The organism is Burkholderia seminalis DSM 23518 (assembly GCF_902832885.1).
GTDB classification, from domain to species: domain Bacteria; phylum Pseudomonadota; class Gammaproteobacteria; order Burkholderiales; family Burkholderiaceae; genus Burkholderia; species Burkholderia seminalis.
The window spans coordinates 57291-113221 of record NZ_CADFDK010000012.1 but is presented as its reverse complement, the minus strand read 5'-3'; the positions used below and the strand labels follow the sequence as shown (position 1 = coordinate 113221).

The 55931-nt window shown below is 69.5% G+C and carries 49 protein-coding genes (2 of these 49 cut by a window edge); 18 read left to right on the top strand and 31 right to left on the bottom strand.

Annotated features, from left to right (window positions below):
- The 5 genes from glmS to HWX00_RS28635 form a co-directional block, all read right to left on the bottom strand.
- Nucleotides 1–743, bottom strand: the beginning of a protein-coding gene (glmS, locus tag HWX00_RS28655; RefSeq protein WP_059558882.1) for a glutamine--fructose-6-phosphate transaminase (isomerizing). 1075 nt of this gene lie to the left of the window's left edge; 743 of the gene's 1818 nt are visible here — the first part of the coding sequence; it begins with the start codon at nt 741–743; the stop codon falls past the left edge of the window.
- 54 nt (nt 744–797) lie between these two features.
- A complete protein-coding gene (gene glmU, locus HWX00_RS28650) occupies nt 798–2159 on the bottom strand; it encodes a bifunctional UDP-N-acetylglucosamine diphosphorylase/glucosamine-1-phosphate N-acetyltransferase GlmU (RefSeq protein ID WP_175028866.1) in 1362 nt (453 codons plus the stop codon).
- Between the two features lie 135 nt (nt 2160–2294).
- On the bottom strand, nt 2295–3287 hold the full coding sequence (gene ttcA, locus HWX00_RS28645; RefSeq protein ID WP_034189119.1) for a tRNA 2-thiocytidine(32) synthetase TtcA: 993 nt from the start codon (nt 3285–3287) through the stop codon (nt 2295–2297).
- Nucleotides 3284–3688, bottom strand: coding sequence for a dihydroneopterin aldolase (locus HWX00_RS28640; RefSeq protein ID WP_034189120.1), 405 nt, complete (start codon nt 3686–3688; stop codon nt 3284–3286). Before HWX00_RS28640 ends, ttcA begins: the two co-directional genes overlap by 4 nt.
- Before the next feature lie 75 nt (nt 3689–3763).
- Nucleotides 3764–4507 (bottom strand): SDR family oxidoreductase, encoded by a 744-nt coding sequence (locus HWX00_RS28635; RefSeq protein WP_175868161.1) that lies wholly within the window; start codon nt 4505–4507, stop codon nt 3764–3766.
- A gap of 13 nt (nt 4508–4520) precedes the next feature.
- Here HWX00_RS28635 and HWX00_RS28630 point away from each other — a divergent pair, with 13 nt between their 5' ends.
- On the top strand, nt 4521–5711 hold the full coding sequence (locus tag HWX00_RS28630; RefSeq protein WP_034189122.1) for a class I SAM-dependent methyltransferase: 1191 nt from the start codon (nt 4521–4523) through the stop codon (nt 5709–5711).
- A gap of 12 nt (nt 5712–5723) precedes the next feature.
- On the top strand, nt 5724–5918 hold the full coding sequence (locus HWX00_RS28625; protein WP_006477606.1) for a DUF2905 domain-containing protein: 195 nt from the start codon (nt 5724–5726) through the stop codon (nt 5916–5918).
- A gap of 26 nt (nt 5919–5944) precedes the next feature.
- Here the strand turns inward: HWX00_RS28625 and HWX00_RS28620 are convergent, their stop codons facing one another.
- The 6 genes from HWX00_RS28620 to HWX00_RS28595 form a co-directional block, all read right to left on the bottom strand.
- Nucleotides 5945–6166, bottom strand: a complete 222-nt coding sequence (locus HWX00_RS28620) for a hypothetical protein (RefSeq protein WP_021163760.1) — start codon at nt 6164–6166, stop codon at nt 5945–5947.
- Between the two features lie 113 nt (nt 6167–6279).
- Complete coding sequence (locus HWX00_RS28615) at nt 6280–7188, bottom strand: carbohydrate kinase family protein (RefSeq protein WP_049031811.1); 909 nt, start codon at nt 7186–7188, stop codon at nt 6280–6282.
- Entirely contained in the window at nt 7185–8465 is a 1281-nt protein-coding gene (locus tag HWX00_RS28610) for an AGE family epimerase/isomerase (RefSeq protein ID WP_175028313.1), read from the bottom strand. The genes HWX00_RS28615 and HWX00_RS28610 overlap by 4 nt, the downstream gene beginning before the upstream one ends.
- Nucleotides 8462–9481, bottom strand: coding sequence for a LacI family DNA-binding transcriptional regulator (locus tag HWX00_RS28605; RefSeq protein WP_034189125.1), 1020 nt, complete (start codon nt 9479–9481; stop codon nt 8462–8464). Before HWX00_RS28605 ends, HWX00_RS28610 begins: the two co-directional genes overlap by 4 nt.
- A gap of 364 nt (nt 9482–9845) precedes the next feature.
- Nucleotides 9846–11684 carry an EAL domain-containing protein gene (locus HWX00_RS28600; RefSeq protein ID WP_175028312.1) on the bottom strand — a complete coding sequence of 613 codons (1839 nt, stop codon included), beginning with the start codon at nt 11682–11684 and terminating at the stop codon, nt 9846–9848.
- Between the two features lie 185 nt (nt 11685–11869).
- On the bottom strand, nt 11870–12901 hold the full coding sequence (locus HWX00_RS28595) for a bile acid:sodium symporter family protein (RefSeq protein ID WP_034189127.1): 1032 nt from the start codon (nt 12899–12901) through the stop codon (nt 11870–11872).
- Nucleotides 12902–13247: 346 nt separating this feature from the next.
- On the opposite strand from HWX00_RS28595, the gene HWX00_RS28590 reads away from it, so the two are divergent.
- From HWX00_RS28590 to HWX00_RS28580, 3 genes are all read left to right on the top strand, one after another.
- The gene (locus tag HWX00_RS28590) at nt 13248–13742 is read left to right on the top strand and encodes a hypothetical protein (RefSeq protein ID WP_034189128.1); all 495 of its coding nucleotides are present in this window, start codon (nt 13248–13250) and stop codon (nt 13740–13742) included.
- 345 nt (nt 13743–14087) lie between these two features.
- Nucleotides 14088–15164, top strand: coding sequence for a porin (locus tag HWX00_RS28585; protein WP_034189129.1), 1077 nt, complete (start codon nt 14088–14090; stop codon nt 15162–15164).
- Between the two features lie 185 nt (nt 15165–15349).
- Nucleotides 15350–16312, top strand: coding sequence for a LysR family transcriptional regulator (locus HWX00_RS28580; protein ID WP_059558877.1), 963 nt, complete (start codon nt 15350–15352; stop codon nt 16310–16312).
- A 117-nt stretch (nt 16313–16429) separates the two neighbouring features.
- Here HWX00_RS28580 and HWX00_RS28575 read toward each other — a convergent pair whose 3' ends face one another.
- Nucleotides 16430–17389, bottom strand: coding sequence for an NAD(P)H-dependent flavin oxidoreductase (locus tag HWX00_RS28575; protein ID WP_059558873.1), 960 nt, complete (start codon nt 17387–17389; stop codon nt 16430–16432).
- A gap of 290 nt (nt 17390–17679) precedes the next feature.
- Between HWX00_RS28575 and HWX00_RS28570 the strand changes: the two genes are divergently transcribed.
- The gene (locus HWX00_RS28570; RefSeq protein WP_175028311.1) at nt 17680–18576 is read left to right on the top strand and encodes an alpha/beta fold hydrolase; all 897 of its coding nucleotides are present in this window, start codon (nt 17680–17682) and stop codon (nt 18574–18576) included.
- Between the two features lie 33 nt (nt 18577–18609).
- Here the strand turns inward: HWX00_RS28570 and HWX00_RS28565 are convergent, their stop codons facing one another.
- Nucleotides 18610–19101, bottom strand: a complete 492-nt coding sequence (locus tag HWX00_RS28565) for an Lrp/AsnC family transcriptional regulator (protein WP_034189293.1) — start codon at nt 19099–19101, stop codon at nt 18610–18612.
- A gap of 112 nt (nt 19102–19213) precedes the next feature.
- On the opposite strand from HWX00_RS28565, the gene HWX00_RS28560 reads away from it, so the two are divergent.
- The gene (locus HWX00_RS28560; protein ID WP_059558901.1) at nt 19214–20116 is read left to right on the top strand and encodes a DMT family transporter; all 903 of its coding nucleotides are present in this window, start codon (nt 19214–19216) and stop codon (nt 20114–20116) included.
- 243 nt (nt 20117–20359) lie between these two features.
- Here HWX00_RS28560 and HWX00_RS28555 read toward each other — a convergent pair whose 3' ends face one another.
- The 4 genes from HWX00_RS28555 to HWX00_RS28540 are packed head-to-tail and all read right to left on the bottom strand — an operon-like array spanning nt 20360 to nt 23001.
- The gene (locus HWX00_RS28555; RefSeq protein WP_034189134.1) at nt 20360–20566 is read right to left on the bottom strand and encodes a DUF1289 domain-containing protein; all 207 of its coding nucleotides are present in this window, start codon (nt 20564–20566) and stop codon (nt 20360–20362) included.
- The gene (locus HWX00_RS28550) at nt 20563–21069 is read right to left on the bottom strand and encodes a YbaK/EbsC family protein (RefSeq protein ID WP_034189135.1); all 507 of its coding nucleotides are present in this window, start codon (nt 21067–21069) and stop codon (nt 20563–20565) included. Before HWX00_RS28550 ends, HWX00_RS28555 begins: the two co-directional genes overlap by 4 nt.
- Before the next feature lie 26 nt (nt 21070–21095).
- Nucleotides 21096–22028, bottom strand: coding sequence for a hydroxymethylglutaryl-CoA lyase (locus HWX00_RS28545; protein WP_034189136.1), 933 nt, complete (start codon nt 22026–22028; stop codon nt 21096–21098).
- Between the two features lie 31 nt (nt 22029–22059).
- On the bottom strand, nt 22060–23001 hold the full coding sequence (locus HWX00_RS28540; RefSeq protein ID WP_059558870.1) for a 2-hydroxyacid dehydrogenase: 942 nt from the start codon (nt 22999–23001) through the stop codon (nt 22060–22062).
- A 349-nt stretch (nt 23002–23350) separates the two neighbouring features.
- On the opposite strand from HWX00_RS28540, the gene HWX00_RS28535 reads away from it, so the two are divergent.
- On the top strand, nt 23351–23974 hold the full coding sequence (locus HWX00_RS28535) for an RBBP9/YdeN family alpha/beta hydrolase (RefSeq protein WP_175028310.1): 624 nt from the start codon (nt 23351–23353) through the stop codon (nt 23972–23974).
- A gap of 18 nt (nt 23975–23992) precedes the next feature.
- Here HWX00_RS28535 and HWX00_RS28530 read toward each other — a convergent pair whose 3' ends face one another.
- The 3 genes from HWX00_RS28530 to HWX00_RS28520 all read right to left on the bottom strand — a co-directional run bounded on the left by HWX00_RS28530 (nt 23993) and on the right by HWX00_RS28520 (nt 27618).
- The gene (locus tag HWX00_RS28530; protein ID WP_175028309.1) at nt 23993–26113 is read right to left on the bottom strand and encodes a phosphocholine-specific phospholipase C; all 2121 of its coding nucleotides are present in this window, start codon (nt 26111–26113) and stop codon (nt 23993–23995) included.
- A 44-nt stretch (nt 26114–26157) separates the two neighbouring features.
- Nucleotides 26158–26442, bottom strand: coding sequence for a hypothetical protein (locus HWX00_RS28525; protein ID WP_034189140.1), 285 nt, complete (start codon nt 26440–26442; stop codon nt 26158–26160).
- 255 nt (nt 26443–26697) lie between these two features.
- Entirely contained in the window at nt 26698–27618 is a 921-nt protein-coding gene (locus HWX00_RS28520; protein ID WP_069706966.1) for a LysR substrate-binding domain-containing protein, read from the bottom strand.
- Nucleotides 27619–27729: 111 nt separating this feature from the next.
- Between HWX00_RS28520 and HWX00_RS28515 the strand changes: the two genes are divergently transcribed.
- Nucleotides 27730–28368 (top strand): glutathione S-transferase family protein, encoded by a 639-nt coding sequence (locus HWX00_RS28515; RefSeq protein ID WP_175028308.1) that lies wholly within the window; start codon nt 27730–27732, stop codon nt 28366–28368.
- Between the two features lie 136 nt (nt 28369–28504).
- On the top strand, nt 28505–30700 hold the full coding sequence (locus HWX00_RS28510; RefSeq protein WP_175028307.1) for a TonB-dependent receptor: 2196 nt from the start codon (nt 28505–28507) through the stop codon (nt 30698–30700).
- Nucleotides 30701–30726: 26 nt separating this feature from the next.
- Here HWX00_RS28510 and HWX00_RS28505 read toward each other — a convergent pair whose 3' ends face one another.
- Nucleotides 30727–31995 (bottom strand): MFS transporter, encoded by a 1269-nt coding sequence (locus tag HWX00_RS28505; RefSeq protein WP_175028306.1) that lies wholly within the window; start codon nt 31993–31995, stop codon nt 30727–30729.
- 106 nt (nt 31996–32101) lie between these two features.
- On the opposite strand from HWX00_RS28505, the gene HWX00_RS28500 reads away from it, so the two are divergent.
- A complete protein-coding gene (locus HWX00_RS28500) occupies nt 32102–33145 on the top strand; it encodes a LysR substrate-binding domain-containing protein (protein ID WP_059558898.1) in 1044 nt (347 codons plus the stop codon).
- A gap of 185 nt (nt 33146–33330) precedes the next feature.
- On the opposite strand, the gene dapA is transcribed toward HWX00_RS28500, so the two are convergent.
- Nucleotides 33331–34224 carry a 4-hydroxy-tetrahydrodipicolinate synthase gene (gene dapA / locus HWX00_RS28495; protein ID WP_034189146.1) on the bottom strand — a complete coding sequence of 298 codons (894 nt, stop codon included), beginning with the start codon at nt 34222–34224 and terminating at the stop codon, nt 33331–33333.
- Nucleotides 34225–34675: 451 nt separating this feature from the next.
- Here dapA and HWX00_RS28485 point away from each other — a divergent pair, with 451 nt between their 5' ends.
- A complete protein-coding gene (locus HWX00_RS28485; protein WP_034189147.1) occupies nt 34676–35695 on the top strand; it encodes a sulfate ABC transporter substrate-binding protein in 1020 nt (339 codons plus the stop codon).
- A 169-nt stretch (nt 35696–35864) separates the two neighbouring features.
- Nucleotides 35865–36833 (top strand): ion channel, encoded by a 969-nt coding sequence (locus tag HWX00_RS28480; RefSeq protein ID WP_175028305.1) that lies wholly within the window; start codon nt 35865–35867, stop codon nt 36831–36833.
- Between the two features lie 23 nt (nt 36834–36856).
- Here HWX00_RS28480 and HWX00_RS28475 read toward each other — a convergent pair whose 3' ends face one another.
- Entirely contained in the window at nt 36857–37471 is a 615-nt protein-coding gene (locus HWX00_RS28475; RefSeq protein WP_175028304.1) for a glutathione S-transferase family protein, read from the bottom strand.
- A 374-nt stretch (nt 37472–37845) separates the two neighbouring features.
- Between HWX00_RS28475 and HWX00_RS28470 the strand changes: the two genes are divergently transcribed.
- Both HWX00_RS28470 and HWX00_RS28465 read left to right on the top strand, forming a co-directional pair.
- Complete coding sequence (locus HWX00_RS28470; protein WP_175028303.1) at nt 37846–38403, top strand: DapH/DapD/GlmU-related protein; 558 nt, start codon at nt 37846–37848, stop codon at nt 38401–38403.
- 1714 nt (nt 38404–40117) lie between these two features.
- Complete coding sequence (locus tag HWX00_RS28465) at nt 40118–43690, top strand: indolepyruvate ferredoxin oxidoreductase family protein (RefSeq protein WP_175028302.1); 3573 nt, start codon at nt 40118–40120, stop codon at nt 43688–43690.
- A 96-nt stretch (nt 43691–43786) separates the two neighbouring features.
- Here HWX00_RS28465 and HWX00_RS28460 read toward each other — a convergent pair whose 3' ends face one another.
- A complete protein-coding gene (locus HWX00_RS28460) occupies nt 43787–45454 on the bottom strand; it encodes a Na+/H+ antiporter (RefSeq protein WP_034189152.1) in 1668 nt (555 codons plus the stop codon).
- 283 nt (nt 45455–45737) lie between these two features.
- Here HWX00_RS28460 and HWX00_RS28455 point away from each other — a divergent pair, with 283 nt between their 5' ends.
- From HWX00_RS28455 to HWX00_RS28445, 3 genes are all read left to right on the top strand, one after another.
- Entirely contained in the window at nt 45738–47024 is a 1287-nt protein-coding gene (locus HWX00_RS28455; protein ID WP_034189153.1) for a sensor domain-containing phosphodiesterase, read from the top strand.
- Between the two features lie 122 nt (nt 47025–47146).
- On the top strand, nt 47147–47872 hold the full coding sequence (locus tag HWX00_RS28450; RefSeq protein ID WP_059558851.1) for a copper homeostasis protein CutC: 726 nt from the start codon (nt 47147–47149) through the stop codon (nt 47870–47872).
- 50 nt (nt 47873–47922) lie between these two features.
- Entirely contained in the window at nt 47923–48999 is a 1077-nt protein-coding gene (locus HWX00_RS28445) for a suppressor of fused domain protein (protein WP_049029541.1), read from the top strand.
- A 62-nt stretch (nt 49000–49061) separates the two neighbouring features.
- On the opposite strand, the gene bioB is transcribed toward HWX00_RS28445, so the two are convergent.
- From bioB to HWX00_RS28410, 7 genes are all read right to left on the bottom strand, one after another.
- Nucleotides 49062–50081, bottom strand: a complete 1020-nt coding sequence (gene bioB / locus HWX00_RS28440) for a biotin synthase BioB (RefSeq protein WP_034189156.1) — start codon at nt 50079–50081, stop codon at nt 49062–49064.
- A gap of 41 nt (nt 50082–50122) precedes the next feature.
- Entirely contained in the window at nt 50123–50845 is a 723-nt protein-coding gene (gene bioD / locus HWX00_RS28435) for a dethiobiotin synthase (protein ID WP_175028301.1), read from the bottom strand.
- Nucleotides 50842–52026, bottom strand: coding sequence for an 8-amino-7-oxononanoate synthase (bioF, locus tag HWX00_RS28430; protein ID WP_175028300.1), 1185 nt, complete (start codon nt 52024–52026; stop codon nt 50842–50844). Before bioF ends, bioD begins: the two co-directional genes overlap by 4 nt.
- Nucleotides 52023–53369 (bottom strand): adenosylmethionine--8-amino-7-oxononanoate transaminase, encoded by a 1347-nt coding sequence (bioA, locus tag HWX00_RS28425; RefSeq protein ID WP_069706972.1) that lies wholly within the window; start codon nt 53367–53369, stop codon nt 52023–52025. Before bioA ends, bioF begins: the two co-directional genes overlap by 4 nt.
- A 458-nt stretch (nt 53370–53827) precedes the next feature.
- On the bottom strand, nt 53828–55093 hold the full coding sequence (locus tag HWX00_RS28420; protein WP_034189160.1) for a dienelactone hydrolase family protein: 1266 nt from the start codon (nt 55091–55093) through the stop codon (nt 53828–53830).
- A 106-nt stretch (nt 55094–55199) separates the two neighbouring features.
- A complete protein-coding gene (locus tag HWX00_RS28415) occupies nt 55200–55637 on the bottom strand; it encodes a YchJ family protein (RefSeq protein ID WP_175028299.1) in 438 nt (145 codons plus the stop codon).
- 39 nt (nt 55638–55676) lie between these two features.
- Nucleotides 55677–55931, bottom strand: the final stretch of a protein-coding gene (locus HWX00_RS28410) for an SDR family oxidoreductase (protein ID WP_034189162.1). It continues 423 nt past the right edge of the window; the window shows 255 of its 678 coding nt (coding positions 424–678); its start codon lies off the right edge, out of view; the stop codon is at nt 55677–55679.

The following is a 55931-nucleotide window of genomic DNA, read 5'->3' as shown; positions in this document are numbered from 1 at the left end:
CGATAGGGGCCGAGCTCGACCGCGCCGCCGTACGCGCTGACCACGCGGATCTCGCGCTGCACGGTGGCGCCGTGACGATCGACGATCGTCACGCCGTCGAGCGACAGCTCGCACACGTCGCCTTCCTCGAGGAACGTGAAGCGGTCGGTGCTGCCCGCGAGCGCGAGCGCATCGGACGCGAGGAAGTTCTCGCCGTCGCCGTGGCCGACGACGAGCGGCGAACCCTGGCGCGCGCCGACGACGGTATGCGGCTGGTCCTTGTGGATCACGGCGATCGCGTACGCGCCGTGCAGTTGCTGCACGGCTTCGCGCACGGCGTCGAACAGGTTGCCGCGATACAGGCTGTGCACGAGGTGCGCGATCACCTCGGTGTCGGTCTGCGACACGAATTCGTAGCCCTTCGCGCGCAGCGCCTCGCGCAGCGGCTCGAAGTTCTCGATGATGCCGTTGTGCACGAGCGCCAGCGCGTTCGACGAGAAGATCGGGTGCGCGTTGTGCGTGACGGGCGCGCCGTGCGTCGCCCAGCGCGTGTGCGCGACGCCCGTCGTGCCTTCGAGATGCGACTCGCGCACCTGCGTGTCGAGATCGGCGACGCGCGCGACGCTGCGCGCGCGCTTCGGCGCGCCCGGCTCGAGCACGGCGACGCCGCACGAGTCGTAGCCACGGTATTCGAGGCGCCGCAATCCTTCGATCAGCACCGGAACGATATTACGCTGCGCAACTGCGCCGACAATGCCGCACATGAATGGTCAATCCTGTAAGTCGACGCGGGCGCCGCCGGGGCACCCGCAAAAGGTTTAGCTCTTCTTCTTGACCGGGCGGACGTAGCCGCTCTTCGCGGTCTGGGTCTTCTCGTTCAACGCGAGCAGGCCGTCGGCCACGTCCTTCCAGATCGTCGTGCCGGCGGCGATCGTCACGCCGCGGCCGACGCGCACGGGCGCGACGAGCTGCGTGTCGGAGCCGACGAACACGTCGTCCTCGATCACGGTGCGGAACTTGTTCGCACCGTCGTAGTTGCAGGTGATCGTGCCCGCGCCGATGTTCACGCGCGCGCCGATGTCGGCGTCGCCGATGTAGGTGAGGTGGTTCGCCTTCGAGCCGTGGCCGATCACCGCGTTCTTCACCTCGACGAAGTTGCCGACGTGCGCTTCGTCCGCGAGCTGCGCGCCGGGGCGCAGCCGCGCGTACGGGCCGATCACGGTGTGCGCGCCGAGCTCGGCGCCGTCGATGTGCGTGAACGCATCGATGCGCGTGCCGGTGCCGACCGACGCGTTGCGGATCACGCAGTTCGCGCCGATCGTCACGTTGTCGGCGAGCGTCACGTTGCCTTCGAACACGCAGTTCACGTCGATCGACACGTCGCGGCCGCAGCGCAGCGTGCCGCGCACGTCGAGGCGCGCCGGATCGGCGAGCGTGACGCCGTCGGCGAGCAGCGCGTCCGCGATGTTGCGCTGGTGGATCCGCTCGAGTTCCGCGAGCTGTGCCTTGCTGTTGACGCCGAGCGTTTCCCAGTCCTCGTCGGGCTGCGACGTGACGACCTCGAAGCCGGCCTCGATCGCGAGTTCGACGACGTCGGTCAGGTAGTACTCGCCCTGCGCGTTCTCGTTCTTCAGCGCGCCGAGCCACATCGACAGCTGGGCCGTCGGCGTGACGATGATGCCCGTGTTGATCTCGGCGATCCTCAGCTCGTCCGGCGAGGCGTCCTTCTGCTCGACGATGCGCGTGACGAAGCCCGACGCATCGCGCACGATGCGGCCATAGCCGGTCGGATCGTCGAGCGTGACGGTCAGAATCCCGTAGCGGCCCTCGCGCGCGGCATCGACGAGGCGCTGCAGCGTCGACGCGCGCGTGAGCGGCACGTCGCCGTACAGCACGAGCGTCGGTTGCGCGGGATCGAGGAGCGGCAGGGCCTGGCGCACCGCGTGGCCGGTGCCGAGCTGCTCGGCCTGCACCGCGAACTGGACATCGGGCGCGGCGACGGCGGCTTCGACCTGCTCGGCCCCGTGACCGACGACGACGACCAGCCGGGACGGCTGCAGCGTGCGCGCGGTGTCGATGACGTGGGAGAGAAGCGGCCTGCCGGCCAGGGGGTGAAGCACTTTCGGCAGCGCGGAACGCATGCGCTTGCCGGTGCCTGCCGCCAAAATCACGATATTCATGGCGCCAACTTGTCTGAGGAGTTCGAAGCCGTCCATTTTAGCATGCGGCCCCCGCCGTTCCGGGCCTGTCGCGGCGGGGCGACAGCGCCGGAACAGGGGCCGCGGGCCCTTGTTCCGGCGGGGTTCGGGCCCTGCTTACAGGTCGTCGAACTGGACGATCGAGATCGGCCGGGCGGCGCCCGGCGCGGCGGTATCGTCGCCCGATGCGCACGGTTCCTCGTCGAACGCGATGTCGCCTTGCGGATCGGCCTCGCCGGTCGCGCGCAGCGACTGGAACGGGTACAGCGTCGTGTCCATCAGGTGCGACGGCACGACCTTCGCGAGCGCGTTGAACATGTTGTCGACGCGGCCCGGGAAGCGCTTGTCCCATTCGCGGATCAGCGCCTTCATTTCCGCGCGCTTCAGGTTCGGCTGGCTGCCGCACAGGTTGCACGGGATGATCGGAAATTCGCGCAACTCCGCGTATTTCTCGAGATCGGTTTCCTTCACGTACGCGAGCGGGCGGATCACGATGTTCTTGCCGTCGTCCGACTGCAGCTTCGGCGGCATCCCCTTCAGCTTGCCGCCGTAGAACATGTTGAGCAGCAGCGTCTGCACGATGTCGTCGCGATGGTGGCCGAGCGCGATCTTGGTCGCGCCGAGCTCGCCGGCCACGCGGTACAGGATCCCGCGGCGCAGCCGCGAGCACAGCGAGCAGGTCGTCTTGCCTTCGGGGACGAGCCGCTTGACGATGCTGTAGGTGTCCTGGTTCTCGATGTGGAACGGCACGCCGACCTGCTTCAGGTACTCGGGCAGCACGTGCTCGGGGAAGCCCGGCTGCTTCTGGTCGAGGTTCACCGCGACGATGTCGAAGTCGATCGGCGCGCGCTCGCGCAGGCGCAGCAGCACGTCGAGCATCGCGTAGCTGTCCTTGCCGCCCGACAGGCACACCATCACCTTGTCGCCGTGCTCGATCATGTTGTAGTCGCCGATCGCCTGGCCAACCTGGCGCACGATCCGCTTGTACAGCTTGTTGTTCTCGTACGCTTCCTTCTGCTCGCGGCGCGTCAGCGCCTGGCGGCCGGCCGGCGCGGCGTCGTCGAGGGTGGCGGCCGCGGCCGCCGTGTCATTCGTGTGGGGGGCGTTCATGCGCGCTCCTCGTCCTTGATGCGAAAGACTTCGACGCCGACGGCGTCGCAGTCCGGATAGGCGTCCGGTTTCTCGGTACAGACGCGTACCGCGCGCACGGTGTCGTGCGCCAGCAGGTGCGCGGCGATCGCGTCGCACAGCGTTTCCTGCAGGTGGATGTGGCCGCGCGCCACGCATTGCGCGACGCTCTGCTTCATCAGATCGTAGTCGACGACTTCATGCAGCCGGTCGTCGACGGGGGTGGACAGCGCGAGCGGCACGAACAGGTCGACGTTGATGACGACGCGCTGCTCGCCGCGCTTCTCGTGTTCGAAGGCCCCGATGTTGATGTGCACCTCGTAGTCGCGCAGGTAGAGCCTGCGGCAATCCGCGAGGCGGGGGTGCAGGAGAGCGGAAAACATGGTCGTCCCAGTCAAATTGGCGTGCGCGCACGCAAAGCGGCGCGGGCGGCGGCGGTCAGGCCGCGCCCGCGCGGTTCATTCATTCGGGCCGGCGGCGGGCGGCACGAGGTGCTCGCCGCCGTCGACGGTCAGCGTCGCGCCCGTGACGCCGGACGCGCTCGCGAGATAGCAGGCGGCCGCCGCGATGTCGTCCGCGTGCGGCGCGTGACCGCGCACGAGCGCCGCGACCCGCACCTTCGGCGCGAGTGCCAGCGCCAGCGCCGACGTCGCGCGGTTCAGCGCGGCCTGCATCAGCGCGTGCGACAGCTGCGCCGGTGCCGGGTGAAACAGGGCCTGATCCAGCACGTGAATCGCGCACGCGCGCAGCGCTTCATGCTCGCGCGCGGCGTCGGGCGTCGCATCGGCGAGCGCGCGGGCCAGCGCGAGCGGCGCCGTCACGTTGCGCGCGAGCGCGCCGGCGAGCGACGCGCCGTCGATCGTCCGCGCGTCGTCGGCGCCCGCGCTGGCGCTGACGAACACCGCGCACGCGGGCCGGCCGAGCGCTTCGCCGCACGCGGCGACGAGCGCGGCCGCATCGGTTTCCAGGGCCAGATCGGCGTCCAGCACGACCGCGCGGCGGCCGAGCGCGGCGACGTCGGCGACGAGCGCATCGGCGGCCGCGCGCGGCGCGCCCTGGCCGCGCTGCAGCGCGACGTCCCAGCCGCGGCGGGCGAACCCCGTCGCGAGCGCGCGGCCGATCGACGCGGCGTCGGCCGCGCTGCCCAGGGCGCCCGTGACGAGCACCACGCGCGGGGTCGACGTATCGGCTGAAACGGTCATTTACAATGCCGGGATGAACCCGAAAGCTCACGAACCCGCTAGTTTACCTGCTCCCGGCCCCGACGCGCTCGCGCAGTCCGAAACCCTTGCCGCGCAACTGCGCGACGAGATCGCGGCGGCCGGCGGCTGGCTGCCGTTCGACCGCTTCATGGAGCGCGCGCTGTATGCGCCCGGCCTCGGCTATTACAGCGGCGGCGCCCGCAAGTTCGGGCGCCGCGCCGACGACGGCAGCGATTTCGTCACCGCACCGGAGCTGTCGCCGCTGTTCGCGCAAACGCTCGCGCAACCGGTCGCGCAGGCGCTCGCGGCGAGTGACACGCGCCGCGTGATGGAATTCGGCGCGGGCACGGGTAAGCTCGCGGCCGGGCTGCTCGCCGCCCTCGACGCGCAGCGCGTCGAACTCGACGAATACCTGATCGTCGACCTGTCCGGCGAACTGCGCGAACGGCAGCGCGACACGATCGCGGCCGCCGCGCCGGCGCTGGCCGCGAAGGTGCGCTGGCTCGACGCGCTGCCCGAGCGGTTCGACGGCGTCGTGGTCGGCAACGAGGTGCTCGACGCGATGCCGGTGCGGCTGTTCGCGAAGGCGGGCGGCGCGTGGCACGAGCGCGGCGTCGCGCTTGACGCGCGCCAGGCGTTCGTGTTCGACGACCGGCCCGCCGACGCGGCCGGCCTGCCGCCGGCGCTCGCGGGGCTCGACGTCGGCGACGGCTACGTGACCGAGACGCACGAGGCCGCGCTGGCGTTCACGCGCACCGTCTGCACGATGCTCGCGCGCGGCGCGGTGCTGCTGGTCGACTACGGCTTTCCGGCGCACGAGTACTACCATCCGCAGCGCGACCGCGGCACGCTGATGTGCCACTACCGCCACCAGGCGCACGACGACCCGTTCCTGTACCCGGGGCTGCAGGACATCACCGCGCACGTCGAATTCACCGGCATCTACGACGCGGCCGTCGCGACCGGCGCCGACCTGCTCGGCTACACGTCGCAGGCGCGCTTCCTGCTGAACGCCGGCATCACCGACGCGCTGGCCGCGATCGATCCGTCCGACATCCGCGCGTTCCTGCCGGCCGCGAACGCGGTGCAGAAGCTGATCTCGGAAGCGGAGATGGGCGAGCTGTTCAAGGTGATCGCGTTTTCGCGCGGCATCGACGGCACGCTCGACGCGTTCGCGCGCGGCGACCGCTCGCACGCGCTTTGAGCGAGGGCGGACATGCTGCGCTGGCTGCTGACGACGTTCATCGCGGTGATGATCCTGACGCGCTGCTGGCCGTGGCTCGGCAAGCTCGGCATCGGGCGGATGCCGGGCGACGTCACGCTGACGCTCGGCGGGCGGCGCTACCCGTTCCCGTTCATGTCGACGCTGGTGCTGACGATGCTGCTGTCGATGGTGGCGCGGCTGCTCTGAGCCGCGCCTGAAAGAGGGGGCGCGCGCTACAGCTCGATCTCGCCGAGGATCCGGTGCGCGAGCGCCTTCGCCTCGTCGAACGCTTCTTCCTCGCTGGGGCTCGTCGAGTGGACGTCGTAACGTGTGTTCTCGGTGTCGTCCCCGTCGTCGCGCGAGAGGATCACGTAACCCTGAAACTGCCCGTTGCCCGCATGCTGGGTATGCGCCTTGGCCGTGTAGATGCCTTTCGTGAACGTGTTCGTGTCCATCGTGCTCTCCCGCAAAAGGACACTTCATCGTAGCACTGCGGCGCAGCATGTACAGCGTCGCTTATCGGTGACCGAACGGCGTCCGGTCGCGGCGGCCGGTCACCGTCCCGCTATCAGCGCTCGATCAGCGCGACGACCTCGTCGAGCGTCGGCGCGTGCGCGCCCGTATGCCGGCACGCGGCGGCGCCCGCCGCCAGCGCGAACACGAGATGCTCGCGCCACGACCGCTGCGGGGCGGCCATCAGGCTGAACAGCAGGCCGCCGATCGACGCATCGCCCGCGCCGACGGTATCGGCCACCTCGACGCGCGGCGGGCTGGCCTCGAGCACGTCGCCGCCCGCGTAGAGCGTCGCCGCCTGCGCGCCGCGCGTGACGAGCACGGCCGCGCGCGGGTTCAGCGCGCGCACCGCCGCGATCGCATCGGGGCCGTCGCCGCCGAACAGGTGCCGCAGGTCCTCGTCGGATACCTTGATCAGGTCGGCGAGCGCGGCCATCTTCTCGAGCGTCGGCCGGTACGCGTCCGTCATCAGGTTCCGGACGTTCGGATCGAAGCTGATCTTCACGCCGCGCGCGTGCAGCTCGGCTGCCAGCGCGGCCAGCGTGCCCGCGAGCGGTTCGCGCACGAGGCTGATGCAGCCGAAATGCGCCCATTTCACGTGGTCGGCCCAGCCGGCCGGCAGCCGTGCGGGATCGAACGCGAGATCGGCACTCGCTTCGCCGATGAAGAAATAGGCGGGCGGGCGGGTCTCGTGGACGATCGCGAGCAGCGGCGGCCGCGCGACCCGCTGCAGGAAGCGCAGGTCGAGCCCGGCCGCTTCGCTCGTGCGCCACAGTTCGTCGGAGAAGCAGTCTTCGCCGATCGAACCCGCGAGCGCGCTCGGCACGCCGAGCCGCGCGACCGCGCGTGCGACGTTCCAGCCGGCGCCGCCCGGCACCGAGGTCCATTGCGCATCGCCCGCGCGCACCATGTCGGTCAGGATGTCGCCCGCCGACACGAAAGCCGGAAACGTGCCGCCGCTCATTGCGTCGGTTCGCCGCGTTGCGCGCGCGCGAGCGTCGCGAGCACGTCGTAGCACGCGCCCATCGTGTGATAGTCGGTCTTGCCGGCCGGGCTCTTCTCGTCGCTGTACTTGCGGTTGTCGCAGGTGAGGATCCGGTACCACGCGCCGTAGCGGTGATCGACGAAATGGGCCCAGCTGTAGCGCCAGATCTCGTCGTACCAGTCCCAGAAGCGCTCGCTGCCGGTGCGCGCGCCGAGCATCGCGGCCGCCGCGAAGGTTTCGGCCTGCACCCAGAAGTACTTGTTGTGGTCGCAGATCGTGAAGTCGGGGCCGAAACCGTAGTACAGGCCGCCGTGGTCGGCGTCCCACGCATGCGTGAGCGCCGCGTCGAACAGCTCGGCCGCGCGCGGCACGAGCCAGTCGAGCGGGCGGTGCCGTTCGAGGATCAGCAGCAGTTTCGCCCATTCGGTCTGGTGTCCGGGCTGGAAGCCCCACGGGCGGAAGATGTTCGAGCTGTCTTCCTTGTTGTAATCCCAGTCGACCGACCAGTCCGCATGGTAGTGCTCCCACACGAGCCCGCCCGACAGCGCGGCCTGGCGCTGCGTGACGTGGCTCGCGAGCTTTTCCGCGCGATCGAGGTATGTGAGGTGGCCGGTCGCCTCGTACGCCGCGAGCAGCGCCTCGGTCATGTGCATGTTCGCGTTCTGGCCGCGGTACGACGACACGATCCAGTTCGGCGTCGCATCGTCCGCGTACAGGCCCGCGGCCGCATCCCAGAAGCGGTGCTCGGCCAGGTCGTAGGTCGCGGCGATCAGCGGGCGCGCCTCGTCGATGCCGGCCATCGTCGCATGCGCGGCCGCGAGCAGCACGAACGCGAGCCCGTAGCAGTGGCGCGTGCCGTCGAGCGTCGCGCGCTTGCCGCCGTCGCGCCAGTCGAGTTCCCAGTCGTAGCCCTGCAGTTCGTCGTCCCAGTGCGCGTCGCGCAGGAAGCGCAGCCCGTGGCGCGCGTATTCCAGGTGGCGCGGGTCGCCGAAATGCCGGTACGCCATCGCGTAGTTGAAGACGAACCGGCAACTGCTGACGAGGTGGCGCGACGTGCGGTTGTAGATGCTGCCGTCGTCGCGGAAGTAATGGTAGAAGCCGCCCGTCGGGTCGAATGCGTTCGTCGCGTAGAAGCGCAGCGTGTCCTCGATGTGCGACAGCAGGAACGACGGATCGCGGAAGCTCGCGACGAACGGTGCGTCTGGCGTGTGGGCGGCCGGTGCGGCCGTACAGGGTTGGACCGGGGGCATGTTCATGATTCGGTGACCGTTGCGGTATCGAGTGCCGGCGAGCCGGCGGGCTGGCTGCTGGCCCGCACGATCAGCTCGACGGGCAGGGAGATCTCGGTGCGCTCGGGCGACTCGGCGAGCAGCAGCTCGACGCCGCGGCGGCCGAGCGCCTCCTTGTCGACCGACAGCGTCGTGAGCGGCGGGCTCGCGTGCGCGGCGGCCGGGATGTTGTCGAAGCCGACGATCGCGATGTCGTCCGGAATCCGCAGGCCGCGCGCGGTGCACACGCGCTGCGCGGCGAGCGCGGCCGCGTCGTTGTACGCGAACACGGCTTCGGGGCGCGGGCCCGGCGCGTCGAGCAGTTGCTCCATCGCGCGCGCGGCGCCCGTGTCGGGATCGAGCCCCGCGTCGATCGTCACTTCGTACGCGGGGTCGAACAGCCGCCCGGCTTCGAAGAACGCGCGCCGGTAGCCGATCGCGCGCTGCGCGATGCTGTAGTGCGCGGGCGAGCCGCCGATGAACGCGATCCGCGTGCGGCCGGTGGCGAGCAGGTGGCGCATCGCGAGCGCGGCGCCCGTCGCGTTGTCGATGTTGACCGAGCGCAGCCCGGGCGCCCACAGGTCGATCAGCACGAGCGGCCGGCCGGTCGCGGCGAGCGCCTCGATCGTCTCGGGCTCGATGAAGCCGGCCACCGCGATCGCGTCGGGCGCGTGCGGGCGCATCTGGCGCAGCACGTCGTCGTTCGGACCGACCGTGAGCAGCGTCGGCACGATGCCGCGCTCGCGGCACGCGTCCTCGACGCCGTGCAGCACGTGCGAGAAGAACGGGCTGGCGGGAAAGCGGTTGTGCTGGCGATGCAGCAGGAAGGTGAGCCGGCGGATGCGCGGCCGCAACTGCGCGGGATCGTAGCCGAGCCGCTGCGCGATCTCGACGATCCGCGCCCGCGTGGCTTCGGACAGGCCCGGCTGGTTCTTCAGCGCGCGCGAGACGGTGCCGATCGAGACCTCTGCCGCTCGCGCCACATCGCGAATGGTCGTACCCATCGTTCGTTCGGGTCCGGTTTGTTTAGGGTGGGGGCGATTGTATAGTAAAACCCGATGCGGAATTCGGGCCGGATAACCGGGGAATACCCGCAAATAACGGGTTTTTAAGGGCTAATCTGCGAAAACGCCGTTACTAAAAATACTAAACAAAACGTGCAAAAGGCAAGGCGCGCGTGCGAGGCGCCGCGGCCGGGAGGCGGGCCGGAAGCGAACGGGCTTCGCACGTCCGGGCGGCATGCGCGACGGCTTGCACGGCCAGGCCGGCAGCCGGTGCGCCACGGTCGGTGCAGCGGCGGCGGGCGGACCTCCGTCGCCATCGCCCGGGACGCGGCCGTGCCGCCGCGAACCGCCGGCCGCGTGCCGCTCAGCCTGCCGCCGCGGCCGGCGGTTCGCCGCGATGGCGCAGCGCGGCGCGGCCCGCGTCGAGATCGACGACCGCCAGCCCGTCCGGCTGCTGTTTCGCGCGCCGCTTCGCGAGCGCCGCGACCGATGCGATCTCGTCGCTGCCGTACCGTTTGGCGCCATGCGCGCCGGCCGGTACGCCGACCGCGCCGATCGCCATCGTCACGAAGCCGAAGAACGCCGGGTTGCCGTGGCGGTCCTCGCCGTGCAGCCCGCCCGCCTGCCGGTCGGCCTGCGTGTAGAAGAGCCGCGCGCCGTCGTTGAAGCGCGCGATCGCGTCGGCCGCGCGTTCGCGCCAGTCGTCGCGCTGGAACAGCACGAGGAAATCGTCGCCGCCGACGTGGCCCAGAAAGTCGCGCTGCGGATCGCACACGCCGGCCAGCACCGTCGCGGCGAACTTCAGCACCTCGTCGCCCTGCCAGTAGCCGTACTGGTCGTTGAACGGCTTGAACTGGTTCAGGTCGACGTAGCACGCGTGAAAGCCGGCGTCGCGCTGCAGCAGGCGGTCGATGTGCGCGCTGATCGGGATGTTGCCGGGCAGGAATGTCAGCGGATTCGCGTAGCGCGCGGCCTCGATGCGCATCTCGGTCACCGCGCGCACCAGGCTCTCGCCGGTGCCGAGCCCGACGTAGCGGCCGTGTTCGGTGATCACGAAGCCGTCCGCGAGATAGCGCTGGTCGTGGCTCGCGAGCAGACTTGCGAGCTGCTCGAACGTCGTTGCGTTGTCGATCATCAGCGGCGCGTCGTTCGCGAACTGCAGGCACGGCTTCTTCCCGAACACCTCGCGGTGATACGGCAACGCGAAGCGGTCGATGAAGCCGCGGCGATTCACGAGCGCGACGGGCCGTCCGCGTTCGACGAGCGCGACCGCGTGCAGGTCGGGCATCCGGTTGAACAGCTCGAGCACGTCGTTGCTGGTCGCGTCGCGCGGCAGCGCCGGCGCGGGCACCAGCATCTTCCCGGCGATCGTGCCGGCCGGCCGCACCGAGCGCGTCGCGCCGGGAAACACCGCGATGTGCGGCGCGCGGATCGCGTCGCGCGCGGCCGGCGCGACGACGCGCGACGGCCGCGCGTTCGGCCGGCCGAGCAGGAAACCCTGCACGCAGCAGATCCCCATGTCGCGCACGACGATCAGGTCGCATTCGTTCTCGATGCCTTCCGCGATCAGTTGCGCGCCGCTCGCCTGCGCGAAGTGCTGCATCGCCTTCACGGCCTCGAACTTGAGCGGGTCGCGCGCGATGTCGTGGATGAAGAAGCGGTCGATCTTCACGACGTCCGGCTGCAGGCGCAGCCACAGGTTCATGCTCGCGTTCGCGGTGCCGTAGTCGTCGAGCGCGAACTGGACGCCGGCGTCGCGCAGCGACGCGACCGCCGGCCCGATGTGCGCGACATCGGGCATCGCATTCTGCTCGGTCAGCTCGATCACGATGCGCTCGGCGCCGACCCGCGCGCGGCCGAGGAACTGCCGTGCGCGCTCGCGTTTGCTGGCGAGCGCGAGGATCGTCCCGGCGCTGAAATTGAGGAACAGCTTGCCGTCGCAGCCGAGCGCCGCGAACGCGTCGAGGCAGGTGAGCGCGGCGGCCTGCTCGAGCGCGATGGTCTCGCCTTCGCGCGCGGCCTGTGCGAACAGCGCGGCGGGCGGTTCGAGGTCCGAGCCGCGCGGGCCGCGGATCAGCCCTTCGTAACCGACGACCGTCCCCGACCGGAGGTCGACGATCGGCTGGAAGACGGCCGCGAGCGCGCGATCCGCGATCAGGCGTGTGGTGCGGGCGGCAGCGGAGTCGGTGGGGAGCGCGGGCATGGGCGAGGGCAGCCGAATCGACGGGACGTCCGGCTTAACGGCAGCGCTCGCGCGGAATTGAATGAAGATTTCGTGACACGATGGGCGCCGATGGCGCATCGCGCCGCACGCGTGTCGGTGCACGCCCGGAAGGCCGGCAGGAGAAGGGGCGGCGGCCTTCCGGCGGCCGTCCTGCCTTCCCCGCGTCAGCGCTTGCCCGCGCTCAGCGCGCCGGACGCGGACGTCGCGTCGCCCTCGTCGTGCTCGCCGCTCATGTCGCGCGCGCCCCAGCGCTGCGCGAGCGCCGCGCACGCCATCAGCTGGATCTGGTGGAACAGCATCAGCGGCAGCACGACCGCGCCGACCGCGTTCGCCGAGAAGATCACCTTCGCCATCGGCACGCCGGCCGCGAGGCTCTTCTTCGATCCGCAGAAGATGATCGTGATCTGGTCGGCGCGGTTGAAGCCGAGCCGCTTGCTGACGAACGCGGTCAGCAGCAGCGCGATCGCGAGCAGCACGAGGTTGACGACGAGCAGGCCGCCGAGCGCGCGCGGCGGGATCTGGTGCCACAGGCCCTCGTTGACGGCCTCGCTGAACGCGACGTAGACGACCAGCAGGATCGAGCCCTGGTCGACGAAGCGCAGCACGCCGCGGTTGCGGTCGATCCAGCCGCCGATCACGGGGCGCAGCAACTGACCGGCGATGAACGGCACGAGCAGCTGCATCACGATGCTGCCGACGGTGCTCCACGGCGACGCGGCGCCGGCCGACTGCGACGTGATCATCAGCCCGACGAGCGCCGGCGTGACGAAGATCCCGAGCAGGCTCGACGCGGATGCCGCGCACACGGCGGCCGGCACGTTGCCCTTCGCGATCGACGTGAACGCGATCGACGACTGGACCGTCGACGGCAGCGTGCACAGGAACAGCACGCCCGCATACAGCGTCGGCGTGACGAGCGGCTGCAGCACGGGTTTCAGCGCGAGGCCGAGCAGCGGGAACAGCGCGAACGTGCTGAGCAGCACGACCGCGTGCAGCCGCCAGTGGGTCGCGCCCGCGACGACGGCTTCGCGCGACAGCTTCGCGCCGTGCAGGAAGAACAGCAGGCCGACGGCGATGTTGGTCGCCCAGTTGAACGCGTGGGCGGCCGGGCCGCGGCAGGGCAGCAGGCTCGCGAGCACGACGGTGCCGACGAGCGCGAGCGTGAAGTTGTCGGGAAGAAAACGGGGACGGGCCATCGGGAACTCGATTCGGAAACGACGGAGGCGCGCGTCGCGCGCGCGGATGGCGTCATTGTCCCGGTTGACGATTCACTACACAAATTCATTGTGGGAATCGATTGATGAACTGATTGCATGTAACGGCGGCTGTCGCAGCGGCCCGGCGACACGCGGGATGGCAGAAGAATGTTCTGTCGCGATCGCGCCCTGAAGTGAAAAAACCTAGCAGTAACATGGTGTTACACCGGTGCCCGCGACATAACACTTTTTGGCTCGACACAGTTTCGGGCCGCTCATAAATTACTGCTGAAAGCCTTGGGTCGGCCGAAAGGAGCCGGCGGCGGGCGTGGACGGGCACTGAACGATGACGGAACGGGTGAAACGGAAGATCGGACGATGGGTGGCAGGCGTGCTCGGCACGTTGCTGATGCCGCTCGCGCTCGCGCAACCGCCCCACGGCGGTCATGGGTTCGGCGGCCACGGCTTCGGTGGCGGCGACATGCGCGCGTACGGTCAGCCGAATGGCGGCGGGCCCGGCGGCGTGCCGGTCTGGCGCCGCGTTCCGCCGCCCGGCGGGATGCGCCCCGGCGGCGTGAGCGGCTCCGGCTCCCGCTGGGGGCTGCGGCCGACGCCGTCGTACGGCCACTACGCCGCGCAAAGCCCGTATCGCCCGATCAGCGCCGAGGCGCGCCAGATGCCGCGCCCGCCGGGCGGCGGCAACGTGCCGCTGCGTGCCGGGTCGATCCGCGCCGACGTTGCGCGCTACAACGAGGAGCGCGGCGGCCGTCCGATGCCGCCGCCCCGCTCGCAGGAAGAACCTTCGCACTCGCCGTTTTTCTCCCCGTTCTACCGAAACTGAGCGCCCCGGCATTCGCCCCCCCGCCGGCTGATGCGAATTCGCCACAGTCGCGCGCAGATTTCCGCTGATTTTCCCGTCGCATTGCGCTATCTTTCGCGCCCGGCACGCGTATGCCACGCCGCCGCTGCGCCGCGCGACCGCGTTCGCGCCGGGCCGCCGCCGTGCATCCGGCCATGTATCGATCCCGCGAAGTTAATGCCGCCGCTATACCCGCAATAAGTGTGCGCAATTTTGACCGGACGAATGATCCGTAAAGATGGCTGCGCCCCATACGACGCAAGCACTCGGCTCCAAAAAACAACGCTCGCGCCACTTATCGACTATTCGACAAAACCTGGAGATCCCATGAAAGGATTCGCTCGCCGTGCCTCGCGCACGTCCGTCAAGCTGATCGCCGCAGCCGCCTGCGTGGCGGCCGCCGCACCCGTCCACGCGCAATCGAGCGTCTCGCTCTACGGCCAGGTCGACGAATGGGTCGGCGCGACCAAGTTCCCGGGCAGCGATCGCGCATGGAACGTGTCGGGCGGCGGGATGTCGACGTCGTACTGGGGCCTGCACGGCGCCGAGGATCTGGGCAGCGGCTACAAGGCGATCTTCACGCTGGAAAGCTTCTTCCGTGCGCAGAACGGCCAGTACGGCCGCTTCCAGGGCGACACGTTCTTCGCGCGCAACGCGTACGTCGGCATCAGCTCGCCGTACGGCACGGTGACGGCCGGCCGCCTGACGACGCACCTGTTCCTGTCGACGATCCTGTTCAACCCGTTCTACGACTCGTACACCTTCTCGCCGATGGTGTATCACGTGTTCCTCGGCCTCGGTACGTTCCCGACCTATCCGAGCGACCAGGGCGCGGTCGGCGATTCGGGCTGGAACAACGCGCTGTCGTACACGTCGCCTTCGTTCGGCGGCCTGAACTTCGGCGCGATGTACGCGCTCGGCAACCAGGCCGGCGACAACCGTTCGAAGAAGTGGAGCGCGCAGTTCAACTACGCGAACGGCCCGTTCGCGGCGACCGCGATGTATCAGTACGTGAACTTCAACAACGGCCCGCAGGATCTGAGCGCGCTCGTCGCCGGCATGAAGAGTCAGGGGATCGCGCTGGTCGGCGCGACCTACGACCTGAAGCTCGTGAAGCTGTTCGGCCAATACATGTATACGAAGAACGACCAGGTCGCGGGAAGCTGGCACGTGAACACCGCGCAGGGCGGCGTGTCGGTGCCGCTCGGCGTGGGCAACGCGATGGCGTCGTACGCGTACTCGCGCGACGCGGGCGGCCTCGACCAGACGCGCCAGACCTGGGCCGTCGGCTACGACTATCCGCTGTCCAAGCGCACGGACGTCTACGCGGCCTACATGAACGACCACATCAGCGGCCTGTCGACCGGCAACACGTTCGGTGCCGGTATCCGCGCGAAGTTCTGACGCGCACGCGCGAACGGTGCGCGGGCCGCGCGTGTAAATCGCGCGTTCCGGCTGCATGTTTTCCCGCCAGAAACGGCGCCGCCACACGCGGCGCCGTTTTGCCTTTCTTGACCTTTCTGTTTCCTCGCCTTTGTTACCCTATCTCGTAATTGGACCATTCCCCCCCGTCATTACGAGCTAGTTCGATGGATACCCTCGTCAGCATGAATGTGTTTCGCTACGTCGTCGAAGTGGGCAGCTTCGTCGGCGCGGCCGAGCGCATGCAGATGTCGGCTGCGATGGCGAGCAAGCACGTGATGCATCTCGAGCAGCAGCTCGGCGCGCGCCTGCTGCATCGCACGACACGACGCGTCGCGCCTACCGAGGCGGGACGCGAATACTACGAGCGCCTCGTGCAGGCGCTGTCCGAACTCGACGAAGCCGGGCAGGCCGTCGGCGCCGCGAGCGTGGTGCCGCAGGGCAGGCTGCGCGTGACGTCGCTGTCCGCGTTCGGGCTGCGGCACGTGATGCAGGCCGTCACCGATTACGCGGGCCGCTTCCCGGACGTGACCGTCGACATGACGCTGTCCGATCGCGTGGTCGACCTGATCGAGGAAGGCTACGACGTCGCGGTGCGCGCGGCGCCGAACGGCCTGAAATCGTCGTCGCTGGTCGCGCGGCAGATCGCGACCGCGCACATCCTGCTGGTCGCGTCGCCCGAGTATCTCGAGAAGCACGGCACGCCGCAGACGATCGCCGATCTCGCGCACCACAACTACCTGCGGCGCGATTCGAATTCGACGATGCTCGATTCGCTGGTGATCGACGCGGCCGCCGCGTCGCGCGTGAACCTGAACGGCAACCTGATCGTGAATCATCTCGAAGGGCTGCGCGCAGCCGTGCTCGCCGGCGCGGGCATCGCGCTGCTCGGCACCGAGGTGGTCGGCGACGACATCGAGTCGGGCCGGCTCGTGCCGGTGCTGCTCGATTCGGTGCCGCCGCACGAAGCGCCGATCTATGCGGTGTACGCGAGCCGTCGTCACGTGTCCGCGAAGGTGCGCTCGTTCGTCGATTTCCTCGCGGCGCGTTTCGAAGGGCAGTCGCTGTGCCCGTCGATCGAATCGCGCCTGCGCGTGCTGCCGATCACGCGGATGAAGCGGGTGGTCTGAGCCGCGGATTCCGCCGCGGCGGGCAACAAAAAAAAGCGCGAACCGCAGCGGTTCGCGCTTTTTTGTTGGTACCGACGGTTGGCGTGTCGATCGCGGCGGCGGGGGCCGCCGCATGCGTCAGCGCGGGATGCCGAGCCGCGTCTTCGCGTCGTCGTACTCGCGTTTCAGCCGCTCGACGAGCGCCCCCACGCTCGGCAGGTCGTCCATCAGGCCGACGCCCTGGCCGGCGCCCCAGATGTCCTTCCACGCCTTCGTCTTGTCGCTGCCGAAATTCATCTTGGTCTTGTCGGATTCCGGCAGCGCCTCGGGATCGAGGCCGGCTTTCTCGATGCTCTCGCGGATGTAGTTGCCGTGCACGCCGGTGAAGAGGTTCGTGTAGATGATGTCCGACGATTTCGCGTTGACGATCGCGCGCTTGTAGTCCTCGACCGCGTGCGCTTCCTGCGTCGCGATGAAGCGCGTGCCCATGTACGCGAGGTCAGCGCCCATCGCCTGCGCGGCGAGGATCGAGCCGCCGTTCGCGATCGAGCCGGACAGCACGATCGGGCCGTCGAAGATCTTGCGGACTTCGCCGACCAGCGCGAACGGCGACGTCGTGCCCGCGTGGCCGCCGGCGCCAGCCGCGACGAGGATCAGCCCGTCGACGCCGGCTTCGAGCGCCTTCTGCGCGTGGCGCAGGTTGATCACGTCGTGCAGCACGATGCCGCCGTAGCTGTGCACCGCGTCGACGATCTCGCGCGCCGGCGCGCGCAGGCTCGTGATGAAGATCGGCACCTTGTGCTCGACGCACACGCGCACGTCGTGCTCGAGCCGCGCGTTCGACTGGTGGACGATCTGGTTGACCGCGATCGGGCCGATCACCGCGTCGGGATGTTTCGCCTTGTGGTCGGCCAGCTCCGACTGGATCTGCGTGAGCCACGCGTCGAGCTGCTCGGCCGGACGCGCGTTGAGCGCGGGGAACGAACCGACGATGCCCGCCTTGCATTGCGCGAGCACGAGTTCGGGGTAGCTGACGATGAACATCGGCGACGCGATGACGGGCAGCGTCAGGTTCTGCAGGACAGCGGGCAATGCCATGTGATGTCTCCAGTCTCCAGGGGCCGTCGGCGCCCGCGCGGTCGCGTGGCGCCGACATCCATGCTTGGCGTGCGAACGGTGATTCGAGTGTAGCCGCGAACCGCGGTGCGCTCGATGGCGTTCATATTAATACGAACGGTCGTGCGATTCTACGCGAGCTTAACAAAATGCGCGGTGGGGCGGCAATCGAGGGAGTGTTCTCTTTCTACGGTTTCGGGTGGTTATCCCGCTGTGTAGACGCACCGGCGCTCCTAAAATAGCCGCCATAACAAACCAACGAGAAACAAACCATGTCGTTTGAGGCGTTTGCACCGTTTCGCGTGACGGTGCAGGACACCGACATCTTCGGTGTCAAAGGAGGCGCGGGTCCGCCGCTTCTGTTGCTGCACGGGCATCCGCAAACCCACATGATCTGGCATCGCGTCGCCGCGACGCTTGCGAATCATTTCACGGTGATCGCCACCGACCTGCGCGGCTACGGCGCGTCGGGCCGGCCGACGAGCGACGCGCGGCACATGCCGTATTCGAAACGGGCGATGGCGGCCGACCAGGTCGCGGTGATGCGGCATTTCGGCTTCGAGCAGTTCCACGTGTGCGCGCACGATCGCGGCGCGCGGGTCGCGCACCGCCTCGCGCTCGATCACGCGGACGCCGTCGAGCGGATGATGCTGCTCGACATCGCGCCGACGCTCGCGATGTACGAGAAAACCGACCGCGCATTCGCGACCGCGTATTTCCACTGGTTCTTCCTGATCCAGCCGGCGCCGCTGCCCGAGACGCTGATCGGCGCCCATACCGATGCCTACATCGAGCGCGTGATGGGCAACCGCTCGGCCGGGCTCGCGCCGTTCGCGCCCGCGGCGCTCGACGCCTATCGCGCGGCGCTCGCGCAGCCGGGCGCCGTGCATGCGATGTGCGAGGACTATCGCGCGTCGGCGACGATCGACCTCGAGCACGACCGCGCCGATCTCGAGCGCGGCAACAAGGTCGCGTGCCCGCTGCGCGTACTGTGGGGCGAGCACGGGATCGTCGGCCGCTGCTTCGATCCGCTCGACGAATGGCGACGCGTCGCGCGCGACGTCAGCGGCCGTGCGCTCGACTGCGGCCACTACATTCCGGAAGAGGCGCCCGTCGCGCTGATCGACGAACTGCTCGCGTTCTTCGAAGCGCGCGACCCGGCTGCGTAGCGGTGCGTGCGGGCAGCGCGCGCGGCCCGCTGCTCAGCGCTGCGCGTGGTCGTCGTCGGCCAGCGGCGGCAGGCGTCGCGGCACCGGTGTCGATTTCACGATCGCGGTGCTCGTCTCCGCGCGCTCGGTCACCTTCGACAGGATGTCGTCGAGGTGCGCGATCGTGCGCAGGTAGAGCCGGCAGATGAAGCAGTCTTCGCCGGTGACCTTGTCGCATTCGACGAATTCGGGAATGCGCCGCAACAACTCCTCGACCAGGTGCAACTGGCCCGGCAGCGGCTTCACGCGGACGATCGCCTGCAACGTGTAGCCGAGCGCGCGCGGGTCGAGCTCGACGGTGAACGCGGCGATCACGCCCTGCGCCTCGAGCCGCCGCACGCGGTCGGCGGTGGCGGGCGCCGACAGCCCGATCTGCCGGGCGAGTTCGCTGGTCGCGATGCGCGCATCGTCGGCGAGCGCCGCGAGGATCGCACGGTCGGTCGCGTCGAGCGACGCGACGGCGGGAGGAGAAAGGCGTTTCGGCATGATTGCTTTGCTTTCGAAGGTCAATCGGCTGATTCGCTTCAGTTTAGCCGTGGTTTCGGCGAAAGCAAGTTTCTAGAATCGAAGTCATCCAGTCTCTTCAACGGAGTTCATGATGGCCTCGAATGAAATTCGCCGCGGCGGCGCCGAGATGGTCGTCGCGATGCTGATGTCCGGCACGATCGGCTGGCTCGTGATGTCGTCGCAGCAGCCGCTGACGAATGTCGTGTTCTTCCGCTGCCTGTTCGGCGCCGCGACGCTCGCGATCGTCTGCGCGGCGTTCGGCTTCCTGCGCCGCTCGCTGTTCTCGCCGCGCATGCTCGCGCTCGCGACGCTCGGCAGCGTCGCGATCGTCGCGAACTGGCTGCTGCTGTTCGCCGCGTATTCGCGGGCGTCGATCTCGATGGCCACCGCCGTCTACAACACCCAGCCGTTCATGCTCGTCGCGCTCGGCGCGATCGTGTTCCGCGAACGGATCACCGCGTCGACGGTCGCGTGGCTCGCGCTCGCCTTCGCCGGGCTCGTATTCGTGGTGCGCGTCGAGCCGTCCGTGCTCGCGGTGCCCGGCGAGTATCTCGAGGGCGTGGCGCTGTCGCTCGGCGCGGCGTTCCTGTACGCGATCTCGTCGATCGTCACGAAGCACCTGAAGGGGACGCCGCCGCACCTGCTCGCGTTGCTGCAGGCCGGCATCGGCATCGTGCTGCTCGCGCCGTTCGCGCACTTCGGCACGCTGCCCGCGACGGCCGGGCAGTGGCTCGACCTGATCGTGCTCGGCGTCGTCAACACGGGCCTGATGTACGTGCTGCTGTACGGCGCGATCCAGAAGCTGCCGACCGCGATGACCGGCGCGCTGTCGTTCGTCTACCCGGTCGTCGCGATCGTCGTCGATCACTTCGCGTTCGGGCAGACGCTCGCGTGGTCGCAGGTGCTTGGCGCGCTGCTGATCCTGCTCGCGGCGGCCGGCGTGAACCTCGGCTGGCGCATCGTGCCCGCGCGTCGCGCGGCGATCGGCAACTGAAACGATCGTACGATTCGGCATGGCCGAACGATGCCGCCGCCGCCCGCCGGGCGCCCGTTTCGGGAACGACGATTGCGCGCGAAAGCGGCCCGCGCGCACGCGTGGAAAACGCTGTAAGAAGTTGTAGGGAAACACCCGATGCAATGCGGCCGCGTCGCTCGTATGATGCGGGCTGTGACGTTGATCACGTTCACAGGATTCCGATCTCGACGCCGTTCGCCCGCGAGGCTGAACGGCTTTTTTTTATGTCTCGCTTCCGGCGAGCAGGCGCCGCCGCGCGTCGAGCCGCGCGAGCAGCGCACGCCTCGCGTCGTCGTCCGACGTGCGCCATCCCTTGATCTCGCCGCGCGTGCGCAGGCAGCCCGCGCACCAGTCGGTGCGCGGATCGATCCGGCAGACGTCGGTGCACGGCGACGCGACCGTGCCGACCGGCAGCGGCACGTCGCTCATGCCGGGTCCCGCAACGCGACGTCCGCGACCGGCGCGCCGGTCAGCGACACGAGTTCGTGCGGCGACAGGTTGAACACCGCGTGCGGATGGCCGGCGGCCGCCCACAGGCTGTCGAGCGCGAGCAGGTCGGCATCGATCAGCGTGACGGGTTCGACGAGATGGCCGATCGGGCAGACGCCGCCGATCGCGTAGCCGGTGTTGTCGCGCACGAATTTCGCGTCCGCGCGGCCGACCGCGCCGACTTGCGCGGCAACCTTCTTCTCGTCGACGCGATTGACGCCGCTCGCGACCACCAGCACGGGCGCGCCGTCCGACTGCCGGCGAAACAGGATCGACTTCGCGATCTGCGCGACCGAGCAGCCGAGCCCGGCCGCGGCCTCGGCCGACGTCTTGCCGGTTTCGGCGAGCATCACGATGCCTTTCGCGTGGCCGCGCTCGCGCAGCAACAGCGCGACGCGTCGCGCGGAATCGGGGAGGGAATCGAATGAAGCAGGTGTCGTCATGTTGAGGAATCCATGGAGTGCCGTGGTTACACGCAGGCCGCGTCGTCGGCCGCGCTTTGTGCCTTGGCGAGCAATGCGCGACCGGCGCGCGACACGTTCGCGCGGCCGATCGCGTTCGAGATGAAGTCGCCGGCGGCGACGACCTGCGCGAGATCGATGCCGGTGTCGATGCCGAGGCCCTGCAGCAGGTACAGCACGTCCTCGGTCGCGACGTTGCCGGTCGCGCCCTTCGCGTACGGGCAGCCGCCGAGACCCGCGACCGAGGCGTGGAAGATCTCGATCCCTTCGAACAGCGCCGCGTAGATGTTCGCGAGCGCCTGGCCGTAGGTGTCGTGGAAGTGGCCCGACAGGCGCTCGCGCGGAAACACGCGCGTGACGGCCGCGAGCACCTCGCGCGTGCGCTTCGGCGTGCCGACGCCGATCGTGTCGGCGATGTCGATCTCGTCGCAGCCGAGCGCCGCGAAGCGCTCGACGACGTCGACGACCGACGCGACCGGCACCTCGCCCTGGTACGGGCAGCCGAGCGTGCACGACACGCTGCCGCGCAGCCGCAGGCCCGCATCCTTCGCGGCCTTCGCGACGGGCTCGAAGCGCGCGATGCTCTCGGCGATGCTGCAGTTGATGTTCCGCTGCGAGAATGCCTCGCTCGCCGCGCCGAAGATCACGACCTCGTCCGCGCGTGCGGCGAGCGCATTCTCGAAACCCTTCAGGTTCGGCGTGAGCACCGAGTACACGGTGCCCGCGCGGCGTTCGATACCGGCCATCACGTCGGCACCGTCGGCCATTTGGGGCACCCATTTCGGCGACACGAACGACGCGGCCTCGATGTTGCGGAAGCCGGCGCGCGACAGCCGGTCGACGAGCGCGATCTTCACGTCGGTCGGCACGAAGGTCTTCTCGTTCTGCAGCCCGTCGCGCGGGCCGACTTCGACGATCTTGACGGCGGTGGGGAACGTCATGGTTGTCTCCTGGTTTCTCTCGAGGCGGAATTCAGTAGCCGCGCGCGTAGTCGACGACGCCGCTGACGCGTTCGCCGCGCTCGAACGCGCGGATCTTGCCGGCGATCTGCTCGACGGCCTCCGCGCGCAGCGTCTCGGCCGAGCTGTGCGGCGTGATCGTGATGCGCGGCGTATGCCAGAACGGATGGTCTTCCGGCAGCGGTTCGTGCTGGAACACGTCGAGCGTGGCCGCGGCGATCCGGCCGCTCGCGAGCGCGTCGAGCAGGTCGGCCTCGACGAGATGCGCGCCGCGCGCGACGTTGACGACGTACGCGCCGGGCGCGAGCCGCGCGAACGCGCGCGACGACAGGATGCCGTCGGTGTCGGGCGTGCTCGGCAGCAGGTTGACGAGCACCTTCGCGCCGTCGATGCAGGCGTCGAATGCGCCGTCGCCGGCGAAGGTCGTCATGCCGTCGAGCTGCTTCGCGCTGCGGCTGTAGCCGCGCACGGGCAGGCCGAGCGCGGCGAGGGCGCGCGCGACCTGCGTGCCGAGCACGCCGAGGCCGAGCACGGCGACGGTGAAGCTCGCGCGCGGATGCGGGTCGAGCGGCTGCCAGCGGCGCTCGCGCTGCAGCGCGTCGTATTCGTCGAAGCGGCGCAGGTAGCGCAGCACCGCGTGCGTCACGTACTCGACCATCTGCCGTGCCATGCCCGAATCTTCCAGCCGCACCAGCGGCACGTGCGCGGGCAGCGTGCCCGGATGCGCGCGCTCGAGCGCGAGCAGCGCGTCGACGCCCGCGCCGAGATTGAAGATCGCGCGCAGGCCGTCGCGCGGCGCGAAGAATTCGCGCGGCGCGCGCCACACGAGCGCGTAGTCGGCGGCGGCCGTGTCGCCCGGCTGCCACGCGCGCAGCTCGGCTTCCGGCAGCGCGTGGGCGATCTCGTCGCGCCATGCGCCGGCTTCCTGGTGCGGGGAATAGAACAGGATCTTCATTGCGTGACGGCGTGCGCGCCGGCGGGGCGCGTCACGGGCAAGGCGAGCGGAGCCGGGCGCGGCGCGCCGGCGGGCGTAGCGAACATCGGGCGTCTCCTGGCGAGCGGGCCCGGCGCATCGGCGTCCGGCCCGGCTCGGTGTGAAGCTGACGGGAAGCCCACATTCTACGGTTTCGCGGCACATTGCGCCGTCGCGCGGGCCCGCGCAGGCGGCCGGCACGCGGATGGCCGCGCGGGATGGCCGGCCCACGGATGGCCGCCCACGCAAAAGCAAAGCACAAAATATTGGTTCGGCCGCCGGGGACGCGGCGCCACAATCGAACCTCGTCTTCAAGCAAGCGAGGGCAATCATGAGCGCATGCAGCAAATCGGCGTGGCCGCCGCGGCTCGTCACCGTTCCGGGCCTGCACGGCAGCGAAGGCGCTCACTGGCAGACCTGGCTCGAGCGGCAATTCCCGCGTTCGCTGCGCGTCGAGCAGGACGACTGGGACGCCCCCGATCTCGCCGGCTGGGCGCACTCGGTGCGCACACTGCTCGAACGCGAGCGCGGGCCGTTCGTGCTCGCCGCCCACAGCTTCGGCTGCCTCGCGACCGCGCATGCGCTCGCGCAGGGGCCGCATACGGGCGATGTCGCGGGCGTGCTGTTCGTCGCGCCGGCCAGCCCGAAGAAATTCACGTTCGCCGGGCCGTTCGACGCACGCCGGCTCGCGGTGCCGTCGATCGTGGTCGGCAGCGAGACCGATCCGTGGATGCCGCTCGCCGACGCGCGCACGCTCGCGCAGCGCCTCGGCAGCGCGTTCGTGAACCTGGGCGACGCCGGGCACATCAACACGGCGGCCGGCTTCGGGCCGTGGCCGCGCGCGAAATACTTCATCGATACGCTGGTGCACTGCGCGGCGCCGCTGCGCTTTCGCGACGCGGACGACGGCTTCGAAGCCGCGCTCGTCGACCGCGCGCTCGCGCACGCGGTCTGACGGCGCGGGCCGTCGGGCTTACGACGCGGCGACGGGCTTGACGGCGGCCGGATCCGAATAACTCGGCCGGCCGTTTTCGACGTGGCCCGCGAAGCGGCGCGAGAACGTGCCGCTCGCGCCGTCGCTGACCGTCACGTCATACCACTGGTGGCTCGACGCGAGCGCCCACGGCTCGACCCGCTCGTCGCCGCCGTGCAGCGTCACCTGCCGCGACGGCGCGCCGTATGCGTTGTCGGTCAGCGTCAGCGTGACATGCGCGCCACCGTGGTTGCGCAGCTTCAGGTACAGGTTCCCGTTCGCGACGTCGTAGCCGGCCTTCACCTCCGGCTGGGCCGGATTGCGGTGCGGCGCGGCCGTGGCCGGCACGTTGCCGGAGAACATCCGCACGAACCCGTTCGGCCCGTACACCGCGAACGCATACACGCCGTGCGTCGCCGTCAGGTCGAAGTCCGCGTGCAGCACGCGGCGCGCGCCGACCGTATAGCGCCACGGGCCGTCGGTGCGGTTCGTCGCGTACACGTGGAAGTGCGCGCCCTGGTTGCCGCGGTTCGCGAATTCGATGCGCAGCTTCGTTCCGCCGTCGAGGGTCGCGTTCACATGCAGTTCGTACGGCAGGGCGCGCGCGGGCCGCACGCCGGGCTCCTGCGGATCGACCGGCGACGGCGTCGCGGGCACGGTGGGCGCGGGCTGCGACGTGCACTGCTGGTCCGCGATCGAACGGTACTGGCTGGTATCCGGCAGCGGCGGGAACGCGGTATCCGACGAGCGGAAGTCGAACGCGGCGGTGAGGTCGCCGCACACCGTGCGGCGCCACGGCGTGATGTTCGGTTCGTCGATGCCGAAGCGCGCGCCGATGAAGCGGATCACCGACGTATGGTCGAACACCTGCGAGCAGACGTAGCCGCCCTTGGTCCACGGCGACACGACCGTCATCGGCACGCGCGGCCCGAGGCCGTACGGCAGGCCGTCGGCCGTGTAGCTGCCGCCGCGGCCGGGATTCACGACCGTATGCAGCTCGCCGTCGGTCGTCACGGTGGACGCGCCCTGCGCGGCCGACGTCGGCGGCTGCGGCGGCACGATGTGGTCGAAGAAGCCGTCGTTCTCGTCGTACATGATGAACAGCACGGTCTTGCGCCACACGTCCGGGTTCGACGTGAGCGCATCGAGGATCTGCGACGTGTAGTTCGCGCCGTACGCCGGCGTGTATTTCGGATGCTCGGAGAACGCGGCCGGCGGGCACAGCCACGACACCTGCGGCAGCCGGTCGTTGATCACGTCGTCCTTCAGGTGGTCGAGCGTGCGTACCGTCTGCGCGCGCTGGTACAGCGAGGAACCGGGCTTCGCGTTGATGAAGTTCGCGAAGTTCTGCAGCACGTTCGTGCCGTAGTTTCCGTTGTACGGATCGTTGCCCGTCGTGCCCTGCTGGTAGATCTGCCACGACACGCCGTGCGCGTCGAGACGCTCGGGAAAGGTCGTCCACGACAGCAGCTGGTAGGCGGGCGGCCCGTCGCCGTCGACGTAGTCGCTGTTGTCGAGCAGCGGGCCGCCGAACTTGCCGGTCGGGTCGACCGTGCCCGTCATCAGGTAGGAACGGTTCGGATGCGTCGGGCCCGGCAGCGAGCAGAAGTAGTGGTCGCATACGGTGAACGCGTCGGCGAGCGCGTAGTGGAACGGAATGTCCTCGCGCACGTGATAGCCCATCGTCATGTCGGTCTTGTTCGCGGGCCACTGGTCGTAGCGGCCGCCGTCGATCGCCGCGTGCGTCTTGTACCACGAGTGGTCGAGATCGCCGACGCACTGCGCGCTCGTCGTCAGCGTGTTCAGCCGGAACGGCAGCACGGGCTTGCCCGGATCGGCCTTCGACGGCTGATACCACACCGGCTTGCCGTTCGGCAGCGGGATCGGGAAGCGGTCGTTGTAGCCGCGCACGCCGCGCAGGTGTCCGAAGTAATGATCGAACGAGCGGTTCTCCTGCATGAACACGACGATGTGCTCGACATCGCGGATCGTGCCGGTGCCGCGCGCGGCGGGAATCGCGAGCGCGCGGCGGATCGATTCGGGAAAGGCGTTGAGCGCGACGGCGGCGCCCGCGGATTGTGCGACGGTATGCAGGAAACGGCGGCGGCTCGATGACGTCATGTGGTTCACCTCGGTTCTGCGGTCGGGGGACGGAAGCGGCGGGATCAGCCCGGCGACGACGCCGCGGCGCTCGACGCGGCCGCGTTCGACGCCGGCTTCGCGTCGTCGTCGTCATCGGGCGGGTAGTGCACGACGGGCGGCGCGAGCGGCGCGGCATCGGATGCGGCACCGCCCGCGGCTGCCTCGCTGTTGAACGCGCTGGCGGAGCCGGCCGATGCGCTGCCTTGCTGGGAGGCGTCGGTCGCGTGAGCGTCGTGCGGCGCGTCGTCGCTGCAGGCGGCGACGAAAACGGCGGCACAAAGAACGACGGCGACGGAAACGCGGCGCATGACTTTCTCTCCTGGCGGGCTGATCGGGAAACGTTTTCGAGTATGCCGATGCGATGCGACGTTTCGGTGAATCGTTTGCGACCGGCGCATGATCGCGGAATGCTTTCGCCCGCCTGACCAAATACTTTCGCGCGATCGCGGGGCGGCAATATTTCCCGGCGCGCGAGGCGGGCCCGGCACTTTTACGCGGACGCGCAACGCGATACGCGACGGCATGACCGTTCGCGACGGGCATGCGCGGCCGATCGCGCGGCGTCAGCGCCGCGGCGTCCTGCGTCGCACTTCGCTGCGCAGCCAGTCGAGCCAGGTGCGGATCGCCGCTTCGTGAGGATGGCCGGGGCGCCACACGACGTAATGCGCATACACGTCGGTGATGCGCACCGTCGACACGCGCACGAGCGTGCCGTCCGCGAGTTCGGGCTCGATCAGCGAGCGGCGCGCGAGCGCGACGCCGCGGCCTTGCCGCGTCGCGTCGATCAGCGCGTTCGCGTCGGTGAAGCGTGGCGCGCGCGCGGATTCGGTGAGGTCGAGCCGTGCCGCCTGGAACCACGGTTCCCACGGCTGCGCCGGATGGCGCAGCAGCGTCGCGCGCACGAGATCGGCGGGCGTGCGCGGTGCGATGCCGTCGCGATTGCGGTACGCGGGGCTCGCGACCGGGAAGATCGTCTCGTTCATCAGTTTTTCGGCGACGACGCCCGGCCAGGTGCCGGGTCCGTAACGCAGCGCGACGTCGATGCGGTCGCGCTTGCGCAGCGGCGCGAGCGCCACGTCCGGGTGCAGCGCGATCGCGATGTGCGGATGCGCGGCCGTGAAGCGCGGCAGGCGCGGCGCGAGCCAGCGCTCGGCGACGCTCGGCAGCACGCTGACGTTCAGCGTCACGTCGCAGGTGCGCGGGCGGCGGCGTACCGCGAGTGCCGGCTCGAACGCGCGTTCCAGCACGCTCAGGCCCTGGCGCACCTGCAGCGCGAGGGCATGCGCGGCGTGCGTCGGCGTCGCGCCGTTGCGTTCGCGCGTGAAGAGCGGATAGCCGAGCTGCGCCTCGAGCGCGCGGATGTGCTGGCTGACCGCGCCTTGCGTGAGCGCGAGTTCGTCGGCCGCGCGCGTGAAGCTTTGCAGCCGCACGGCGGTTTCGAACGCGCGCAGCGTCTGCAGCGGAGGGAGGTGGATGCGTCGCATGCGGGTATTAGTAACACTAATGACCGAGCACGACAATTCATCGTTTGCCGCCCGTCGGTACGCGTTCCTACACTCGGTTCCGTCTTCCACATCCCCGTCGGGGCACACACCATGAACGCCTACCGTCTCTATCTTTCGCCGGGCGCCTGCTCGCTTGCCGCCCACATCGCGCTCGAGGAAACCGGCGCGCCGTTCGACGTCGAGATCGTCTCGGTGCAGAAGCAGCAGAACCTCGCGGCGCCCTATCTCGCGATCAACGCGAAGGCGCGCGTGCCCGTGCTCGCGATTCCGGGCGAGCCGCGCGTGCTGACCGAAACGCCGGCGATCCTCACGTATCTCGCGCGCCGCTATCCGGACGCGCAATTGCTGCCGCTCGGCGAGCCGCTGCGCGAGGCGCGGTGTCACGAGTGGCTTGCCTGGCTGGTCGGCTGGGTGCACGGTGTCGGTTACGGCGCATTGTGGCGGCCGGGCCGCTTCATCGGCGATCCGGCGCTGCACGGCGCGGTCAGCGCGCACGGGCGCGGCACGATCGAAGCGGCGAACGCGTCGATCGAAGCAGCGCTCGCCGATGGCCGCACGTGGGCCGAACCGGGTGCGCATTCGATCGTCGATCCGTTCCTGTTCGTGCTGTATCGCTGGGGTGCCGCGATCGGACTCGACATGACGCGGCATGCGGCGTGGACGGCCCATGCGCAGCGCGAGGCCGAACGGCCGGCCGCGCGGCGTGCGCTGGCGCGCGAGGCCGGCTGACACGTTGGGGATCTCGCGCGGCGCGATACTGGGTCTGTCATTTCGTTCGGATCACGAAATTCGAACGTGTCCAATTGCCATGTTGCAGTCATTTCTTTTGAATGGGAATCATTCTCATCAAAGAAATGGAGTGACCATGACATACCGCATCCGGTCGAGCGCGACACCGCCGCGTCGCGCGACGGCTTCCGTCGCGCTTGCAATGATGACGTGCGCGTCCGCGTCCGCGGATGAAACCGATCCGCGGCCGGCGCCGCATCTCGACCCGATCGTCGTGCAGGGCAGCCGCGACGCCGGCTCGCGCGTCGACCGCTCGGGTTCGGCGAAGTATGCGGCGCCGCTGCTCGACGTGCCGCAGACGATTACCGTCGTGCCGCGCGAGGTGCTCGACGAGCAGCAGGTCACGAGCTTGCGCGACGCGCTGGCCAACGTCGCCGGCATCACGTTCAATGCGGGCGAGGGGGGCGGCGGGTCGGGCGACATGTTCAATATTCGCGGCTTCGGCGCGAATGCGAACCTGCAGCTCGACGGCCTGCGCGACAGCGCGCAGAACAATCGCAGCGATCTGTTCAACGTCGAGGCGGTCGAGGTCATCAAGGGGCCCAACTCGGTGTTCGGCGGCGCGGGCACGACCGGCGGCTCCGTGAACCTGGTCAGCAAGGCGCCGAAGCGCGACGCATTCGTCGAGGCCGGCACGGTGCTCGGCACGTCCGACTACCGGCGCGTGACGCTCGACGCGAACCGGCCGTTGCCGGGCACCGACGGCCGTGCGGCATTCCGGTTGAACGCGATGGCGCACGTCAACGACGTTCCCGGCCGGAACGACATCCGCAAGCGGCGCTGGGGCGTGGCGCCCTCGCTTGCCTTCGGGCTCGGCACGCCCACGCGCGTCACGCTCGGCTACTTCCATCAGTACGACAACAACCTGCCCGACTACGGGTTGCCGGCCCGCGGCGGACAGGTGCTGGCCGGCGTGTCGCGCGACAGCTACTTCGGGTGGCGCAACCTCGATCGCGAGCGCATCGCGTCGGATGCCGTCACGGTGAAGGCCGAGCACGACTTTTCGCCGAACCTGAAGCTGCAGAACCTGAGCCGGTATGCGCACCTGGGCCGCGACACCGCGATCTCCGCATCGCACGTCAATCTCCAGGGGGTGCCGCCCGGGCATTACAGGCCGGCCGGGCCGCAAGGCTACGGCCGCGATTCGTCGACGGCGATGTGGGCCAACCAAACGAACGTCACGGCCGCGTTCGACACACTCGGGCTTGGCCATACACTCGTCGCGGGCTTCGACCTCTCGCGGGAAACCTATGGGCGCACCACATACTCGTACGGGCTCAACCGGTTCTATCCGCCGGGCGGTTTTTCATTGGCCGCGCCGCCGGGCGAATGGCGCGGTCCCGCGCAGCGTCGGGACAGCGGACGCAACGACACGGCGCTCGTCGTCAAGGCGCTCTATGCCCTCGATACGATTGTGGTCGGCCGATACTGGAACATCGACGTGGGGCTGCGCCACGACTGGATCGACGGCTGGTCGCGGAGCACGCCGGCCGGCCAGCCGACCGAACGTGCGGACAGCGCCGGCCGGCACCTGAGCACGCGCGCGGGGCTGGTGTTCAAGCCGACCGAGAACGGGCGCGCGTATTTCGCGTACGGCACGTCGTTCAATCCGTCGGCCGAATACCTGGTCACGACCGGGTCCGGCGTGAGCGCAGCGACCGGCGCACTGGCGCCGGAGAAGAACGAGAGCCTCGAGCTCGGCGCGAAGTGGGAAGGGCCGGCGGGACTCGCGCTGAACGGCGCGTTGTTCCAGACGGAGAAGAAGAACGCGCGCGAACGGATGGCCGACGGCAGCTACGCGCTCGCGGGCAGGCAGCGCGTGCGCGGCATCGAGCTCGGGGCGGCCGGCAAGGTGACGCCGCAATGGGACGTGTTCGCGAACTACACGTATCTGGCGAGCGTGACGCTGAGTTCGCCGGCGTCGCCGCGTCGCGACGGCCAGGCACTCGGCAATACGCCGCGCCATGCGTTCAATGTCTGGACGACCTATCGCCTGCCGGCCGGCTGGACGCTCGGCTACGGCTCGCACTTCGTCGGCCGGCGCAACGTGACGTCGGAGGGGAACGGCACGCTCGGCGCGTACTGGGTGCACAACCTGATGGCCGGCTACGACGTGAACCGCCGGCTGCGCTTTCAGCTGAACATCGACAATCTGTTCGACCGCGCCTATGTCGAGCGTGTGCGCCAGGTGTCGGGGAGCGAGGCGAGATCGTCCGCGGTCGAACTCGGTGACGGCCGCTCGGCGATGCTGTCGGCCGTGTACAAGTTCTGACGGCGTGCGCTGCATAGGTGTCGCGGTTATCGCGCGAACAGCGGATAGGTCGCAGCCGCGATCAGCGCGGTCGCGAGCCACACCACGCCCCACGAGCTGACCGCGAGCAGCGGCGGAATCGCGAGCGGGGTCGCGAACAGCCCGAGGTAGACGATCGTGTTCGCCATCCCGAGCGCGGTGCCCGCGTGGTTCGCGCCCGCGAGCGTCGCGAGCTCCGTGTACGCGACGCCGTGCCACGCCGACACGCAGATGCCGGCGAACACGAGAATCCCGACGATCGCGGCGAACGGCACGTGCGCGCTGCCGGCCGTCGCCGCCGCGAGCAGCGCGAACGAACCGGCCGCGACGAGTACCGACCCGCGCAGATACGCGCGCCGGTTGCCGTGCCGGTCGGTATGGCGGCCGCTCCACACGCGCATCACCATCGCGCCGAGCTGCAGCGCGACCATCGCCGCGCTGATGCCGGCAAGGCCGAGCCGGCCGAAGTCGTGCAGGAACACCGTCGCGAACGTGAGCACCGCGAACTGCGGCGCGCACAGCAGGCCGATGCCGAGCACGATGCGCCACACGGGGCCGCTTGCGAGCGGGGTGCGCGCATGCGGGACGGACGGCTGACGCTCGACGGGGCGATGCGCGACGAGGTGCGCCACGGCCGGCTCGGCCGGCGGCTCGTGCAGCCAGCGCCACGTGAGTGCGGCTGAACCCGCGCACAGCAGCATCAGCGCACCGAACACCGCGGCAAAGCCGAGATGCGACGCGAGCGACGGCAGCAACGCCGCGCCGATGCCGCCGCCGAGCGGCACGGCCGTCTGGCGGATGCTCATCGCGAGCCCGCGTTCGCGCTCGCCGAACCAGCGCATCACCGCGCGTCCGCTCGACCCGTTGACGCTGCCGCCGAGCAGGCCGACGCAGCACATCGCCGCGACGACCCGCAGCAGCGGCGGCACCGCGTGCGCGCTCGGGACGATCGTGCACACCATCAGCGCGAGCATCGCGGCCGTCGCGACGAGCCCGGTCAGCAGCACGCGGCGGTCGCCGAAGCGGTCGGCGGCGATCCCCCACGGCAGCTCGGACAGCGCGACGCCGAAGCCGAGCGCGCCGAGCACGAGGCCGAGCGCGCCGTTGTCGAGGCGATAGGCCGTGCGCATCCACACGGCCGTGGTCGGAATGCCGGCCGCGGCCGCCGAAAAGCTCAGGTTCGCGGCGACGCCGGCCGCCAGCACGCGCCAGCGATGAGCCGGGCCGCGTACGTCGCGGGCGGGCGAGGAGGGGGAAGCGATGCACGAGGTGTCCATGACGGCAGGCCCGGTTGGAAATTGACATCCACAGTCTGGCGGCCTACATTCATCCTGAAAATCGGAAAGTTTTTGATGAATCGTTCGATAAAACAGGATGATTGAGATGCCCGGACAAGACCTTCCGCGCGGCGGCGCGCCGCTCGCCGTGGCCGATGCCGCGCTGGCGCGGCCCAATTTCGACGTGGCCGCGTTGCGCAGCCTGGTCGCGGGCGTGGATCTCGGCAGTTTTGCGAAGGCGGCCGACCGTGTCGCGCGCTCGTCGTCGGCGGTGAGTGCGCAGATCCGCAAGCTCGAGGAGCAGGCCGGCACGCCGCTGTTCGTGAAGGCCGGGCGCGGGCTCGCGCTGACCGATGCCGGCGACGCGATGCTGCGCTATGCGCGGCGCATGATCGCGCTGAACGACGAGGCCGCGGCGGCCGTGCGCGGCGTGAACCTCGACGGCTGGGTGCGTGTCGGGCTGCAGGAAGACTTCGGCGAGGCGATCCTGCCCGATGTGCTCGGGCGATTCGCGCGCGCGCATCCGAAGGTGAGGATCGAGGCGCGCGTGGCGCGCAATGCCGACCTGTTCGACCGGCTCGACGCGAACCAGCTCGATCTGGCGCTCGTGTGGGGCGATCCGGCGTCGGCCGATTTCGGGTCGCGCGCGGGGATCGGCAGCGAAACGATCGCGCAGGTGCCGATGCAATGGATCGGCGCGGTGGGGAGCGGTGGATTCGGGGTACCGGAGGGCGGCGACGCGGCGGCCGACGGTGAGGCGGATGAAACGGGCGGCCGCGCCGGGCACGTGCCCGGCGAGCCGTTGCCGCTCGTCGTGTTCGACCGGCCGTGCCGGTTCTTCGGCGCGGCGGCCGATGCGCTCGACCGCGCCGGCACGCCGTGGCGCGTCGCGTTCACGACGCCGAGCCTCGCCGGGTTGTGGGCCGCGGCGGCGGCCGGCCTCGGGCTCACGGTGCGCTCGCGCTACGGGCTGCCCGCATCGGTGCGCGCGCTCGACGCGGCGTCGTGCGGGTTGCCGGAGCTGCCGAGCCTGCCGCTGATCCTGCTGCGGCGCACGTCGCCGGCGACGCCGACGGTCGACCGGCTCGCGCGGATCGTGACGCAGGCGGTCAGGGAGGCGACGGACGGGGCGGCGGCGCTGGCGGCCTGACGATACCGTCGGTCGCCGCCACGGGCGCGATTCGTTCGCCCCTCTGCCGATCACCTCGCGCCTGCCTCGCTACCCATTCGATCCGGAATCCTGCAAGGGAAGGACCCGAATCGCGGATGACTTCGATACGCCGCTGCGTCGGGCCGGCATTCATCGGCCGGCGGCGCCATGTGCGGTGGTGCGGCTCATGCCGCGGCGGCGTCCGGCTCGCTTGCTTCGAGCGCGGCACGGATCGTTGCCAATCGCTCCCGCAGCGCTTCGCTCGCCGGCACGAACGGCAGCCGCAACCCGTCCTCGCACCACCCCTGCGCGGCGAGCACGGCCTTCACCGGCGCCGGGTTCGGCTCCGCGAACAGCGCTGCGACGAGCGGCTGCAGCGCGACCGACAGGCGCCGCGCGTCGGCGAGCCGCCCGTCGCGCAGTAGCGCATGAATGCGCACGTGCCATTCGGGCAGCACGTGCGCGCTGCTCGCGATCGCGCCGTGCGCGCCGGCGCACATCGCCGCGAAGTTCTGGTTGTCGTCGCCGGACAGGATCGCGAGCGGCGTGTCGTGCACGAGACGGCTCATCCGGTCGAGCGTGCCGCCGCATTCCTTGATGCCCGCGACGCGCGGGTCGCGCGCGAGCGCCTGCAGCGTGTCCAGTTCGACGTTCACGCCGGTGCGGTACGGGATGTTGTAGACGAGCACCGGCAGGTCGGCCGCGTCGACGATCGCCTCGACATGGCGGCGGATGCCGTCCTGCGTCGGGCGCACGTAGACGGGCGGCGTGACGAGCAGGCCGTCGGGCCGCAGGGCCGCGAGTTCGCGTGCGCGCGCGGCCGCGACATGCGTCGCGCTCGCGGTCAGCCCGACGACGATCGGCCGCCCGGGCGCCGCGTCGCGCAGCGTCGCGAACACCGCGTCCTGTTCGCGCGCGTCGAGCAGGACGCCTTCACCGGTCGTCGCGCCCGCGACGAAGCCCGCGATGCCCGCGGCCGCATAACGACGCGCAAGCCGCGCGAGCGCCGCATGGTCGACTTCGCCGTGGTGAAACGGCGTGATGATCGGCAGCCAGATACCTTCGAAACGTGTGTTCATGCAAAGCCTCATGGTGGAAACGGAGTGGGAAGGAACCGTTCCGCCGGCGGTGTGCCGGAGCGAGGCGTGCGTGCAAGGAGAATGAAACGACCTGCGGGCATCCCGTCCGGCATTCGCCTGACGGGACGCGACGTCCCCGTCAGTCGAGGAGTCGTTTTTTCAGTTTCAGCCCGGCCGCGCGCGTACCTGCCGCGACGGCGGCGAGGATCGAAAGCGAGCGCAGGGGAGCGGACATGGATGAACCGTAAGTGGGCTGAGCGGCGATCTTAACACCGGATCGGCGGCGCGCGCGAGCGCCGGCCGCCGTTTAGCAGGATTCGAGATTTGCTTTCCACGACTGATTGGAAGGCGCGCCGCGCCCGGCCGCTAGAATGCCCGCTTACGTTTCGATGACAGCGCGTACGCGTGCCGTCACGCACATTCACCACCACTGGAAACGGGGCATATCACGATGGCAAGCATCAAGGGGATCGGCCGCTGGCTGCACACGGGCGCGGCGGCGGCGCTGGTCGTGGCGGCGACGGCCGCGCATGCGGACACGTCGATCCTGAACGTGTCGTACGACGTGACGCGCGAGCTGTACAAGGACATCAACACGGGCTTCGCGGCCGCATACAAGCAGAAGACCGGCGAGACCGTCACGATCAAGCAGTCGCACGGCGCGTCGAGCGCGCAGGCGCTGTCGGTGCTGCAGGGGCTGCAGGCCGACGTCGTGACGATGAACCAGCCGAACGACATCGACCTGCTCGCCGAGCGCGGCCAGCTGCTGCCGAAGGACTGGCGCGCACGCTTCCCGGACAACAGCTCGCCGTACTCGACGACGATGGTGTTCCTCGTGCGCAAGGGCAATCCGAAGGCGATCAAGGACTGGAGCGATCTCGCGAAGCCGGGCGTCCAGGTCATCATCGCGAACCCGAAGACGTCGGGCAACGGCCGCTACGCGTATCTCGCCGCATGGGGTTTCGAGAAGCTGAAGGGTGCGACCGACCAGCAGGCGCTCGACTTCGAGAAGGCGATCTTCCGCAACGTGCCGGTGCTCGATTCGGGCGGCCGCGGTGCGACGACGACGTTCACGCAGCGCGGCATCGGCGACGTGCTGGTGACGTTCGAGAACGAGGTCGCGCTGATGGACACCGGCGCATCGGGCGCGCAGTTCGACGCCGTGTATCCGTCGGCGAGCATCCTCGCGGAGCCGCCGGTCGCCGTCGTCGACAAGGTCGTCGACAAGAAGGGCACGCGCAAGGTCGCGCAGGCGTATCTCGACTACCTGTACACGCCGGAAGCGCAGGAGATCATCGCGCAGCACCATCTGCGCCCGCGCGACGCGAACGTGCTGAAGAAGCACGCGGCCGAATTCAAGGCGCTGAAGACGTTCAGCGTCGAGCAGGTTTTCGGCAGCTGGGCGAACGCGCAAAAGACGCATTTCGCCGACGGCGGCACGTTCGACCAGGTGATCGTCGACCGGAAGTGACCGCGGCGCGCCTCGCGCGCGGGTCCGCACGATGACGACGCAGCCGGCCGCACACGCGGCCGGTTTTTTTTCGGCACGGCGCGGCGGATTTCCGTTTCGCGCCGGTACGCGTTCCCGGCCGCCGCCGCGCATGCTACGCTCATCGCCTCCCTGCAACCGGCGCCGCGCGATGAACGTCGATTCGTCTTCCCCAGTCCCCCGCGGCCGCGGCCGCAAGATCTGGTCGGGCACCCGCCCGGTGATCGCGTACGGGATGCCGCCGCTCGGCTGGCGCGACTTCTACCATCGCGCGCTGACGGTGAGCTGGCCCGTGTTCTTCCTGTCGCTCGCGGTGCTGTTCCTGCTGCTCAACGGCGGCTTTGCGACGCTCTATCTGCTCGGCCATGCGCCGATCGCGAACCAGTCGCCGGCCGGCTTCGGCGGCGCGTTCTTCTTCAGCGTCGAGACGCTCGCGACCGTCGGCTACGGCGACATGCATCCGCAGACCGTTTACGCCCACCTCGTCGCGACGTTCGAGATCTTCGTCGGGATGTCGGGCATCGCGCTGGCCACGGGGCTCGTGTTTGCGCGCTTTTCGCGGCCGCAGGCGAAGATCCTGTTCGCGCGCAACGCGATCGTGCGGCCGCTGAACGGCCGGATGACGCTGATGGTGCGCGCCGCGAATGCGCGCCAGAACGTGATCGCCGAGGCGCAGGCGAAGTTGCGGCTGATGCGCATCGAAGGCACGCACGAGGGTTACTCGCTGCGCAAGATCCACGACCTGCCGCTCGTGCGCAGCGAGCATCCGATCTTCCTGCTCGGCTGGAACCTGATGCACGTGATCGACGAGTCGAGCGCGCTGTTCGGCGAGACGCCCGAATCGCTGGCCGCGCGCGACGCGTCGTTGCTGATCACGATCGAAGGCTCGGACGAGACGACCGCGCAGGTCATGCAGGCGCGTCATTCATGGGCGCATGGCGAGATCCGCTGGCGTCATCGCTACGTCGACCTGATGCACGACGAGGACGGCATCACGCACATCGACTACACGCATTTTCACGAAGTCGTGCCGATCGACGTCGATACCGACGAGCGCGGCTCGCCGGGCGTGGTGATCGACGCCGATGCACCGGCGCAGGGGCCGGCCGCGCAGGCGTGATCGACGGGCCGGCCCGTCAGCCGTCACGCATGCAGCAACCGCACCGCTTCGCGCTGTTCGATCGCAACGGCGCGGCGGAATGCGTCGCGATCCTCGGCGCGCGCGACGTAGTCGCCGAGCACGCCTTCGTGCGGCAGCAGGTGCGCGTCGAACGCGATCTTCAACGTGCTCGCGAGCAGCAGGTCGGCCGCGGTGAAGCGCTCGCCGACGAGCCACGGGCGATGGGCGAGCGCTTGCGCGAGCGCGCGCTGGACGCGCGTGATGTTGCCCCAGCCGAACGCGACCGGATTGCCCGACGCGCCGGTGAATTTTTCGGCCATCGCCGGTTCGAGGCAGGTCGGCGTGAAGAACATCCATTGCAGGAAGCGGCCGCGCAGCGGATCGTCGGGCGCGATGCCGAGCCCGGCGCCCGGGCAGCGGTCGGCGAGGTAGAGCAGCACGGCGCCCGATTCGGCGAACGGCGCGCTGCCGTCGTCGAGCGCGGGTAGCTTGGCCATCGGGTTGACTTGCACGAACGCGTCGCTGCCCTGTTCGTGCGAGCGCAGGTCGATCGGCACGAGTTCGTACACCACACCGATTTCCTCGAGCATCCACAACGCCCGGAATGCCCGGGTCTTCGGCCAGTAGTAGAGCTTCATCGCGCCTCCGCGTGTGGGTGCAGGTGTCGGTCCGGTCGATGCTCAAGCGTACCCGAGCGCAGGAGGTTCGGACAGGGGCGCCCGGCCAGGGGCGCCCGGCCAGGGGTCATTCGGTCGAGCGAGCCTGTTCGGGCGTTGTATGGCGAGCGCGGATCGGGCGAAAAATCGGGCAAAGCCTGACGGCACAACGAAGTTTTGCAATAACTAGTTATATATTGACTAGTTAGTAAAATCGAGAGTGATCCTGACGGAAACGGCGTTGCCACCCGGGGTCGCCGCCGGTCCCGCTGCATCCTCGCACACGGCCTCGCAGGCATTCGACCACCACCGCCGACGCATCACGAAACGCGGAAATCACCAGGGACAAGTCACGCATGGCAAACGACGATCGCACCACGATCATTCCGCGAGGAACGCCGGAATCGGCGGCGATGGTGGCCGAGGTCAAACGCGCGATGGCGATCACGGCGCGGCTCAACCGTCTGACGTTCGACGATGCGGCGGCAGTGCGCGCAGTGTTCGGCGAACTGATCGGCACGCAAGTGGACGACGGCTTCGTGCTGATCCCGCCGTTTCACGCGACGGGCGGCACCGGCATGAAGCTCGGGCGCAACGTGTTCGTCAACCAGAACTGCACGTTCTACGACCTGGGCGGACTCGAGATCGGCGACGACGTGATGATCGGCCCGAACGTCAGCCTGATCACGTCCGGTCATCCGGTCGAGCCTTCGCGGCGGCGCGACTGCGTCGTTGCGAAGCCGATCGTGATCGAACGGAATGTGTGGATCGGCGCCGGCGCGACGATCATCGGCGGCGTGACGGTCGGCGAGAACGCGGTCGTCGCGGCCGCGGCGGTCGTCACGCGTGACGTTCCGCCGAATACGCTGGTCGGCGGCAATCCGGCGAAGGTCATCCGGTCGATTGCGGAGTAGCGTTTGCCCGGGCGCCCCTGTCGGGGCGACGGTGCATCATCGGACGGATGTGGACAACTCGCCCCGCAGCGACTCGAAACGCTGTGCATTTGAATGGTGAGGGTGCCGTTGAGGCCGTCCGGACAAGGCTTTCCGGCTTTTCCGGTTGCGGTGCGCCGAGGCGTTCGCCGATGCGCGCATGGCGGTCTCGTCGCGCGACCGCTTGTGGATATCCTCGCCTCGAAACGACTCGGCGCGCTGTGGATTTCACCGGTGAGGATCACCGGATGCCGCTCAAGAGGCGAAGCGGGGTGTGGACAACTCGCCGCGAGACGAAGCGAAATGCTGTGAAATCCACTGGTGAGTGTCGCCGCCCGATCGCGCGAGGCGCCCGTTCCGGCAAGGCTTGCCGGCCTCTGCCGTGATTCGGGGCGCCGCGCATTCTAACGGAACGCGCGAAGGCGTGACCGAACCCCGTGTGCGTCGCGATGCCGGCATCCGGGTGCGGATCCCGGTCGCAGGGTCGTGCATTCTAACGGTGAGCGCGGGCGCGTGGCTTCCAACGTGCGATTTTCGTCGCATGCCCGTGCTCTCCCGAGCGACTCGACATGCTGTGGGAATCGATGGTGAGCATGAGCGTCCGGCTGGCCGGCAGCCAGTCCGGACGCGGCTGTCCGGCCGACGTCGCCGCCGGGGGCACGTGCCCGGTCAGGCGCGCCGCGCGCGCTTCAGTGTGGATATCCGGCCATCGGAACGACTCGCGGCACTGTGGTTTTCGACGGTGAGGGTCGGCGTCCGATCGGGTGACAGGCCGCTTCGGGCATGGCTTGCCGCCCGCCGGCGCGCTTTGGAACACGCTTTCGCGATCGATCTGCCGAGGCGCTCCGATGTGGATATCCGGCGTCACAAGCCACTCGAAGCGCTGTGGTTTCCAACGGTGAAGGGGCGTGCATGGCCGGAAGGCAACGCAGGTTCAGGCACGGAAAACGGTCGCCGCGGCCAGTCGAAACCCTGTGCATGTCGACGGTGAGGGAGAAGCGGTGGTCGCGGCGCATGCGTATTCCGGCGTGAGGATCCGACGGACAAAGCCACTCTCGGCCCTGTGTATTCGAACGGTGAGGGTGGACAGCGGATCGACGAAACGAGCAGGCCGAGATGGGGATATCCACCGCCATCAACCACTCGCCGCGCTGTGACTTTCAACGGTGAGGGTCGGCGCCCGAGCGAACCGCGTGCCGGTTCCGGATGTGGATATCCCGGTCCCGACGCTACTCGAAACGCTGTGCAATCGAACGGTGAGCGCGCGAACCCGGTCGGCGAGAAGGGTCCGACGTTGTGGACATCCGGCGCGCCGGACCAATCGGAACGCTGTGCATTGCAACGGTGAGGGGGGCTGCCCGATTCCCCCGAAACCCTTGTCGCGCGGGGTTCGAGCGCCAGTCGACGGGCGCGAGGCGCGCCTTGCGGCACGCGCGGGCTGGTGGGCCGCCCCTTTTGTCGTGCCAGCCGGCCGTCCCGGCGTCCCGCCAACCGCTCGCCCGGCGCTCGCGTGAAAACTCTCTCAAATCACGGCAAAAACCTGCGCAGTTTTTCTCGCACAAGCGCCGGTCGAGCAAGATGAGAAAAAACATTCTCGGCTGCGCGAGAAAAAATAGAGCCATTCGCTGCCGCCGGTCACCCGCCGCCCGATGGCCCGCCGCGCAGCCCAGAACAGCACAATCCGGAGACTTCCCCCATGACTGCCCGCCTGCCCGTCGACGGCACGCCTACCCTGTCCGATTACCGACTGACCGACAACCTGACCGCGACGCGCGGCCGGATCTTCCTGACCGGCACGCAGGCGCTGATCCGCCTGCTGCTGATGCAGCGCACGGTCGATACCGAACAGGGCCTCAACACGGCCGGCTTCGTCAGCGGCTATCGCGGCTCGCCGCTCGGGATGGTCGACCAGCAGCTGTGGAAGGCGAAGAAACTGCTCGACGCGAGCAGCGTGCGCTTCCTGCCGGCCATCAACGAGGAACTCGGCGGCACGGCCGTGCTCGGCACGCAGCGCGTCGAAGCCGATCCCGAGCGCACGGTCGAGGGCGTGTATGCGATGTGGTACGGCAAGGGCCCGGGCGTCGATCGCGCCGGCGACGCGCTGAAGCACGGCAACGCATACGGTTCGTCGCCGCACGGCGGCGTGCTGGTCGTCGCGGGCGACGATCACGGCTGCGTGTCGTCGTCGATGCCGCACCAGAGCGACTTCGCGATGATCGCGTGGCACATGCCGGTCGTGAACCCGGCGAATATCGCCGACATGCTCGAGTTCGGCCTGTACGGCTGGGCGCTGTCGCGCTACTCGGGCGCGTGGGTCGGCTTCAAGGCGATCTCGGAAACGGTCGAGTCGGGCTCGACGGTCGACCTCGATGCACTGCAGACGCGGTGGCCGGCGCCGGCCGGCTTCACGCCGCCGTCGGGCGGGCTGCACAACCGCTGGCCCGACCTGCCGAGCCTGACGATCGAGGCGCGTCTCGCCGCGAAGCTCGACGCGGTGCGCCATTTCGCGCGCACCAACAGCATCGACAAGTGGATCGCGCCGAGCGCGCACGCGAACGTCGGCATCGTCACCTGCGGCAAGGCGCACCTCGACCTGATGGAAGCGCTGCGCCGTCTCGACCTGACGGTCGCCGATCTCGACGCGGCCGGCGTGCGGATCTACAAGGTCGGCCTGTCGTATCCGCTCGAGATGACGCGCGTCGAGACCTTCGTCGACGGGCTCGACGAAGTGCTCGTGATCGAGGAGAAAGGCCCGGTCATCGAGCAGCAGATCAAGGACTACCTGTACAACCGCGCCGAAGGCGCGCGCCCGCGCGTGCTCGGCAAGCACGACGCCGCCGGCGCCTGCCTGCTGTCCGAGCTCGGCGAGCTGCGCCCGTCGCGCATCCTGCCGGTGTTCGCCGACTGGCTCGCGCGCCACAAGCCGGCGCTCGACCGGCGCGAGCGCGTCGTCGATCTGGTCGCGCCGCAGATCCTGTCGAACGAGGCCGACGCGGTGAAGCGCACGCCGTACTTCTGCTCGGGCTGTCCGCACAATACGTCGACGAAGGTGCCGGAAGGCTCGATCGCGCAGGCCGGCATCGGCTGCCACTTCATGGCGTCGTGGATGGAGCGCGACACGACGGGGCTGATCCAGATGGGCGGCGAGGGCGTCGACTGGGCCGCGCACGCGATGTTCACGAACACGAAGCACGTGTTCCAGAACCTCGGCGACGGCACCTACTTCCACTCGGGCATCCTCGCGATCCGCCAGGCAGTCGCCGCGAAGGCGAACATCACGTACAAGATCCTCTACAACGACGCGGTCGCGATGACGGGCGGCCAGCCGGTCGACGGCAGCATCTCGGTGCCGCAGATCGCGCGCCAGGTCGAGGCCGAAGGCGTGTCGCGCTTCGTCGTCGTGTCCGACGAGCCGGAGAAGTACGACGGCCATCACGGACAGTTCCCGACGGGCACGACCTTCCATCACCGCAGCGAGCTCGACACGGTGCAGCGCGAGCTGCGCGAGACGCCGGGCGTTACCGTGCTGATCTACGACCAGACCTGCGCGGCCGAGAAGCGCCGCCGCCGCAAGAAAGGCGAATTCCCCGACCCGGACAAGCGCCTGTTCATCAACGACGCGGTGTGCGAAGGCTGCGGCGACTGCGGCGTGCAGTCGAACTGCCTGTCGGTCGAGCCGCTCGAGACGCCGCTCGGCCGCAAGCGCCGCATCGACCAGTCGTCGTGCAACAAGGACTATTCGTGCGTGAACGGCTTCTGCCCGAGCTTCGTGACGGTCGAAGGCGCGGCGCTGAAGAAGGCGGCCGGCGCCGCGTTCGACGAAGCGGCGCTCGCCGCGCGCGTCGACGGGCTGCCGGTGCCGGCGACGCATCTCGACGCGGCGCCGTTCGACATGCTCGTGACGGGCGTGGGCGGCACGGGCGTCGTGACGGTCGGCGCGCTGATCAGCATGGCCGCGCACCTCGAAGGCAAGAGCGCATCGGTGCTCGACTTCATGGGCTTCGCGCAGAAGGGCGGCTCGGTGCTGTCGTTCGTGCGGATCGCATCGAGCGACCGGTGGCTGAACCAGGTGCGCATCGACACGCAGCAGGCCGACGTGCTGCTCGCGTGCGACATGGTCGTCGGCGCGAGCGCGGAAGCGCTGCAGACGGTGCGTCACGAGCGCACGCGGATCGTCGTCAACACGCACCGGATCCCGAACGCGTCGTTCGTGCAGAACCCGGATGCGAACCTGCATGCGGATGCGCTGCTCGAGAAGATGCATCACGCGGCCGGCGACGGCTACCTGTCGAGCTGCGACGCGCAGGCGCTCGCCGCGAAGTTCCTCGGCGATTCGATCGGCGCGAACATCCTGATGCTCGGTTATGCGTGGCAGCTCGGCCTCGTGCCGGTGTCGCTCGCCGCGATGATGCGCGCGATCGAGCTGAACAACGTCGCGGTGCCGATGAACAAGCTCGCGTTCTCGATCGGCCGGATGGCGGCCGGCGACGCGGCGGGCCTCGACGCGTTGTGGAACGCACGTCACACGGTAGCCGTGCATGCGGCGCCCGAGACGCTCGCCGGGCTGATCGCCGATCGCGAAGCGCGTCTCGACGCCTACGGCGGCGCGCGTTACGTCGAACGCTACCGTGCGCTCGTGAACGCCGCCCGCGCGAAGGGCGACGACGCGCTGACGCGCGCGGTCGCGACGACGTTCTACCGGCTGCTCGCGGTAAAGGACGAATACGAAGTCGCGCGGCTGTACACGGACGATGCGTTCCGTACCGCGCTCGAGGCGCAGTTCGAAGGCGTGCCGGGGCAGGCGTACCGCGTGAAGTTCAACCTCGCGCCGCCGACGGTCGCGAAGGCCGGCCACGACGGCAGCGCGCCGAAGAAGCGCGTGTTCGGCCAGTGGATGTGGCCGGTGTTCGGCATGCTGGCGCGCGTGCGCAGCCTGCGCGGCACCTGGCTCGACCCGTTTGGCCGCACCGTCGAGCGCAAGATGGAGCGCGCGCTGGCCGACGACTACGAGACGACGCTCGCGCGTGCGTTCGCCGCGATGACGGCCGGCAATGCGGCGCAGGTCGTGCAACTGGCCGACCTGCACGCCCGCGTGCGCGGCTTCGGTCACGTGAAGGTGCGCAACCTGGCCGGCGTGAAGCGCGCGGAGCGCGAGCTCGCGCTGCAGCTCGGCATCGATGCGGCGACGAGCGCGGCCGTGCAGCACGCGCTCGACGAGATGAAGGGCGCGGGGATGCTGAAGGGGATTCCGGTCGTCGTCGCGAAGTAACGCGAACGTGTGGGGAAGTGAAAACGGCGATGCCTGGGCGTCGCCGTTTTTTCATGCGTCCCGGCCGTTGTGCGCGGGCCGTTTCCGGCCCGTCAGTCAGAGGATGCCTTTCTTGCGCGTCGACAGCGCGGTTTCCGACAGGTCGATCTCGCGGATCAGCTTCGTCAGCGTCTCGTCGGAAATCTTGCTGTCGCTGCGCAGCCGGTACAGCGCGGAGCGCTCCGCGCGCACGGCCGCGATCCGCATCTGCAGCTCCATCGTTTCGGCCTGCTTCGCTTCCGCGCGCGGCGTGGGGCCGTCCTCGGCCAGCGCGGAGAGCCGGCGGCGGTACTGGTCCATCACGCGTGCGGAGATGTCCGCGCAGCGCGCGGCGCCCGATTCGTCGAGACCGGCCGAGATCGCATCGTGCGACGAATCGATCGCGCGGATCGCGGCCTGCGCGGCGGCCGCGCGCGCGGTGCGCTCCTCGTCGCCGAGCGGGTTGCGCGTCGAGCGCACGCCGCGCAACAGCAGCGGCAGGCCGATCACCGCGACGATCAGCGAGCCGAGGATCACGGCCGACGCGACGAAGATCGCGGTGTCGCGCCCCGGCAGCGGCGCGCCGTCGGACAGCGCGACCGGGATCGACAGCACGCCCGCGAGCGTGACCGCGCCGCGCACGCCGCCGACCGTCATCACCGCGATCGTGCGCACGCCGGCCATCGTGCCCGCGAGGCCCTGGCGCGCGGCGCGGCGGCTCGCGAACCAGCGCAGCAGCCAGACCCACAGGAAGCGGATCGCATACAGCGCGAGCATCATCGCGCACACGTTGAAGATCATCCGGCCGACCAGCGCGTCGCTCGTGTGGTGCGCATCGACGAGCGCGCGGCCGATGATGTGCGGCAACTGCAGCCCGAGCATGATGAACACCATGCCGTTGAACACGAACTCGATCATCGCCCACGTGCTTTCGGCACGCACGCGCGACGCGACCGTGCTTTTGCGCGAGAAGCTCGTGTAATTCATCATCATCCCCGCCGACACGGCCGCGAGCACGCCCGACAGATCGAGATGCTCGGCGAACAGGTAGGCCGCGAACGGCACGAGCAGCGTCATCACGATGCCGGGGGCCGGATCGCCTTCCTGCTCGGCGTTCAGGAAACGCGTCGACAGCGCACTGAACACCCATGACACGATCGCGCCCGTCGCGAGGCCGCCGGCGGCGACGATCACGAACGTGACCGACGCGGCGCGCAGCGAGAACACGCCGGTCAGCGCGGCCGCGATCGCGAACTTCAGCGCGACGAGGCCCGACGCGTCGTTCATCAGCGCCTCGCCTTCGAGGATGTGCATCAGTTGCGGCGGGATCCGGCCCTTGCCGGCGATGCCGGACAACGCGACCGCGTCGGTCGGCGACAGCACGGCCGCGAGCGCGAACGCGATCGGCAGCGGCAACTCGGGAATCAGCCAATGCGCGAAGTAGCCCACTGCGAGTACCGTCATGAACACGAGCCCGAACGCGAGCATCAGGATCGCGCGGCGCTGCAGGTACAGCTCGCGTTTCGGAATCCGCCAGCCGTCCGCGAACAGCAGCGGCGGAATGAACAGCAGCATGAAGATTTCGGGGTCGAACGTGACGTGCAGGTTCAGCTTCGGCCATGCGAGCAGCGCGCCGAACGCGATCTGCATCAGCGGCAGCGGCAGTTGCAAAGGCAGGTTGCGCGTGACGGCGCCGGACAGCGCAACGGTCAGCAGCAGAATCAGGACTGTGAAGACGATTTCCATCGATACGGCGAATACGGGGAATGAAACGATCGTACGGAGTGTAGCGTGCCGACGTGACGGCTGCGCTCGAGCGGCCGGTGCGCGCGCACGAAGATGGTGCGTCGGGCGTGTGCCAAGGTGGTGCGATGGCCCGGCGCAGCCGCATGGCATATGGGTTGTCGGCGCCTTGCACGGAGCTTGCTTGAAGGTGGCAGCCGCCCGGCTTCGATCGGGCAACCGAGGGTCCAACCATGACATTGCACGTACTGTCCGCTTCGTCGGACGGCGCGACCAGGAGGAAGGCATGACGATCGTTCAACAGGAGCGTCCGTCCGCCGCGTCGCCGTACCGGTTCGAGCGGGAGATGAGTTCCGGCTTCGAACGTCTGGCCACGCAGCATCACGACCTGACGCTGACGACCGTATTCCAGCCGATATTCAGCTTGTCGCACCAGCGTGCGGTCGGCTACGAGGCGCTGTTGCGCGCGCACGATGCGCTCGACCGCGCGGTGTCGCCGCTCGACGTGTTCGGCGAAGCCGCCCGCCGGGGCGAGCTGCTGCAGCTCGACCGGCTCGCGCAGGCGCTGCATCTCGAGAACTTCGCGCTGCTCGGCGCCGAGCGCGAATGGCTGTTTCTCAACGTCCATCCGGGCGTGCTGACCGATCCGTTCCAGGCGGCCGCGCTGCTCGCGAACCTGAAACGGCTCGGCATGCCGCCGCGCCGCATCGTGCTCGAAGTGCTCGAGCAGCGCGCGGAAGACGTCGAGCGCCTCGCGGAAGCCGTGCGTGAATTCCGCACGCACGGCTTCCTGATCGCGCTCGACGATTTCGGCGCCGGTCATTCGAACCTCGAACGGATCTGGCAGCTGAACCCGGACATCGTGAAGCTCGACCGGATCATGCTGTCGCACGCGGCACACCGCACCGGGCTCACCGCGATCCTGCACGGGCTCGTCACGTTGCTGCACGAGGCCGGCAAGCTCGTGCTCGTCGAAGGGATCGAGACCGAGCACGAGGCGCAGATCGCGCTGTCGTGCGAGGCCGATTTCGTGCAGGGCTACTACTTCGGGCGCCCGGCGCCGGGGCTGCCGGACAGCGCGACCGCGACGGGCTGCATCGGCGAGCTGACCGAGCGCTTCCGTCAGCAGACCGAAGCGCGCGAGCGGCGCGACGCGCAGCGGCTCGCGCCGTATCTGCGCGCGTTCGAGCGGGCGGCCGAGCGTCTCGCGGCCGGCGAGCCGCTCGACGAGGTGTGCTGGAACTTCCTCGCGCTCGACGCGGCCGCGCGCTGCTTCCTGCTCGACGCGCACGGCCGCCAGTCGGGACGCAACGTCGTGCTGCGCGCCGATCGCGCGCTGAGCGAGGCGCGCTTCTCGCCGCTGGCCGACGCGCAGGGCGCGAACTGGCTGCGTCGCCCGTATTTCCGTTCGGCGATCGCCGAGCCGGGACGCGTGCAGGTTACGCGGCCGTACCTGTCGATCAACGAGGCGCAGCCGTGCGTGACGCTGTCGGTGGCCGTGCGCGTCGGCGATGCGCAGCGCGTGCTGTGCGGCGATATCGACTGGGTCGACGACGAAGCGGACGCCGGCTAGCACCGCCCGGATCGCATGCGGCGATCGGGGCGCGGCGGCGCGGGACGGCCGCCGTCACGCTGGCGTCCGTCACGCGGCTCGGCTAGGATGCGCGAATTGTCCAGACGATTCGCGGGCCGCCCATGAACCGACATGCCGCTTCTTCCGTGCTTCTCGAAGTGATCGCCACGACCGTCGGCGATGCAAGGGCCGCCGCCCGCGCGGGCGCCGACCGCCTCGAACTCGTGACCGCGATCACCGAAGGCGGGCTGACGCCGAGCGTCGGCCTGATCGAGGCCGTCGTGGCCGCCGTGCCGATTCCCGTCAACGTGATCGTGCGACCGCACAGCCGGTCGTTCGTCTATGACGCCGACGATCTGCGCGTGATCGAGCGCGACGTGCGCGCGGCCGTCGCGGCCGGCGCGAACGGTGTCGTGTTCGGCGCGCTCGACGCGCGCGGCGACGTCGATCTCGAGGCGCTGGCCCGCATCGCGGCCGCCGCGGACGGCCGGGCGCTCACGTTCCACCGTGCCTTCGACGTCGCACGCGATCTCAACGCCGCGTTCGACGCGCTGCTGCGCGTGCCGGCCGTCACGTCCGTGCTGACGTCGGGCGGCCATCCGTCGGTGCTCGATGCCGTCGCGACGATCACGCGGCTGGTGCGGCAGGCCGCCGGTTCGACCTGCACGGTGCTGGCCGGCTCGGGGCTCACGATCGACGCGGTCGGCGATTTCGTTCGCGCGACCGGCGTGCGCGCGGTGCATTTCGGCTCGGGCGTGCGGCCGCGCGGCGAGGTGCTGGCGCCCGTCGACGAACAGCGCGTCGGGCGCGTGCGCGCGGCGCTCGACGGCGCGACGTCGCACGTGTGACGCGCGCGGCGGCACCACGCACCAGAACACACATCGAGGGCGAGGGCCACATGACCGACGCAACCCACGACACACCGGACGACGCCGCCCCCGGCTGGGACGCGATCGACGGCGCGCTGGCCCGCCTTTATCCGGGCCAGGCGCCGAAGCACTACGGCACGCTGGTCAAGTGGCGGCTCGGCGGCCCCGACCCGCTCGACGGGATCAGCGTGTGGAAGCGCGCGGCGCCCGTGCCGCACTGGCACTTCGTCACGTACGGGCTGAGCGAGCTGTACGAGAAGGCGTCCGACGATCCGGCCGTCAGCGGCTTCGGGTTCGAGCTGACGATGCGCGTCGCGTGCGCGGCCGGCGACGACGAGCCGCCGCGCTGGGTGTTCAGCTTCCTGCAGAATCTCGCGCGCTACGTGTTCGAGAGCGGCAATGCGTTCGACGATGGCCACTGGATGACGGCCAACGGCCCGATCGCGCTCGATACCGGCACGGCGCTCTGCTCGATGGGTTTCGCGTTCGATCCGGAACTGCCGGCGATCGACACGCCGCACGGCCGTCTCGCGTTCCTGCAAGTCGTCGGGCTCACGCTCGACGAAGAGCGCGCCGCGAAGCGCTGGCGCACGCGCGCGCTGCTCGACGCGCTGCTGCCGCACATGCCGCTCTGGGTGACCGATCTCGGCCGCGCGTCGCTGCTCGAACGGGCGGACGTGCGCGAGCAGGTCGATGCCGGCACGCAGCGCGACGGCTCGGCGAGCGGCTATCTGTTCACCGACGTGCTCGGATGGGGCACGCGCAAGCGGCTGCTGCGCGCGCCCGTGATCGAGATCACCGTCGGCGCACGGCAGGTCGAGGAACTCGTCGCGTTGCTGCCGTTGCGGTTGCCGTTCGACCGGCCGTTTCGCCTGGTCGGCCATGACGGCGCGGTGCGATTCGTGCGCGCCGACGCGAACGGCGTGACCGACGAAGACGGCACGCTGACGCTGCGCCTGACCGACGCGACGGTGCGGGCGCTGGCGCGCACGCTGAAGCCGCGCGCCGGCGAGTATGCGATCGACGGGCTCGACGGCGTGCGCTGGCGCGTGGAAAAGACGGTGATCCGCGACGCGAACGGCAACCCGGTGCAGACCATCGGATGAAAAAAAACCGGGGCGTGCCCCGGTTGTTTCGTCGGCGAACCCGGCCCGCCGGCCGAGGTCGCTTACGCGCTGGCCGACATCGCGTCCGCGTCGCTCGCGCGGATGCCGAGGCGCTCGAACAGCGCGCGGTCCTTCTGCGATTGCGGATTGCTGGTCGTCAGCAGCTGGTCGCCGTAGAACATCGAGTTCGCGCCGGCGAGGAAGCACAACGCCTGCAGCCCGTCGTCGAGCTGCTCGCGGCCGGCCGACAGGCGCACGACGGCCTTCGGCATCGTGATGCGCGCGACCGCGATGGTGCGCACGAACTCGAACGGATCGAGCGGCGCGGTGCCTTCGAGCGGCGTGCCTTCGATCGCGACGAGGTTGTTGATCGGCACCGAATCCGGATACGGGTTCAGGTTCGCGAGCTGCGAGATCAGGCCCGCGCGCTCGCGGCGCGATTCGCCCATCCCGATGATGCCGCCGCAGCACACGTTGATGCCGGCGTCGCGCACGCGGTCGAGCGTGTCGAGGCGGTCCTGGTACGTGCGCGTCGAGATCACCTGGCCGTAGAACTCCGGCGACGTGTCGAGGTTGTGGTTGTAGTAGTCGAGGCCGGCGTTCGCGAGCTGCTGCGCCTGTTCGTCCTCGAGCATGCCGAGCGTCATGCAGGTCTCGAGGCCGAGTTCCTTCACGCCGCGCACCATCTCGGTCAGCGCCGGCATGTGGCGTTCCTTCGGGTTGCGCCATGCGGCGCCCATGCAGAAGCGGCTCGCGCCGTTCGCCTTCGCGGCGCGCGCGGCGTCGAGCACCGCGTCGACGTCCATCAGCTTCTCGGCCTTCAGGCCCGTGTCGTGATGCGACGATTGCGAGCAGTAGCCGCAGTCTTCCTCGCAGCCGCCCGTCTTGATCGACAGCAGCGTCGACAGCTGCACCGCGTTCGCGTCGAAATGTTCGCGATGCACTTGCTGCGCGCGGAAGATCAGGTCGTTGAACGGCAGTGCGAACAGCGCGACGACGTCGGCGACGCGCCAGCGCTGCGGGGCCGGTGCGGCCACGGGAATCGCGTCGGGTTGCACGGCGGCGGTCTGGGCTTGGGTCATTTCGGTTTCCTGTCCTGGGCGGGAATGGGGATTCGGTTGGGTCAACGCCGCGCGGTGCGCAGCGACTCGACGAGCGCGTCGATGTCGAGCATCGCCGCGGCGGATTCGGGCGCGGCCGGCGCCATGTACGGAATGCGGCCGATGAGCGGGGCGCGATGCTCGCGGGCGAGCCAGTCGCGCAGCGTCGCGACGTTCTCGTCCCGGAACGACATCGCCGGGTCGACATGATTCGCGACCCAGCCCGCGAGCGCGAGGCCGCGCTGGCGAATCGCGTCTGCCGTCAGCAGCGCGTGGCTGATGCAGCCGAGCCGCACGCCGACCACCATCACGACCGGTACGCCGAGCGCGACCGCGAGGTCGGCCATGTCGCGTGTGTCGGTGAGCGGCACCCGAAAGCCGCCGGCGCCTTCGACGACGACGATGTCCGCGCGCGTCAGCGCCTCGCGATGGCACGCGACGATCGTGTCGATGTCGAGCGTCACGCCTTCCCGCGCGGCGACGATGTGCGGCGCGGCCGGCGCCTTCAGCAGGAACGGCGTGCGCAGCTCGGGCGGCAGCACGACGTTCGCGGCCGCATCGAGCTGGTCGGCGTCCTCGTTGCGCCAGACGCCGTCGCGTTCGTACGCGCCGGCCGCGACGGGCTTCAGCGCGGCCGCGCGCAGGCCGCGCCGCGCGAAGCCGTGCAGCATCGCGGCCGAGACGAAGGTCTTGCCGATCTCGGTGTCGGTGCCGGTGACGAACAGGGAGAGCGGGGCGGGGTTCATGCGGCTTCCTCGCTGGCCTGGATCAACGCGGCTTCGAGCCGCGCGAGATCGTCGAACGAATGCGCGGCCGACAGCGACACGCGCAGCCGCGACGTGCCGGCCGGCACGGTCGGCGGCCGGATCGCGGGCACCCACAGGCCGTGCGCGTCGAGCGCGCGCATCGCCGTGAGCGTGGCGTCGTTGCTGCCGATCACGAGCGGCTGCACGGCCGTGTGCGAGTCGACCGGCTGCCAGCGCGTGTTGCGCAGCAGCGCGCGGGTGCGGTCGATCAGCGCGGCGAGGTGCGCGCGTCGCGCGTCTCCTTCGTCGCCCGCGATGACCTTCAGGCTGGCCGATACCGCATGCGCGACGGCCGGCGGCGCGGCCGTCGTGAAGATGTAGCTGCGCGCGCGCTGGATCAGCCATTCGATCACGGTTTCATGCGCGATCACGAACGCGCCCGCGACACCGGCCGCCTTGCCGAGCGTGCCGACGTACACGAGATGCGGCGAACGCAGCGCGGCGGCGGCCAGGGCGCCGCGGCCCTGCGGGCCGAGCACGCCGAAGCCGTGCGCATCGTCGACGACGAGCCACGCGCCGTGGCGTTCGGCCAGCGCGACGAGTTCGGCGAGCGGCGCGAGATCGCCGTCCATGCTGAACACGGTATCGCTGACGATCAGTTTCGTTTCGGCATCCGAGGCGTCGAGCAGCGCGGCGAGCGCGGCCGTATCCGCGTGCGGATAGACCTGCACGTTCGCGCGCGACAGCCGCATGCCGTCGATCAGCGATGCGTGGTTCAGCGCGTCGGAGAAGATCGTCGCGCCCTGGCCGGCGAGCGCCGTCATCGCGGCGAGGTTCGCCATGTAGCCGGTGCTGAAGTACAGCGCGCGCGGTGCATCCGAGAAGCCGCCCGCGAAGCCCGCGAGTTCGTCCTCGAGCGTCGCGTGCGCGCGCGAATGGCCGCCGAGCAGGTGCGAGCCGCCGCTGCCGGAGCCGTAGCGCCGCGCGCCTTCGGCGAACGCGGCGACGAGCGCGGGATGCGCGGCGAGGCCGAGGTAGTCGTTGCTCGCGAAGCCGACGATCTCGCGGCCGTTCACGGTCATGCGTGCGTCGCACGCGGTGTCGGCGATGCGGCGCGCGCGGCGCAGCCCTTGCGCGTCGAGATCGGCGAGGCCGCGTTGCAGGGTGTCGAGCAGGCTCATCGGCCGATGTCCTCCAGCGTCGCGTCGAGCGTGTCGCGCGTGCGCTGCGCGAGCCACGCGATGTCGTCGTCGCTCATCACGTACGGCGGCATCAGGTACACGGTCGTGCCGATCGGGCGCAGCAGCAGCTCGCGCGCCAGCGCGTGTTCGAAGAAGCGCCGCGAGAAGCCGCGCGCCGCGTCGCCGTCGAGCGCGACGTCGAATGCGAACAGCGTGCCGCGCGCGCGCAGGTGGCGCACCCGCGGATGCGCGTCGAGCGGCGCCAGCGCCGCGCGCAGCGCTGCCGATTTGCGGATGTTTTGCGCGAGCACGTCGTCGCGCGTGAACAGGTCGAGCGTCGCGACCGCCGCGCGGCACGCGAGCGGGTTGCCGGTGTACGAGTGCGAGTGCAGGAAGCCGCGGGTCGTGTCGTCGTCGTAGAACGCCGCGTACACGTCGTCGCGCGTGAGCACGAGCGACAGCGGCAGGTAGCCGCCGCTGATGCCTTTCGACAGGCACATGAAATCGGGCCAGACGCCGGCCTGCTCGCACGCGAAGAAGGTGCCGGTGCGACCGCAGCCGACCGCGATCTCGTCGGCGATCAGGTGCACGCCGAATTCGTCGCAGAGGGCGCGCAGCCCGCGCACGTACGACGGATCGTGCATCGCCATGCCGGCCGCGCACTGCACGAGCGGCTCGACGATCAGCGCGGCGATGCGCTCGCCGCGTTCGACGAACAGGCGCCGCACGTCCGCGAGCGCGCGGCCCGCGACGTCGGCGGCCGTTTCTCCCGGCAGCGCGCCGCGTGCATCGGGCGATGCGACGACGTGCGCATGGCGGATCAGCGGATCGTACGCATCCTTGAACAGCGCGACGTCGGTCACGCCGAGCGCGCCGATCGTCTCGCCGTGATAGCTGTTCGCGACGCAGACGAATTCCTGCTTGTTCGCGCGGCCGCGGTTGCGCCACGCATGGAAGCTCATCTTCAGCGCGATCTCGACGGCCGACGCGCCGTCCGACGCGAAGAATGCATGGCCGAGCGTGCGCGCGGTGAGCGCGTGCAGCCGTTCGGCGAGCTCGATCGCGGGCTCGTGCGTGCAGCCGGCGAGCATCGCGTGCTCGAGCGTGTCGAGCTGGTCCTTCAGCGCCGCGTTGATGTCCGGGTTTGCATGGCCGAACAGGTTGACCCACCACGAGCTGATCGCGTCGAAGTAACGGCGGCCGTCACGGTCGTACAGCCACACGCCTGCGCCGCGTGCGACGGGGACGAGCGGCAGGCGCTCGTGATGCTTCATCTGGGTGCAGGGATGCCAGACCGCGCGCAGGCTGCGCGCGACCCAGTCGTCGGTGGCTGGCGTACTCAAGGCGACTCCGGGGGTAAAACGGCCGCGCGGCATCGACGGATGCCGCGCGGCGGAACACGAAACGCGGTGAGATTAGCGTGTTCCGCCGGACGTTGCACTAGCGGTTACAAACCCCGCAAAGCCTTGCCGGGCGGGAGTTCGGCGCAGTTCGGGGGGGCTCGGAACCGAACGCGGCGGATGCGGGAAAATGACCGTAGATGACGACGTTCGAGTGAGCCCCCCTGACAGAAAAAAATCGCGGGCCGCGCGCCGGCATGACCGGGAAAAACGGGGATCGAAGACGGGCGCGAGAGGGCGGCGTGACGCCACGCACGCGAGGCGGTGGCCGAATGGTCTACGGAATCAGCGGCGAACAGGGGTGGCCGGCGGGGCGGCATGCCGCATGGCCGCGAGCAGGGGCAACGCGGAAGGAGGTGCCGGATCGGGCGGAACGGGCGCGGCGGACGATCCGCCGCGCGTCAGCGCGAAGCGAGTGCGTGCGTATCGGCGTCGCGCGTGTTGGCGTCGCCGTTGTCGGCCGTCTGCGTCGTGTTCCACACGACCCGGTCGTTGACCGCATACAGCCGGCACGCGCCCGCGCCCTGCTTCGCGCAGTTGTCGAGCGCGAGCGCCATCGGGTCGTCGCCGCCTTCCGCCCACGACCACGCGCCTTCCGACGAGACCGCGAACGCGCGGCTCGGATGCTGGTTCAGGAAGCGGCGATAGCCTTCGCGGCCGGCTTCGTCGACATACGGCACCGCGTTGACCGCATCGATCGACGCATAACCGGTGGCCTTCGGCTCGTGCGGGTTCGCGACCGCGTAGCGCACCGAGGTCGGCAGGTTCAGTTCCGCGAGGAACGCATGCACGGCCGGCCACCACACGGGCACGCCGTCGCGATCGACGATCAGCCGGTGCGCGTCGTCCTTGTAGCGGCCGAAATCGATGAACAGCGCCTGGGTGCCGTGCGACACGTACGCGTCGTGCATCTGCGCGACGAGTGCGGGCGTCCAGACCGAATCGTTGTCGCCGTACAGCCACAGCGAGCGCACGGCCGTGTGCGCGCCGTACTGGTCGAACGCATCGACGAGGTTGCGCTGCCAGCCGTCGCACAGGTCCTGGCGCAGCCCGCCCGAGAAGTTGATGATGCCGCGCACGCCCGGCGCGGCTTCGGTGCCGTACGCGACCGACGCGAGGCCGCCGTGCGACGTGCCGGCGACGACGATGCGCGACGCATCGACGTACGGCTGGTGCGACATGTAGCGCACCGTCGCGTCGACGTCGGCGGCCTGCGCGAGGCCGTTCTTGCCGACGTTGCAGCCTTCCTGCTGGTACGTGCCGCCCGAGCCGGCGAAGCCCTGGCGGTTCGGTGCGATCACCGCATAGCCGCGGCGCACGAATTCGCGCGCGAACGCGAGCGGCCGGCTGCGCGGCTGCAGATGCAGATCGCCGGTGTTCTTGCCGTGGTTGAAGACGACGAGCGGGAACGGGCCGGGGCCGTCCGGCTTGAAGAGCGTCGCCTCGAGCGTGACGGCGCCCGAAGCGTCGGCCGGGATGCGGAGAATCTGTTCGTTGAGATCGGCCGCGACCTGCGGCAGGTTCGAGTCGCCGTAATCGAAGCGCTCGGCATGGGCGAGCGAGCCGCTCGCGCCCGCACCCGGCGTTGCGTTCGGCAGCGCACCGGCCTGAGCGGCCGACAGCGCACCGGCCGCCATCCATCCCACCAATACCTTGCTGAACGCCATTCGTAAGCCCTGCCATGCAACATGACCAATTCGAGGTCATCCTAGCCCGACAAAATCGGGTTGTGCAATGCGGGAATTACCCGGCGTCTGACACAGCAACTATTTGTCAGCGATCACTTACTTCGCCGTCGACGTAACGCCAGAAACCGTGCTCGTCGCGCTCGAAACGGCTCGTCTCGTGGAGCCGGTGAGCGCGCCCGCCGACCTTGTAGCGGGCCACGAATTCGACCTCCGCGTGGTGTTCGTCGAGCGGCGCATGGCGTTTGACCGCGAGGCCGAGCCAGCGCGGCGCGTCGGGGGCGTCGGGGTCGGTATCGAGATCGGGCGGGCAGGTGCGCGCGGCCCAGGTTGCGCGCAGGTAGTCGGTCGCGCCGAGTACGTACGCGCTGTACCGCGAGCGCATCAACTCGAGCGCGGTCGGCGCGGCCTCGCCGCCGTCGATGAAGCGGCCGCAGCACGCCGCATAGCGCGGTGCCGGCGCTTTGCCGGCGGGCGCGGGGGACGCGCCGCCGCACGGGCACGCGTCAGGTCGGTTCAAAATCATGCGAAACGGGAATTAACGACGTTCGGTTGTCGGTTCGGCTCACCAGCTCAGCTCGATGCCGTCGTACTGGAAGAAGCGGCCGTTGGCCTGCGACACGTCCGCACCGGATTCCGCGATCACGCGGCGCATGCCGGTCACGCTCGTTTCCGGGTCGATCGCGGCCTGCGCGCCGCCCATGTCGGTGCGCACCCAGCCGGGGTGCAGCGAGATGCACGCGGCATGGCGCGTCTGCAGCGACGCGATGCGCAGCGCATCGTTCAGCGCGGCCTTGCTCGCGCGGTACAGCCAGCCGGT

What these genes read in the sequence shown, in the direction of transcription:
- glmU (WP_175028866.1), bottom strand. Translation starts at nt 2,159, where the DNA reads ATGAATATCGTGATTTTGGCGGCAGGCACCGGCAAGCGCATGCGTTCC.
- ttcA (WP_034189119.1), bottom strand. Translation starts at nt 3,287, where the DNA reads ATGAACGCCCCCCACACGAATGACACGGCGGCCGCGGCCGCCACCCTC.
- HWX00_RS28640 (WP_034189120.1), bottom strand. Translation starts at nt 3,688, where the DNA reads ATGTTTTCCGCTCTCCTGCACCCCCGCCTCGCGGATTGCCGCAGGCTC.
- HWX00_RS28635 (WP_175868161.1), bottom strand. Translation starts at nt 4,507, where the DNA reads ATGACCGTTTCAGCCGATACGTCGACCCCGCGCGTGGTGCTCGTCACG.
- HWX00_RS28630 (WP_034189122.1), top strand. Translation starts at nt 4,521, where the DNA reads ATGAACCCGAAAGCTCACGAACCCGCTAGTTTACCTGCTCCCGGCCCC.
- HWX00_RS28625 (WP_006477606.1), top strand. Translation starts at nt 5,724, where the DNA reads ATGCTGCGCTGGCTGCTGACGACGTTCATCGCGGTGATGATCCTGACG.
- HWX00_RS28620 (WP_021163760.1), bottom strand. Translation starts at nt 6,166, where the DNA reads ATGGACACGAACACGTTCACGAAAGGCATCTACACGGCCAAGGCGCAT.
- HWX00_RS28615 (WP_049031811.1), bottom strand. Translation starts at nt 7,188, where the DNA reads ATGAGCGGCGGCACGTTTCCGGCTTTCGTGTCGGCGGGCGACATCCTG.
- HWX00_RS28610 (WP_175028313.1), bottom strand. Translation starts at nt 8,465, where the DNA reads ATGAACATGCCCCCGGTCCAACCCTGTACGGCCGCACCGGCCGCCCAC.
- HWX00_RS28605 (WP_034189125.1), bottom strand. Translation starts at nt 9,481, where the DNA reads ATGGGTACGACCATTCGCGATGTGGCGCGAGCGGCAGAGGTCTCGATC.
- HWX00_RS28600 (WP_175028312.1), bottom strand. Translation starts at nt 11,684, where the DNA reads ATGCCCGCGCTCCCCACCGACTCCGCTGCCGCCCGCACCACACGCCTG.
- HWX00_RS28595 (WP_034189127.1), bottom strand. Translation starts at nt 12,901, where the DNA reads ATGGCCCGTCCCCGTTTTCTTCCCGACAACTTCACGCTCGCGCTCGTC.
- HWX00_RS28590 (WP_034189128.1), top strand. Translation starts at nt 13,248, where the DNA reads ATGACGGAACGGGTGAAACGGAAGATCGGACGATGGGTGGCAGGCGTG.
- HWX00_RS28585 (WP_034189129.1), top strand. Translation starts at nt 14,088, where the DNA reads ATGAAAGGATTCGCTCGCCGTGCCTCGCGCACGTCCGTCAAGCTGATC.
- HWX00_RS28580 (WP_059558877.1), top strand. Translation starts at nt 15,350, where the DNA reads ATGGATACCCTCGTCAGCATGAATGTGTTTCGCTACGTCGTCGAAGTG.
- HWX00_RS28575 (WP_059558873.1), bottom strand. Translation starts at nt 17,389, where the DNA reads ATGGCATTGCCCGCTGTCCTGCAGAACCTGACGCTGCCCGTCATCGCG.
- HWX00_RS28570 (WP_175028311.1), top strand. Translation starts at nt 17,680, where the DNA reads ATGTCGTTTGAGGCGTTTGCACCGTTTCGCGTGACGGTGCAGGACACC.
- HWX00_RS28565 (WP_034189293.1), bottom strand. Translation starts at nt 19,101, where the DNA reads ATGCCGAAACGCCTTTCTCCTCCCGCCGTCGCGTCGCTCGACGCGACC.
- HWX00_RS28560 (WP_059558901.1), top strand. Translation starts at nt 19,214, where the DNA reads ATGGCCTCGAATGAAATTCGCCGCGGCGGCGCCGAGATGGTCGTCGCG.
- HWX00_RS28555 (WP_034189134.1), bottom strand. Translation starts at nt 20,566, where the DNA reads ATGAGCGACGTGCCGCTGCCGGTCGGCACGGTCGCGTCGCCGTGCACC.
- HWX00_RS28550 (WP_034189135.1), bottom strand. Translation starts at nt 21,069, where the DNA reads ATGACGACACCTGCTTCATTCGATTCCCTCCCCGATTCCGCGCGACGC.
- HWX00_RS28545 (WP_034189136.1), bottom strand. Translation starts at nt 22,028, where the DNA reads ATGACGTTCCCCACCGCCGTCAAGATCGTCGAAGTCGGCCCGCGCGAC.
- HWX00_RS28540 (WP_059558870.1), bottom strand. Translation starts at nt 23,001, where the DNA reads ATGAAGATCCTGTTCTATTCCCCGCACCAGGAAGCCGGCGCATGGCGC.
- HWX00_RS28535 (WP_175028310.1), top strand. Translation starts at nt 23,351, where the DNA reads ATGAGCGCATGCAGCAAATCGGCGTGGCCGCCGCGGCTCGTCACCGTT.
- HWX00_RS28530 (WP_175028309.1), bottom strand. Translation starts at nt 26,113, where the DNA reads ATGACGTCATCGAGCCGCCGCCGTTTCCTGCATACCGTCGCACAATCC.
- HWX00_RS28525 (WP_034189140.1), bottom strand. Translation starts at nt 26,442, where the DNA reads ATGCGCCGCGTTTCCGTCGCCGTCGTTCTTTGTGCCGCCGTTTTCGTC.
- HWX00_RS28520 (WP_069706966.1), bottom strand. Translation starts at nt 27,618, where the DNA reads ATGCGACGCATCCACCTCCCTCCGCTGCAGACGCTGCGCGCGTTCGAA.
- HWX00_RS28515 (WP_175028308.1), top strand. Translation starts at nt 27,730, where the DNA reads ATGAACGCCTACCGTCTCTATCTTTCGCCGGGCGCCTGCTCGCTTGCC.
- HWX00_RS28510 (WP_175028307.1), top strand. Translation starts at nt 28,505, where the DNA reads ATGACATACCGCATCCGGTCGAGCGCGACACCGCCGCGTCGCGCGACG.
- HWX00_RS28505 (WP_175028306.1), bottom strand. Translation starts at nt 31,995, where the DNA reads ATGGACACCTCGTGCATCGCTTCCCCCTCCTCGCCCGCCCGCGACGTA.
- HWX00_RS28500 (WP_059558898.1), top strand. Translation starts at nt 32,102, where the DNA reads ATGCCCGGACAAGACCTTCCGCGCGGCGGCGCGCCGCTCGCCGTGGCC.
- dapA (WP_034189146.1), bottom strand. Translation starts at nt 34,224, where the DNA reads ATGAACACACGTTTCGAAGGTATCTGGCTGCCGATCATCACGCCGTTT.
- HWX00_RS28485 (WP_034189147.1), top strand. Translation starts at nt 34,676, where the DNA reads ATGGCAAGCATCAAGGGGATCGGCCGCTGGCTGCACACGGGCGCGGCG.
- HWX00_RS28480 (WP_175028305.1), top strand. Translation starts at nt 35,865, where the DNA reads ATGAACGTCGATTCGTCTTCCCCAGTCCCCCGCGGCCGCGGCCGCAAG.
- HWX00_RS28475 (WP_175028304.1), bottom strand. Translation starts at nt 37,471, where the DNA reads ATGAAGCTCTACTACTGGCCGAAGACCCGGGCATTCCGGGCGTTGTGG.
- HWX00_RS28470 (WP_175028303.1), top strand. Translation starts at nt 37,846, where the DNA reads ATGGCAAACGACGATCGCACCACGATCATTCCGCGAGGAACGCCGGAA.
- HWX00_RS28465 (WP_175028302.1), top strand. Translation starts at nt 40,118, where the DNA reads ATGACTGCCCGCCTGCCCGTCGACGGCACGCCTACCCTGTCCGATTAC.
- HWX00_RS28460 (WP_034189152.1), bottom strand. Translation starts at nt 45,454, where the DNA reads ATGGAAATCGTCTTCACAGTCCTGATTCTGCTGCTGACCGTTGCGCTG.
- HWX00_RS28455 (WP_034189153.1), top strand. Translation starts at nt 45,738, where the DNA reads ATGACGATCGTTCAACAGGAGCGTCCGTCCGCCGCGTCGCCGTACCGG.
- HWX00_RS28450 (WP_059558851.1), top strand. Translation starts at nt 47,147, where the DNA reads ATGAACCGACATGCCGCTTCTTCCGTGCTTCTCGAAGTGATCGCCACG.
- HWX00_RS28445 (WP_049029541.1), top strand. Translation starts at nt 47,923, where the DNA reads ATGACCGACGCAACCCACGACACACCGGACGACGCCGCCCCCGGCTGG.
- bioB (WP_034189156.1), bottom strand. Translation starts at nt 50,081, where the DNA reads ATGACCCAAGCCCAGACCGCCGCCGTGCAACCCGACGCGATTCCCGTG.
- bioD (WP_175028301.1), bottom strand. Translation starts at nt 50,845, where the DNA reads ATGAACCCCGCCCCGCTCTCCCTGTTCGTCACCGGCACCGACACCGAG.
- bioF (WP_175028300.1), bottom strand. Translation starts at nt 52,026, where the DNA reads ATGAGCCTGCTCGACACCCTGCAACGCGGCCTCGCCGATCTCGACGCG.
- HWX00_RS28420 (WP_034189160.1), bottom strand. Translation starts at nt 55,093, where the DNA reads ATGGCGTTCAGCAAGGTATTGGTGGGATGGATGGCGGCCGGTGCGCTG.
- HWX00_RS28415 (WP_175028299.1), bottom strand. Translation starts at nt 55,637, where the DNA reads ATGATTTTGAACCGACCTGACGCGTGCCCGTGCGGCGGCGCGTCCCCC.